This is a genomic window from Paenibacillus sp. MAEPY2 (genome assembly GCF_000499205.1).
Lineage (GTDB): Bacteria > Bacillota > Bacilli > Paenibacillales > Paenibacillaceae > Paenibacillus > Paenibacillus vandeheii.
The window spans coordinates 115,344-173,014 of sequence record NZ_AWUK01000032.1 but is presented as its reverse complement, the minus strand read 5'-3'; the positions used below and the strand labels follow the sequence as shown (position 1 = coordinate 173,014).

42 protein-coding genes (2 of these 42 cut by a window edge) are annotated in these 57,671 nt (G+C 48.5%); 31 read left to right on the top strand and 11 right to left on the bottom strand.

Features of this window, described 5'->3' with window-relative positions; genetic code table 11:
- The 12 genes from P364_RS0124285 to dnaI form a co-directional block, all read left to right on the top strand.
- Positions 1 to 71: the 3' portion of a hypothetical protein gene (locus P364_RS0124285; protein ID WP_024632643.1), read on the top strand. The gene continues 604 nt to the left of window position 1, outside the view; only the last 71 of its 675 coding nucleotides appear in the window; its start codon lies beyond the left edge, outside the window; the stop codon is at positions 69 to 71.
- Positions 72 to 304: 233 nt separating this feature from the next.
- Positions 305 to 2,134: a sensor histidine kinase gene (locus P364_RS0124280; RefSeq protein ID WP_024632642.1), complete on the top strand. Its 1,830-nt coding sequence runs from the start codon at positions 305 to 307 to the stop codon at positions 2,132 to 2,134.
- Position 2,135: 1 nt separating this feature from the next.
- Positions 2,136 to 3,650 (top strand): response regulator transcription factor, encoded by a 1,515-nt coding sequence (locus P364_RS0124275; RefSeq protein ID WP_024632641.1) that lies wholly within the window; start codon positions 2,136 to 2,138, stop codon positions 3,648 to 3,650.
- Positions 3,651 to 3,931: 281 nt separating this feature from the next.
- Entirely contained in the window at positions 3,932 to 5,404 is a 1,473-nt protein-coding gene (locus P364_RS0124270) for an ABC transporter substrate-binding protein (protein ID WP_024632640.1), read from the top strand.
- A gap of 75 nt (positions 5,405 to 5,479) precedes the next feature.
- Entirely contained in the window at positions 5,480 to 6,409 is a 930-nt protein-coding gene (locus P364_RS0124265; protein ID WP_024632639.1) for an ABC transporter permease, read from the top strand.
- An 84-nt stretch (positions 6,410 to 6,493) separates the two neighbouring features.
- On the top strand, positions 6,494 to 7,348 hold the full coding sequence (locus tag P364_RS0124260) for a carbohydrate ABC transporter permease (protein WP_236642230.1): 855 nt from the start codon (positions 6,494 to 6,496) through the stop codon (positions 7,346 to 7,348).
- A 33-nt stretch (positions 7,349 to 7,381) separates the two neighbouring features.
- Positions 7,382 to 9,730, top strand: a complete 2,349-nt coding sequence (locus tag P364_RS0124255) for a glycoside hydrolase family 3 N-terminal domain-containing protein (protein WP_024632637.1) — start codon at positions 7,382 to 7,384, stop codon at positions 9,728 to 9,730.
- Positions 9,731 to 9,734: 4 nt separating this feature from the next.
- On the top strand, positions 9,735 to 12,842 hold the full coding sequence (locus P364_RS0124250) for an alpha-mannosidase (protein ID WP_024632636.1): 3,108 nt from the start codon (positions 9,735 to 9,737) through the stop codon (positions 12,840 to 12,842).
- 293 nt (positions 12,843 to 13,135) lie between these two features.
- Positions 13,136 to 14,455, top strand: coding sequence for a glycoside hydrolase family 125 protein (locus P364_RS0124245; RefSeq protein WP_024632635.1), 1,320 nt, complete (start codon positions 13,136 to 13,138; stop codon positions 14,453 to 14,455).
- A complete protein-coding gene (locus tag P364_RS0124240; RefSeq protein WP_024632634.1) occupies positions 14,452 to 17,625 on the top strand; it encodes a beta-galactosidase in 3,174 nt (1,057 codons plus the stop codon). The genes P364_RS0124245 and P364_RS0124240 overlap by 4 nt, the downstream gene beginning before the upstream one ends.
- A gap of 4 nt (positions 17,626 to 17,629) precedes the next feature.
- Positions 17,630 to 20,452, top strand: a complete 2,823-nt coding sequence (locus P364_RS0124235) for an alpha-mannosidase (protein ID WP_024632633.1) — start codon at positions 17,630 to 17,632, stop codon at positions 20,450 to 20,452.
- A 230-nt stretch (positions 20,453 to 20,682) separates the two neighbouring features.
- On the top strand, positions 20,683 to 21,633 hold the full coding sequence (gene dnaI, locus P364_RS0124230) for a primosomal protein DnaI (protein WP_024632632.1): 951 nt from the start codon (positions 20,683 to 20,685) through the stop codon (positions 21,631 to 21,633).
- Between the two features lie 123 nt (positions 21,634 to 21,756).
- On the opposite strand, the gene P364_RS37435 is transcribed toward dnaI, so the two are convergent.
- Positions 21,757 to 21,912 (bottom strand): YqzM family protein, encoded by a 156-nt coding sequence (locus P364_RS37435; protein WP_094937839.1) that lies wholly within the window; start codon positions 21,910 to 21,912, stop codon positions 21,757 to 21,759.
- A gap of 264 nt (positions 21,913 to 22,176) precedes the next feature.
- Between P364_RS37435 and trxA the strand changes: the two genes are divergently transcribed.
- Entirely contained in the window at positions 22,177 to 22,494 is a 318-nt protein-coding gene (trxA, locus tag P364_RS0124220; RefSeq protein ID WP_017692451.1) for a thioredoxin, read from the top strand.
- A 477-nt stretch (positions 22,495 to 22,971) separates the two neighbouring features.
- A complete protein-coding gene (uvrC, locus tag P364_RS0124215) occupies positions 22,972 to 25,062 on the top strand; it encodes an excinuclease ABC subunit UvrC (RefSeq protein ID WP_024632631.1) in 2,091 nt (696 codons plus the stop codon).
- Here the strand turns inward: uvrC and P364_RS0124210 are convergent.
- The gene (locus P364_RS0124210) at positions 25,031 to 26,728 is read right to left on the bottom strand and encodes a CPBP family intramembrane glutamic endopeptidase (protein WP_024632630.1); all 1,698 of its coding nucleotides are present in this window, start codon (positions 26,726 to 26,728) and stop codon (positions 25,031 to 25,033) included. The genes uvrC and P364_RS0124210 overlap by 32 nt on opposite strands.
- A gap of 466 nt (positions 26,729 to 27,194) precedes the next feature.
- Between P364_RS0124210 and P364_RS0124205 the strand changes: the two genes are divergently transcribed.
- Complete coding sequence (locus tag P364_RS0124205) at positions 27,195 to 28,529, top strand: TrkH family potassium uptake protein (RefSeq protein WP_029881260.1); 1,335 nt, start codon at positions 27,195 to 27,197, stop codon at positions 28,527 to 28,529.
- Positions 28,530 to 28,546: 17 nt separating this feature from the next.
- On the top strand, positions 28,547 to 29,218 hold the full coding sequence (locus P364_RS0124200; RefSeq protein ID WP_024632628.1) for a potassium channel family protein: 672 nt from the start codon (positions 28,547 to 28,549) through the stop codon (positions 29,216 to 29,218).
- A gap of 55 nt (positions 29,219 to 29,273) precedes the next feature.
- Here P364_RS0124200 and P364_RS0124195 read toward each other — a convergent pair whose 3' ends face one another.
- Positions 29,274 to 30,197 carry a LysR family transcriptional regulator gene (locus P364_RS0124195; RefSeq protein ID WP_024632627.1) on the bottom strand — a complete coding sequence of 308 codons (924 nt, stop codon included), beginning with the start codon at positions 30,195 to 30,197 and terminating at the stop codon, positions 29,274 to 29,276.
- A 303-nt stretch (positions 30,198 to 30,500) separates the two neighbouring features.
- Here P364_RS0124195 and P364_RS0124190 point away from each other — a divergent pair, with 303 nt between their 5' ends.
- From P364_RS0124190 to P364_RS0124165, 6 genes are all read left to right on the top strand, one after another.
- Positions 30,501 to 31,169, top strand: a complete 669-nt coding sequence (locus tag P364_RS0124190) for a succinate dehydrogenase cytochrome b558 subunit (protein WP_024632626.1) — start codon at positions 30,501 to 30,503, stop codon at positions 31,167 to 31,169.
- Between the two features lie 42 nt (positions 31,170 to 31,211).
- Positions 31,212 to 32,954: a succinate dehydrogenase flavoprotein subunit gene (gene sdhA, locus P364_RS0124185; RefSeq protein WP_024632625.1), complete on the top strand. Its 1,743-nt coding sequence runs from the start codon at positions 31,212 to 31,214 to the stop codon at positions 32,952 to 32,954.
- 487 nt (positions 32,955 to 33,441) lie between these two features.
- A complete protein-coding gene (gene sdhB, locus P364_RS0124180; protein ID WP_024632624.1) occupies positions 33,442 to 34,206 on the top strand; it encodes a succinate dehydrogenase iron-sulfur subunit in 765 nt (254 codons plus the stop codon).
- Positions 34,207 to 34,382: 176 nt separating this feature from the next.
- Complete coding sequence (locus P364_RS0124175; RefSeq protein WP_024632623.1) at positions 34,383 to 35,324, top strand: metallophosphoesterase; 942 nt, start codon at positions 34,383 to 34,385, stop codon at positions 35,322 to 35,324.
- Positions 35,325 to 35,363: 39 nt separating this feature from the next.
- On the top strand, positions 35,364 to 36,098 hold the full coding sequence (locus P364_RS0124170; protein WP_024632622.1) for a metallophosphoesterase family protein: 735 nt from the start codon (positions 35,364 to 35,366) through the stop codon (positions 36,096 to 36,098).
- A gap of 180 nt (positions 36,099 to 36,278) precedes the next feature.
- A complete protein-coding gene (locus tag P364_RS0124165; RefSeq protein ID WP_024632621.1) occupies positions 36,279 to 36,911 on the top strand; it encodes a GNAT family N-acetyltransferase in 633 nt (210 codons plus the stop codon).
- Positions 36,912 to 37,159: 248 nt separating this feature from the next.
- Here the strand turns inward: P364_RS0124165 and P364_RS0124160 are convergent, their stop codons facing one another.
- Together P364_RS0124160 and P364_RS0124155 are read right to left on the bottom strand one after the other, a co-directional pair.
- Positions 37,160 to 37,969, bottom strand: coding sequence for a histidinol-phosphatase (locus P364_RS0124160; protein WP_024632620.1), 810 nt, complete (start codon positions 37,967 to 37,969; stop codon positions 37,160 to 37,162).
- A 32-nt stretch (positions 37,970 to 38,001) separates the two neighbouring features.
- The gene (locus tag P364_RS0124155; protein WP_024632619.1) at positions 38,002 to 38,904 is read right to left on the bottom strand and encodes a LysR family transcriptional regulator; all 903 of its coding nucleotides are present in this window, start codon (positions 38,902 to 38,904) and stop codon (positions 38,002 to 38,004) included.
- A 447-nt stretch (positions 38,905 to 39,351) separates the two neighbouring features.
- Here P364_RS0124155 and P364_RS0124150 point away from each other — a divergent pair, with 447 nt between their 5' ends.
- From P364_RS0124150 to P364_RS0124130, 5 genes are all read left to right on the top strand, one after another.
- Positions 39,352 to 39,810 (top strand): chemotaxis protein CheX, encoded by a 459-nt coding sequence (locus P364_RS0124150; RefSeq protein ID WP_024632618.1) that lies wholly within the window; start codon positions 39,352 to 39,354, stop codon positions 39,808 to 39,810.
- Between the two features lie 56 nt (positions 39,811 to 39,866).
- Positions 39,867 to 40,640: an SDR family NAD(P)-dependent oxidoreductase gene (locus P364_RS0124145; RefSeq protein WP_024632617.1), complete on the top strand. Its 774-nt coding sequence runs from the start codon at positions 39,867 to 39,869 to the stop codon at positions 40,638 to 40,640.
- A gap of 212 nt (positions 40,641 to 40,852) precedes the next feature.
- Positions 40,853 to 42,226: a DEAD/DEAH box helicase gene (locus tag P364_RS0124140; protein ID WP_024632616.1), complete on the top strand. Its 1,374-nt coding sequence runs from the start codon at positions 40,853 to 40,855 to the stop codon at positions 42,224 to 42,226.
- Between the two features lie 27 nt (positions 42,227 to 42,253).
- Positions 42,254 to 43,006 (top strand): ABC transporter ATP-binding protein, encoded by a 753-nt coding sequence (locus P364_RS0124135; protein ID WP_024632615.1) that lies wholly within the window; start codon positions 42,254 to 42,256, stop codon positions 43,004 to 43,006.
- 2 nt (positions 43,007 to 43,008) lie between these two features.
- Complete coding sequence (locus P364_RS0124130) at positions 43,009 to 44,226, top strand: ABC transporter permease (protein WP_024632614.1); 1,218 nt, start codon at positions 43,009 to 43,011, stop codon at positions 44,224 to 44,226.
- Between the two features lie 158 nt (positions 44,227 to 44,384).
- On the opposite strand, the gene P364_RS38300 is transcribed toward P364_RS0124130, so the two are convergent.
- The 3 genes from P364_RS38300 to P364_RS0124115 all read right to left on the bottom strand — a co-directional run bounded on the left by P364_RS38300 (position 44,385) and on the right by P364_RS0124115 (position 46,902).
- On the bottom strand, positions 44,385 to 44,516 hold the full coding sequence (locus P364_RS38300) for a YjcZ family sporulation protein (protein ID WP_218671893.1): 132 nt from the start codon (positions 44,514 to 44,516) through the stop codon (positions 44,385 to 44,387).
- A 291-nt stretch (positions 44,517 to 44,807) separates the two neighbouring features.
- The gene (locus tag P364_RS0124120; RefSeq protein ID WP_024632613.1) at positions 44,808 to 46,106 is read right to left on the bottom strand and encodes an aminotransferase class I/II-fold pyridoxal phosphate-dependent enzyme; all 1,299 of its coding nucleotides are present in this window, start codon (positions 46,104 to 46,106) and stop codon (positions 44,808 to 44,810) included.
- Between the two features lie 178 nt (positions 46,107 to 46,284).
- Entirely contained in the window at positions 46,285 to 46,902 is a 618-nt protein-coding gene (locus P364_RS0124115; RefSeq protein WP_024632612.1) for a pyridoxamine 5'-phosphate oxidase family protein, read from the bottom strand.
- Between the two features lie 136 nt (positions 46,903 to 47,038).
- Between P364_RS0124115 and pdxR the strand changes: the two genes are divergently transcribed.
- Both pdxR and P364_RS0124105 read left to right on the top strand, forming a co-directional pair.
- On the top strand, positions 47,039 to 48,499 hold the full coding sequence (pdxR, locus tag P364_RS0124110; RefSeq protein WP_024632611.1) for a MocR-like pyridoxine biosynthesis transcription factor PdxR: 1,461 nt from the start codon (positions 47,039 to 47,041) through the stop codon (positions 48,497 to 48,499).
- Between the two features lie 124 nt (positions 48,500 to 48,623).
- Complete coding sequence (locus P364_RS0124105) at positions 48,624 to 49,409, top strand: helix-turn-helix domain-containing protein (protein ID WP_024632610.1); 786 nt, start codon at positions 48,624 to 48,626, stop codon at positions 49,407 to 49,409.
- A gap of 489 nt (positions 49,410 to 49,898) precedes the next feature.
- Here P364_RS0124105 and asd read toward each other — a convergent pair whose 3' ends face one another.
- Entirely contained in the window at positions 49,899 to 50,690 is a 792-nt protein-coding gene (asd, locus tag P364_RS0124095) for an archaetidylserine decarboxylase (RefSeq protein WP_024632609.1), read from the bottom strand.
- 85 nt (positions 50,691 to 50,775) lie between these two features.
- Positions 50,776 to 51,906 (bottom strand): YheC/YheD family endospore coat-associated protein, encoded by a 1,131-nt coding sequence (locus tag P364_RS0124090; RefSeq protein WP_024632608.1) that lies wholly within the window; start codon positions 51,904 to 51,906, stop codon positions 50,776 to 50,778.
- Positions 51,907 to 52,092: 186 nt separating this feature from the next.
- On the opposite strand from P364_RS0124090, the gene P364_RS0124085 reads away from it, so the two are divergent.
- Together P364_RS0124085 and P364_RS36340 are read left to right on the top strand one after the other, a co-directional pair.
- A complete protein-coding gene (locus tag P364_RS0124085; protein ID WP_024632607.1) occupies positions 52,093 to 52,308 on the top strand; it encodes a hypothetical protein in 216 nt (71 codons plus the stop codon).
- The gene (locus P364_RS36340) at positions 52,301 to 56,971 is read left to right on the top strand and encodes a WIAG-tail domain (RefSeq protein ID WP_024632606.1); all 4,671 of its coding nucleotides are present in this window, start codon (positions 52,301 to 52,303) and stop codon (positions 56,969 to 56,971) included. Before P364_RS0124085 ends, P364_RS36340 begins: the two co-directional genes overlap by 8 nt.
- Before the next feature lie 186 nt (positions 56,972 to 57,157).
- Here P364_RS36340 and P364_RS0124075 read toward each other — a convergent pair whose 3' ends face one another.
- Positions 57,158 to 57,671, bottom strand: partial view of a M4 family metallopeptidase gene (locus P364_RS0124075; RefSeq protein WP_024632605.1) — the final stretch only. Its footprint extends 1,052 nt past the window's final position; only the last 514 of its 1,566 coding nucleotides appear in the window; its start codon lies off the right edge, out of view — the gene reads right to left on this strand; it ends in the stop codon at positions 57,158 to 57,160.

Below are 57,671 nucleotides of genomic sequence, written 5' to 3'. Positions count from 1 at the left end.
TCATGTCTTTTATTATGATCTATTTTAATGTTTTGGGTCGGATATTTGGTGGAATGAACGGCGTATTGTAGGGTAGTATGCTTTCCATCCTTTACCATGACCTTTTCCTTGGCGTATGGTGTAATCTGAGTATCTGCCAGTTATGACTGGATTCTGCTGGCCAATGGCAAAATCCAGGACGTAATTAGGGCGAAATTAAAGAAACACAGGTATAAACTAAAGAAAAGTTCCAGGTGACAAGTTAATGTCAGAAGGCAGATGATATACTTTAGACAGGAAAACTGCATCGGGGGGAACATGGGACTTGAAAATTGTTAGCGTTTACAAAAATTTCTTTAAAAACAATATGTTTATGAAGATGCTGTTCATCTTCTCCATGATATCAATTGTAACGATTATTACATTGTCCTATATCATTTTCCTGTCCGTGTCCGACGCCACGATTCGCCGAGAGCTGGCGATCCAGAAAGCGGCCATGGAAAGTGTCGACCGTTATATTCACCAGCAGTATGAATCGGTGCAGAACATGGTAAGGGACATGCATCAGAATGAGGCGCTGTCAGCCAATATTACCTACTTGATGAATCACACGTACGCCGAGTATGTACAGCATCTGACAAATGGCTATTATGCGAATCAGGATGATTACTCAGCTGATGTATTGAAACATTTTCAGAACATCATGGATCGCAATTCGGATATCAATCAAGTGATGTTATATAGTGCAGAGCAGCAGGATCTGTCCACCTTCAACCAACATAAACAGTTCAGAAAGCTGGATACCAATGTGGCTCATTCCTACATTCCTGACGTGATGGCGATGGAGACACCAAATATTAGCGCGCCAAACTATTGGATACGTAAAGAAATAAATCAATGGGACCCGGGACTGTATGCGATTCGTGTGCCCATCAACAATACACAGACCCTTCGAAATTTGGGGCAGTTCCTCGTTTTCTTCGACTCTGCGGGCATTGGCAATGCTCTCGATAGCTATGAAAGTAACCTCAAGGGAGAGATTGTGGTGCTGTCAGCTAAAGGTACGGTATTGTTTGATTCCAACAGTAACTATTACGGCAAGAAGTACCCATATATAGATGTGGCCGATTCCCTGTTTGATCAGACCGACATGGATTCGATGAAAAAGGAACGGAACATGTACGTGAACAAGTTTGTCTCGGCGGATCAGGGGTATGTGGTTATTGGCACGGTTCCTGTGGATGAGATGGCTGAGGCCTATGCAGGTACACGGAATACCATCGTTTCGATTAGCATCATATGTATCCTGTTTGCGGTATTGGTTCCGGCATTTTTCATTATTAATTTTGCCAAACGTACCCGCAGAATCATTCGTTTCACGCAAAAGGTGAAGTATGGAAACCTGACAGCACGCATCGATGATACCCGTGACGATGAGCTGGGACAGATCTCGCACAGCTTCAATGATATGCTGGATGAACTTAATCAGTATATTGAACGCGTCTACAAAGCCGAGATCAAACAAAAGGAGACTGAACTTGTTGCACTCCAGGCTCGAATAAATCCCCATTTTCTCTATAACACGCTTGAGGTCATTCGGATGAGGGCAATCTCTCAGGGGGCGAAGGATGTCGGAGAGATGATTTACAGTTTATCCGTGTTATTCAAGAGCCTCGTTCAGCAAAAGAAAAACTATACACTGAAGGATGAGATGGAAGCTTGCCGTTTATATCTGGAGTTGTTTCGAATCCGGTATAAGGACATTTTCATGTATTCGATTCAGTTGGATCCCGTTCATAATCAACATCCGGTGGTCAAGCTATCCCTGCAGCCGATCATTGAGAATTATGTGGTGCACGGCATCCAGACAGAACGTTCGGATAATCAATTATCGATCGTTGTTGAAGAGCTGGATGATGTGTTGCAGGTTGAGGTCAGAGATAATGGCAAAGGTATTGAACCTGCACGTCTGACTGAAATTCTCGAAGAACTGGAACGTCCGGAAGAATCGGGCCAGATGTTCGGACTGCGAAGCGTGCACACCCGTTTGCGTTTCCTCTATGGACCGGAATTCGGCATCACGATCGAGAGTACACTCGGAGAAGGAACCCTGATTAGGGTACGTTATCCTCATACAGAAGGGAAAGGTATTTAATATGTACAAGGTATTTATTGTGGATGATGAACCGTTCATCATTGAAGGGTTGTACGATATTTTGGATTGGTCGTCTTTTGATATGGAAATTGTAAGCCATGCCGGCAATGGACAGGCCGCTTTAAACGCCTTGTCGGCGCAGCCTGTTGACATTCTGATTACGGATATATCCATGCCCTTCATGAATGGTCTGGATCTCATTCGGGCAGCAAGGCAAGTGCAGCCTGATATCAAGGTGATTATTCTTAGTGGTTTCAATGAGTTTGAATATCTCAAAGAAGGCATGCAGCTGGGCATCGAAAATTACCTGCTCAAACCGATCAATGTGGAAGAGTTGGAATCGACGCTTCGCAATACGGCTTCGAAGCTGGACCATGCGTTGTCTCCTCAAACGGATGATGCTTATGGTGTTCAAATTCTGAAAGACAATATTCTTCACCGATGGCTGACGGGACAGATCGCGGCTACGGAATTCGAGGAACGAGCACAGTTCTTAAACCTTTCGCTGGATGCACCAGATGTTGCAGTAGCTGTATTGCGAGCAAAAGGAGAAACATCCGGCATGTTCGAGCGAGTGGAGGAAATGCTGAAGGATAAGTCCTATGTGAATATATTTCATGACATCGATGGGGATATCGTCATGGTTGCCAATGTGCATGCAGGCGAGGACGAGAAAAAGGGGTTTATGGGTTGTCTTGAGGCATTGTCCGCTGCGCTGTGTGAGACACATCCTGCTGTTCTGATTGGAGTAGGAAGTCTGATGCGCGGACTTCAGCATGCGCCTGCAAGCTACCAGGAGGCGAAAAAGGCGCTCCAGTATGTGATGATCTATCCCGACCTCAAAGTGATTGATCATGCCATCTTGGACAAATGCGGAAGCTCTGCCTCTTCCTTCTCCATTGATTGGAAGGAGTACGCGAAGCTCATTCTGTCTCGCAATGCAGAGCTGCTTGCTGAGAGAATTCGGCTTGATTTTGAACAGCATCGCGACGGGGTTACTCCGGCTGAGTTGCAGAACATCGCATTGGAAGTGGTCATTCGCTTCAAGATGGAGCTGGAGGGTATCAAACATTCGGATGAATCGGCCATTTACCAACGTGGACTTCGTCTTGTGCTGGACAGCGGAACCTTTGATGAACTCGTGCAGGCGTTGCAGCAGGTGGGTACGGCGACGATTCAGTCTCTGCTTCAGGATCTGAAAAATCCAATCGTCAATCAGGTGCTTCAACATATTGACAAACATTACGCAGAAGAGCTTTCCCTGAAGCTGCTGGGTGCTCACTATCATCTTCATCCGGTATATTTGGGACAATTGTTCCACAAGGAGACGGGTGAGACGTTTGCCGAATATATCAATAAATACCGGATTGAACGTGCCAAGGAACAGCTGCGCAATTCGAATCTGAAAGTACATGAGATCGCAAGGAATGTCGGGTACTGGGAGACAGGATATTTCTATAAACAGTTTAGGAAATATGTGGGAATATCACCTACCGATTTTAAGGTTTTTGGATAATTGCCAGTGGAGCACCAATTGGACCATTGGTCTGACATCGATGAGACATTCTGAGGACAAAAGGGCATGCAGTGCAGTTGATGCCAAATGTTACTCAGCATGTCTTTTTTATGTAAGCGATTTATTCAAAAGGTACAAATTAATGAATTCGTACTGATTTCTCTTTAATTTGTACCTCGAAAACTTAAGTTTATCTTCTTTTTGAAAATGCTTTCATTCGATAAGGTTAAAGCAGTTAGTTTGTAGAGCTAAAGGGAACACGAAAAGGGAGGATCAAGGAAATGAGTAAACAAAGAAAAAGTTTTTCTCTCGTACTTGCATTATTGATGGCGGTTACAGTTGTTCTTAGCGCCTGTGGAGGAAGCAAGGATGCGTCAGAATCAGGGGGAGCAGGTGAGGATCCTGTCGAGCTGATCTGGTATACCATCGGTACTCCTCAGAAAGATGTTAATAAAGTGATGGAAGAAGTCAGCAAGTACACCAAAGAAAAAATCAATGCCACAGTTACGATGAAGATGGTTGACTGGGGTGACTATCCGCAAAAGATGCAAGTTAACGTAGCATCCGGCGAGCCAATGGACATTCTGTTTACCTCTTCCGGTGGATTCGATTATGTTCAAAATGCCAGAAAGGGTGCATTCCTGGAACTTGATGACTTGCTCCCTAAATACGGACAGGATCTCATTAAAACCATTGATCCTGCATTCCTGAGCGGTTCGAAAGTAGACGGACACAATTACGGAATTCCGGCTAATAAGGAGCTGCCTCAACAAGAAGTATGGCGTTTCAACAAAACGCTGCTTGATAAATACAAAATGGACATCTCCAATATCCGTACGTTGGACAGTCTGGAGCCTTTGCTTAAAACAATCAAGGAAAATGAGCCAAGCGTGACTCCGTTTGGAATGGATAAAAACTTCGTTCCTTATGTTCCTTACGACTACGTCATTCAGAACTTGCCAATGGCAATCAAGCTGGATACGACGGATTACAAGATTGTGAACATTCTGGATACTCCGGAAATGAAAGCAGCTCTCAAAACGATGAGCAAATACTACAAAGCTGGTTATGTATCGCCAGAGGCTGCAACAACAGGTTCGACCAACGACCTGACCACATCAGGCAACTGGTTCCTGGATCGTGCACAGACACAACCGCTCGCGGACAATCAATGGTCGGCAAGTTACGGATATCCCGTAGTTTCCACACCAGCAAGTGACGCGATCATCACCAACACGTCTGTACAAGGTTCGATCATGGCTATCTCAGCCAACTCCGAATATCCGGAGAAAGCAATGGAGTTCCTGAACCTGTTGAATACAGATCCAGTGCTGCGCAATATGGTTGATTCCGGTATTGAGGGCGTTCACTACAAAAAAGTGGATGACACGCACATGGAAAATCTGGCTGAATCCAAGAACTATGATATGCCTTCTTACTCCCTCGGTAACAACATGTTGTTGTATCTGAACAACAATGACCCGGATAACAAATGGGATGAGTTCAAGAAGTTTAATGCAGAGGGTGTAAATTCCCCAATTCTGAGCTTTAACTTTGACTCAAGTAACGTGTCGTCGGAATTGACCGCAGTACAGAATGTCAAAGAGCAATACTGGGCCGCATTGATGACAGGTACTCTGGACCCAGAGAACAATTTGGAGCAAGTGATTGAGAAGTTCAATCAAGCCGGACTTGAAAAAGTGATGGCTGAAGCCCAAACCCAGCTTGATGCCTGGAGAGCGGCAAATAAGTAAGGGTAAATTCAGGGATCGGGCCGCTGCTTGTTGCGCCCGATCCTTTTTCATTCAAGCCTGAAGGAGGATCTCCATATGACCGCATTTTTGAAAAATCTGATTAGAAACCGAGTCATGCTGTTCATGGTGCTGCCAGGCGCCATCTGGTTCTTCTTCTTCTCCTACTTGCCATTGGTGGGCACAGTAGCAGCATTTAAGCAATATCGCTTTAGCCGCGAAGGTTTCTGGGCAAGTCTGATGAAGAGTGAATGGGTGGGTTGGGATAACTTTAAATTCCTGTTCAGCACTAACGATGCTTGGCTTATTACCCGAAATACGCTTTTTTATAACATCGCCATTATTGTTCTGGGGCTGGTATTCGCAGTAGGTTTGGCAATTCTGCTCTCGGAGCTGGTTAATAAACGGTTGGCCAAATTGTATCAGACAGGTATGTTCCTACCGTATTTTCTATCTTGGGTCATTGTTGGATATTTCGCGTTCAGCTTCCTGAGCATGGACCGGGGGATGTTGAACCAAATTATTGGATGGTTCGGCGTGGAGCCGATTCAGTGGTATTCGGAAGCGAAGTACTGGCCGTATATCCTGGTGTTCGTCGCTTTATGGAAAACCATCGGGTACAACAGCATCGTCTATCTCGCTTCAATCCTGGGGATTGATCGGTCACTGTATGAGGCAGCGATGATCGACGGTGCAAACAAATGGCAGCAGATTCGCAATATAACGATTCCATTGCTATCCCCTATCATCATTATTATGACCTTGCTGGCCGTTGGCCGTATCTTCTATGCCGACTTTGGTCTCTTCTATCAGGTTCCAAGGGATTCGGGTACGTTGTATTCCGTCACAAATGTTATTGATACGTATGTGTATCGCGGCTTGAAAACAAGCGGTGAGATTGGCATGAGTACAGCTGCCGGATTGTATCAATCCGTTGTGGGCTTTGTACTTGTTATCATTTCCAACTATGTTGTACGCAAAATCGATAAAGATAGCAGCCTATTCTAGGATAAGGGAAAGGAGTGAACCACTGTGGCTCAACTCGTAAAAAAACGCGACTTCCATCATGTATCCAATGGCTGGAACGTAATTATGAACATCATAGCGGGTCTATTCGCTTTAATTTGTGTATTTCCTTTTGTGTTTGTGGTCATCATCTCGCTCACGGACGAGAAGGTACTGGCCCGTGACGGGTACCGACTTATTCCCGCGGAGTGGAGTCTCGCAGCCTATCAGTTTGTCTGGCAGAGTGGAGACACGCTGCTGCGTGCGTACGGGGTAACTATTCTGGTCACGGTACTGGGTACCATCGTCAGTTTAATTCTAATGTCGCTGTATGCTTATGCGATATCCCGCAAGAGCTTCCGTTATCGGAGATTTTTCTCCATATTTGCCATCCTGACCATGTTGTTCAACGGCGGGATGATCCCAACCTATATGGTCGTATCCCAGCTTCTTGGATTGAAAGATACCTTATGGGCACTGATTCTGCCGCTTGCAATGAATGCCTTCTATATCATGATCCTGCGTACGTTCTATTCAACCAGTGTACCGGATGCGGTCATTGAATCGGCAAAAATTGATGGAGCCGGAGAATTTTATACGTTTTTGAAAATTGTCATTCCATTGTCTCTGCCTGGGCTGGCGACGATCGGGTTGTTCAGTACGCTCGGTTACTGGAACGATTGGTTCAATGCGCTGTTATATATCGATAATCCGAACCTCGTACCGCTGCAATCCATGCTGATGCGGATCGAATCCAGCATCCAGTTCATCCAGCAGAATTCGGCGAACAGCTCGATGAGTCTGGCGGCGATGCAATCCATTCCGCAGGATACTTCACGGATGGCTATGGTGGTTCTCGCCACGTTGCCGATTATTTTCGCTTATCCGTTCTTCCAGCGTTACTTTGTACAGGGTCTGACGGTCGGAGCCGTTAAAGAGTAACCGAATCACTTCTACAGATGGAGGCATCGAAGGATGATGATATATAAGGATAAAAGCAAATCGGTGGAAGAGCGAGTAGAACATCTTCTGAGCTTAATGACGACGGAGGAGAAAGCGGGTCAACTCATCCAGCCCTTTGGCTGGCAGACCTATACGAATGATGAGGGAAACATCACGCTGAATGAATCCTTTAAGCAGCAGGTTGAAAATGGGGGCGTAGGCTCCCTGTATGGTGCGCTTCGTGCAGATCCATGGACGGGTGTTACGCTTGAAAATGGATTGTCTGCCAGAGAAGGGGCAGAAGCCGTAAACCTCATTCAGCGTCATGCTATAGAGCATTCCAGACTGGGGATTCCCATTCTGATCGGAGAGGAATGCTCACACGGACATATGGCGATTGACGGTACAGTCTATCCGGTTCCCCTGCTCTTGGGCAGTACCTGGAACGTGGACTTGTACCGTGATATGTGCCGGGCGGTTGCCCGTGAGACGCGTGCTCAGGGCGGTGCGGTAACATATTCCCCTGTACTGGATGTTGTACGTGATCCACGCTGGGGACGTACCGAGGAATGCTTTGGTGAAGACCCATACCTTATTGGCGAACTGGCTGTTGCATCCGTGCAAGGACTTCAGGGCGAAAGTTTGGACCAAGAGGATGCGGTAGCGGCTACACTGAAACACTTTGTCGGTTATGGAAGCTCGGAAGGTGGACGCAATGCGGGACCGGTGCACATGGGCTGGCGTGAACTGCTGGAAGTAGATCTGTATCCGTTCCGAAAAGCTGTTGAAGCAGGCGCTCAATCCATTATGCCGGCTTATAACGAAATCGATGGTATCCCGTGTACGGTTAATACGGAATTGCTGGAGGATGTTTTGCGAAAAGGCTGGGGCTTTGACGGTCTGGTCATTACGGACTGCGGTGCCATCAACATGCTCGCAAGTGGGCATGATGTGGCGGCGGATGGACTGGAAGCATCCATACAGGCCATTCAGGCAGGTATTGATATGGAGATGTCCGGTGAGATGTTTGGACAATATCTGGTACAGGCGATCTCGGAAGGAAAGCTTGAGATGCATGTACTGGATCAGGCTGTCCGCCGCGTGCTGGCGCTGAAATTCAAGCTGGGACTATTCGAGAAGCCTTATGTGGATGCTGATCGAGCAGCAGAAGTCATCGGCAGCGCAGAGCATATTCAACTGGCACGCCAATTGGCTGCAGAAGGTGTGGTCCTGCTCAAAAATGAAGCTGCAGCTCTGCCTCTGTCAGCGGCAACAGCAGGCCGAATTGCTGTCATTGGTCCTAATGCAGACCAAGCCTACAACCAGTTGGGCGATTATACATCCCCCCAACCAAAATCCAAAGTGGCTACGGTGCTGGATGGCATCCGCAGTAAGTTTGCCGTTAGTAAGAGTGGGCACGCGGAGGAAGGCTCTGATGGAAATTCGAATGGTGAAGTCGAAGTGCTCTATGCGCCGGGTTGCCGCATCAAGGGCGATTCAAGGGAAGGGTTCGAGCACGCGATAGAAACTGCACGTCAGGCCGATACAGTCATCATAGTCGTTGGCGGCTCAAGCGCCCGTGATTTTGGTGAAGGAACGATCGATCTGAAGACCGGTGCTTCCAATGTGTCGGATAATTCATGGAATGACATGGAGTGCGGGGAAGGCATTGACCGTATGACGCTTGGACTTGCAGGAGTACAACTGGAGCTGATTCAAGAGATTCACAAGCTGGACAAAACACTTGTCATTATTTATATCAACGGTCGTCCGATTACCGAGCCTTGGGTGGATGAACATGCCGATGCCATTCTGGAAGCATGGTATCCAGGCCAGGAGGGCGGACATGCCATTGCGGATATTTTATTTGGCAATGTGAATCCGTCCGGCAGATTAACAATCTCCATTCCGAAGCATGTGGGTCAATTACCGATCTACTACAATGGTAAACGATCACGAGGCAAGCGATATTTGGAAGAGGATTTGGAGCCTCGCTATCCATTCGGATATGGGCTTAGTTATACTACGTTTGATTACAGCGAGTTGAAGCTGAGTACGGAATCGATGACAGCAGACGAGACGGTTACCGTTACCGTGAATGTCACCAATACAGGGGCTTGCAGAGGTGCAGAAGTTATTCAGATGTACGTATCCGATGTGGTCAGCCGAGTGGCTCGTCCAGCCAAGGAGCTGAAGGGGTTTGCTAAAGTGAATTTGGAACCCGGAGAGATGCGGACTGTAATCTTCCATATTGGAGCGGAGCAGCTGCAATATATCGGTCGTGATCTCACGCCTGTCGTTGAGCCAGGACAATTCCATATTCATATCGGAAGACATGTGAATGATACGCAGTTCACCGAGCTGACGGTAGAGGGGGCGTAAGGAAATGGAACGCATCAGACGATTTATTCGCGAGTTATCCGAACGTCAGTGGCTGGAGCAAATGGAGCTGCGCAGCTGGGACATCACTCGCGCTTATTATAAAGTACCAGGACAATATGAAGATCAGAAGGCCTATCCGGAAGGAGGGGGATTGGATCATTTCCCGAGCGATCAGGGAACGACTTATTTCTTCCGTACGCGTCTGGAAGTTCCTGCCTCCTGGCAGAAGGAACCTTACGGACTTGTATTTGAATCCGGTGGAGAAGGCTTGCTGCGGGTGAATGGACACTCCTATCAGGGGCTGGATCGCAATCATACGTATGTAACACTCGATCCTTCCCGAATCGGGGCACAGCCCGACCTTGAGATTGAGTTATTTGATCCGGTGCCTGAGCCTGTCGATCCATTAAATCAGCAAGCGGTTATTCAGCCGCCGATTACATCGATCCACAGTTTGTTGGTGCGACCGAATGAACCTGTCCGCAGCCTGATGTACACGGTCACGATTGTGCGTGATTCCGCGGTGCTGCTTCCAGAAAGTGATTTCCGCCGTGTGCGCCTGCTGGAAGCGATCTATCGAGCGATGGATCAATTTGTTGGTCTGACTGAAGAGGCTGTCAAGCAGGGAAATGGCATCTACAGTATCGAAGAAAGATTGATTCATGAAGTGCGTGAGATTGGTGGAAACGCCGAAGGCTTGGAGCATATGGTGGGGCAATCGCACATCGATATTGCCTGGCTATGGCCTGTACGTGAGACGGTGCGGAAGACCAGTCGTACATTCTCCACGGTGGATGCACTTATGAATGAATATCCCGATTATATTTATTCACAGAGCCAGCCTTTGCTCTATGCTTTTCTGAAGGAACATGATCCGGAGCTGTATGAACGGGTGAAGAAGCGCATTGCCGAAGGAAGATGGGAACTGGTTGGCGGTATGTGGGTTGAGCCGGATCTGAACATTCCGAGTGGGGAATCTCTGATTCGTCAGATGTTATACGGTCAGCGCTTTTATATGGAGGAGTTCGGCAAAACATCCCAGATTGAATGGCTGCCAGATACATTTGGTTATTGTGCTTCCCTGCCTCAGATTTTGAAGCATGGGAATGTCGAGTACTTTATGACGACCAAGCTCGGATGGAATGATACGAACGTGTTCCCATATGATCTTTTCCACTGGGTAGGCATTGATGGAACGGCTATCCTGTCTTATCTCAATCATGGTGTCAACGAGCACACGCTGCCGAAGGACATTCATGATCATTGGCAGTCTTACCGCGAGAAGGCGGCGCATCCTGAGCATATGCTTCTGTATGGGCATGGCGACGGCGGTGGTGGCGTAACACGAGAGATGCTGGAGTATGTGGACCGTTCGGAGTTGATGGTGGGACAGCCGAAGAATGGGTATAGCACGGCCGGAGCCTTTTTTGCCGGAATCGAGAAGGCACAGCCTGATCTTCCAAAATGGCATGGCGACCTGTATTTGGAGCTTCACCGGGGTACCTATACGACTCATGGCCGCAATAAGCGCAACAACCGGAAGGCTGAGGTGCTTTATCGTGAAGCGGAGCTCTGGAACACCCTTGCGCTATCGAATATGGATGCACAGCAGGAAGCGGAAGTACGCTCTTCCCTGCATGATGGCTGGAAGCTGATCTTGCTGAATCAATTCCATGATATTATCCCTGGTTCGGCCATTACAGAATCCTATGTAACTTCGGATGAGGAGTATGTTCGGGTATTTGAGTTAGGTAGAGCAGGATTGAATCAAGGGGTTGCGGCATTGACGGAGGAAATTAACACGCAGGGGCCAGAGGGTTCAGTTCCCTATGTTATGTTCAACAGCCTCGGCTGGACTCGAAGTGCAGTCATTCAACTTCAAATGCATGATGGATTTGATCGTTACGTCATAGATGAAGAGGGCCAGCGTTTGCGAATGGATCGGGAGGATGGACAAATTTCGATCCTGGTAACCGACATTCCAGCGTTTGGGCATAAGACGATTTGGCTTGTACCGGAAAATGCAAGAGAAACGAATGTAAGGGAAATGGCGAGCATTGCTGGCCAAAAGAACTTTACAGATACATGGGAAACCGCGTATTACCACGTGCAGTTTAACGATCGAGGCGAGATATCCCACTTGTGGGACAAGACAGCAGAACGCGAGATCCTGAAGCCGGGTGAACGCGGCAATCAATTTCAATTTTTCCATGACCGTCCGACGCTTTGGGATGCCTGGGATATCGACAGCCGTTATGAGGCCCAGGTTGCTGGAGAAGCAGAGCTTGTGGAGAAGAAATTGGTGCTGGCAGGCACGACGAAGGATGTACTTCGTTTTCAGTGGAGGCTTCACCAGTCTGTGATTACACAGGATATGGTGTTCTATCATGACCATCGACGGATCGATTTCAAGACCCATGTGAGCTGGAATGAAGATCATAAATTGCTCAAAGTGGGCTTCCCGATCGATGTAGTGACTTCCAAAGCAACCTATGAAATTCCATTCGGTGCATTGGAGCGTCCGACCCATCGCAACACGAGTTGGGAGCAAGCTCAGTATGAAGTGTGCGGACACCGCTTCGCAGATGTCGCGGAGTACGGATATGGCGTCAGTTTGCTTAATGACTGCAAATACGGATACGACGTACAGGGAAGCACGATTCGCCTCTCCTTGCTGCGTGCACCGAGATGGCCTGACCGGACTGCGGATCTTGGAGAACATCACTTTACCTATTCCCTGTATCCACATGAAGGTGACTGGAGAAGTGCACATACCGTGCGTCAGGCAGCTGAATTGAATCATGAAGTGCCAGTGCAGCAGGTGGACCAGAACGCAGGCGTACGCCCGGCAACCGGGGCATGGATTGAATTCGATAGCAGCCATGTCATTCTGGATACGGTCAAACCGGCTGAGGGAGGAAATGGTACAGTGCTCCGTTTCTATGAATCTTCAGGCATACGTGAACAGGTGACGCTGCAATGGCCGCATGCATTTGAGCAAGCCTATCACTCCAATGCTTTGGAAGAAGCAGGCCAACCGCTGGCCAATACCAATGGTCAGATTACATTGTCCTTTAAACCTTACGAAATAAAAACCGTGCTACTACGGTAAACCTTTTTGAAATACTCTGAGCTATGTAAGATGAACTAAACCATGTACACGAAAACGTAGAGTGCAGAACCAGATGGAGAAGCGGAGCTAAAAGCTTTCTGAAAGAAAGCTACATCGAAAGCATATGCTACGCCTTTATCCCCGGATTTTCCCTTTGGAGAAGGGAATCAAAAAAATCTGGGGATAACAGCGATCGGAAGATGGTACTGCAATCGTAGTGTCCTAGTGTACAGTTAATGGGTTTATCTTGCTATGGCTACACCATTCAATTTGTTTAAGGAGTGCACTCATTCATGGAACAATTCAGACTACCCAAAATACCGATGCCACCTGTTGCATTGCCACAAGCCGTTCAGGCTGTAATGGAAGAAGCGGAGCAGAAGTTGGCGCATCGACCGAAGCTGCTTCAGCTATTCAAGAACTGTTTTCCCAATACGATTGAAACGACAACGAAATTAATGGATGACGGCACGACCTTTGTCATCACGGGCGATATTCCAGCTTCCTGGCTGCGTGATTCCGTGGAGCAAGTGGTGCACTATATTCCGTTTGCGAAGGAAGATGCAGATCTGCAACGGATCATTGGCGGTCTGATCAAGCGCCACATCCAGTACGTTCATATTGATCCGTATGCCAATGCCTTCAATGAGACAGCCAATGACTGGCACTGGAACACAACCGACGTGACTGAGATGTCACCTTGGGTATGGGAGCGCAAATTCGAGATTGACTCCCTGTGCTTTGTTATCCGTCTGGCTTATTTATATTGGAAAGAAACCGAATTGACGGATATTTTTGATTCCAGCTTCAAAGCCGCAATGCTCAAAATCGTGGATTTGTTCCGGGTGGAGCAGCATCACATGGAGCAATCACCATATAGCTTTACCCGCAATAACGGCATTGCTACGGATTCGATCCGCAATAATGGACGAGGCATGCCTGTCAATTACACAGGCATGATCTGGTCTGGATTCCGTTCAAGTGATGATGCGTGTGATTTCCACTACAACATCCCTGGCAATATGTTTGCCGTTGTTGCCCTGCGTCAGATGCAGGAGTTCGCGGAGTGGGTATTCCGTGACATGGCACTTCTACAGGAGCTTAAGGATCTGGAAGCTGAAGTAGATCATGGTATTCAGCTTTACGGGATTTATCGTCATCCTGAATTTGGCCCGATCTACGCGTATGAGACGGATGGCTTCGGCAACTACTGCCTGATGGATGATGCGGGTACACCTGGACTGATGTCCATTCCTTACCTTGGCTATGTCACAGCGGATGATCCGATCTATCAGAATACGAGACGTTTTGCGCTCAGCAAAGAGAATCCATTCTATTATGAAGGCAAAGTTGCCAAAGGAATCGGCAGCCCACATACACCGCCGGATTACATCTGGCATATGGGTCTGTCCATGCAGGGGTTAACGGCCCAGTCTTCTGAAGAAAAGCTGGAGATTATTCGCATGCTGGAAGCAACGGACGCGGATACAGGGTATATGCATGAAGGTTTCCATGCAGACGATCCGACGATATTCACAAGAAAATGGTTTGCCTGGTCCAACAGCCTGTTCTCCCAGTTGGTCTATAAATCCATGAAGGATGGCCTGCTATGAGTAGCGCACAGGTGAAGGGAACCAAGCTGATTATTTTCTCTGATCCAGCGTTTCCGGTGCAAGGCACGTTGCCATCGCAAGATGCTCTTGATTTATGGAAAACATCCGAAGAAGTCATCGTTGCAGGCGCGGATGAATTGGCTTCGGTTTTGAGCAGGGCGGCAGGCGAAGGGTGTTTCGTGAATCTGCATGCACCCTATTTTCCCAAATCGGCTTGGACCGAAATTGCAGCTTTTCTTCATCAGGGCGGAAGCCTGATCAGCGTTGGTGGCGCACCATTTAAGCGTCCTGTTCGTCAGGAGAATGGGACATGGGTTTCCGAGTCGGAACAAACGGCGTATCACCAGGAACTTTACATTCATGAGGCGTTACAGGTATCCGCAGCCAAAGTGGATTCACTAACTTCATCCGAAGATATTCCGCTCCTTGCAGGTAAGGAAGGAATGTTCGAGAGTGCGGATACGTGGAATCTGGTACCCCATACAACCAAAACAAGTGATTTGCCACATCAGATGGGTTCTTCAGGTCCGATGAGCACGCAGATTTCTCCGCTGCTCCGAGGCTACAGCAAGGATGGTCGTAGCATCGCTGCCCCGATCGTATTGTGGGAAAACTCCCGCAGTACGTTTGCCGGTTCACGCTGGCTGTTTGTGCATCTGCCTCTGACAGCTACCTTCTGGGAACAGAACGGAGCAGCTGAAATGGTGAATTGGGCGCGGTATTGCGCCAAAGGTGTGACCGAGCTATCTCTGAAGCCGAACTATGCTTCGTATGAACCGGGTGAACGAGCTTCACTGATTCTCCAAACCCAAATTCTACAGCGTGCGGGCAGCAGAAGAAGTGAGCCTGAGGTGTGGACGTTTGATTTGACGGTTGAACGGGAGAATCGCACCAATGGCACGGTAGAGAAGGTATGGAATCATCACCTGGAGATGGAAATTTCCGGCGAGCAGCGTTTTGAACGCATTCTTCTTCCGGTTTCAATTGAGAGCGGGCTGTACCGCATCGTGAGTCGGGTTCAGGCACCAGATGGAGAAGTTCGCATAATGCGGCAGGGTTTCTGGGGGCAGGACGCGGCCTTGTTGGCAGAAGGTGAAGTTATTACACGCAGCAGAGATTATTTTATCAAAGACGGGCGTCCGCTGCCTGTTGTTGGTATGACCTACATGACCTCTGACGTGGCACGGAAATTTCTGTTCTTGCCCAATGCAGATGTGTGGGATCGGGATATGGCACAGATGGCGAAAGCGGGCATTAACTGGATTCGGACCGGGATCTGGACTGCCTATCGCAACATGATGCAGGTGGATGGACACATGTCCGAGGATGTACTGCGCGCCATTGATGCGTTCCTGTTAACGGCAAAACGGCATGGCCTTCAAGTGACGTTTACCTTTTTCTCCTTTACACCTGAGACGTGGGAAGGAACGAATCCATATCTGGACCCGCAGAGCGTAGATGCTCAGAAACGATTCATCCGCAGCATTGTCAGTCGTCACAGACAATCCACACATGTGGACTGGGATTTGATTAATGAACCGTCGATGTTTGATCCTGTGCGCATATTCTCGAATGGGCCACGTTCGGCACGAGATTTGTATGAGCAGCAGGCATTTATCGAGTGGCTTCAGCAGCGTCATCAGTCGATTGAAGCGCTGCAGGAGGCATGGAACATGTCACCTAAGCAGCTCCCGGACTTTACGGCAGCAGTTATTCCAGAGCCAGAAGAGATCAATTTCGATGTTCAGGATATGCACAAGGCTAAAAAAGGAACACGCTGGCTGGATTACTGTCTCTTCTCGATGGAGATGCATAATGTTTGGGCAAGAGAGCTTGTAGGCACAATCAAGGATCTCGTTCCTGATCACCTGGTTACCGTTGGACAGGATGAAGCTCTTGGAGCACAGCGGCCTTCACCGTTCTTCTATGAACAGGAAGTGGATTATACAACGGTGCATTCCTGGTGGCTCAACGATGATCTGATCTGGGACGGTATTTTTGCCAAAACACCACATAAACCGAATCTCATTCAGGAGACAGGCATCATGTATGTGGAAACGCCGGATGGCCGGGCCAAACGCACAGAGGAAGAGCTTCACAGCATTCTGGAGCGTAAATACGCTTATGCCTTCTCAACAGGTGGTGCCGGAGCCGTGCAGTGGATCTGGAATACCAACTTCTATATGGATAATGCCAATGAATCTCATATCGGGGCGCTGCGAGCGGACGGTACGGAAAAACCTGAGGCCGATGTGTCTTATGACTATGGACGATTTATGGAACAGATTCGAGACTTGTTTACCGATCGTGAGCTGGAGGAAGTTGCAGTAGTCTTCCCGTATTCCAACGACTTCTCGAACCGTGCCCTTGCTTACGATGCAACAACGAAACTTACCCGTGTGATGGCTTATGAGTTGAAGCTGCCGTTCCGGGCTGTATCCGAGTATCACCTGGAAGCTTTGAAGCAGCAGCCACCGAAGCTGATCATGGTTCCGAGTCCGCACAACATGGACAACAGTGCGTTAAGCGAGCTGCTGAACTTCGCGGAGAATGAAGGAGCTACGCTGCTTATTACCGGACCGCTCGGTTTGGATGCCTATTGGAAGAGAAGTGAACGGGCAGATCACCTTGTAGGCGAGCGCAGTCTGGGCAACGTACAGCGAGAAGAAATGCTGAATATTAACGGGGTGAATCACCGCGTCACGTATGGTCGTCGCCGGATTGCCGAGGTGGCGAAGGAAACGTTGCTTCATGCGGAGAATCATACACCTGATGAAGTAGTATTACTGCCATTAGGCAAAGGCAAATTGATCTGGAGTCCGCTGCCGCTAGAGTTGAATGGCCGGGATGAGCCGCTGGCAGACCTGTATCGATATGCGTCAGAAGTGGCTGGCATTGAACATGAGCTAGAATGGATATCTGGCGGTGATCTGGCAGGGATTTATGGCCGGAAGCTGAGCTTCCCGAAAGGAAATCTGTACGTATTCGTGTCAGAATTCGCTTGGGATCATGAGGTGAAAGTCAGAGATAAGCGTACGGGAGTTCTGTATACGTTCCTGTTGGAGAAAAATCGCTCTGTGCTGTTTGCCACAGATGCTGCCGGACAGCTGCAAGCCGTGTATCGTCCGGATGAGGTAGAGATTGTACAACAAGAGGTAGAGGGGGAATAATTCAATGACTAAACCGACAAGCAAATCGAAGAGAGCACATATTATTTCTCATACGCACTGGGATCGGGAATGGTATCTGCCGTATGAGAAGCACCATATGCGATTGGTTCAACTGGTGGATTCATTACTGGATCAGCTCGATCAGGGCCCTGATTTCAAAAGTTTTTACCTGGACGGCCAAACCATCATTATTGAGGACTATCTCCAGGTTCGACCTGAGCAGAAGGAACGGCTGGAGAAGCATATTCGTGATGGACGAATTGTCATTGGACCATGGTATATCCTGCAAGATGCCTTCCTGACCAGTGGTGAAGCGAATGTACGTAATATGCAGGTCGGGCATCGGGATGCAAAGCGTTACGGGACACCTTCAAAGATCGGATATTTCCCCGATACCTTTGGACTGGTGGGTCAGACACCACAGCTTATGCTGCAATCGGGCATCGATAATGTCTTCTTCGGACGGGGTGTGAAGCCAACGGGCTTCAACAACACGGTGTCTGACGCTGGATACGAATCCAGTTTCTCAGAGCTGATGTGGGAAGGACCGGATGGATCGAAGGTGCTCGGTGTTTTATTTGCCAACTGGTACTCCAACGGGAATGAGGTTCCGGTGGACGAAGCTTCGGCTCGCAAGTTCTGGGAAACCAAGCTTGCGGATGCAGAGAAATATGCATCGACGAATGAGCTGTTGTATATGAACGGGTGTGATCACCAGCCGATTCAGAAGGATCTGCCAGAAGCCATCCGTATGGCTGAACAGTTGTATCCCGATATCGAGTTTGTTCACTCCAACTTCCCTGACTATCTGTCAGCGTTGAAAGAATCTGCGGTTCAAGAGCTGTCTGTTGTAAAAGGAGAGCTGCGCAGTCAACGTACCGACGGCTGGGGCACTCTGGTGAACACAGCTTCGGCTCGCGTTTATCTGAAACAAATGAATCAGTTGGGACAGGCCATGCTGGAAAAGGTGGCTGAGCCACTGGCTTCGTTCGCGCACCTGTTAGGGCATCCTTACCCTCATGATCAACTCACTTATGCCTGGAAAACGTTGATGCAGAATCATCCGCATGACAGCATCTGTGGCTGTAGCGTAGACGAGGTGCATCGCGAGATGGTCACACGCTTCGATAAAAGCCGTCACGTCGCTGAGGCCCTGATTGAGGACAGCACCAGCCAAATCGCAGCAGCGGTAGATACTTCAACCTTTGAACGCTATGGTGAAGAAGCGCGGCCTGTGGTTGTGTTTAATACATCGGGATGGGAGCGCAGCGGTGTGGTTCAGATGGAACTGGATGCGGCCCGTCTGTACTTCCGCGAAGGTTTCTCATTGGAGGATATGGCTGCCAAAATGAACGCCATTGACCTGTCAGGCCGTATATTGGTGGATGAAGAAGGTAAACCAGTTCCTTGTACGGTAGAGGATTTGGGTCTGCAATTCGGCTATGATCTGCCGGATGACCGATTCCGTCAGCCCTATAGCTGTCGCCGGGTCAGCATTACGTTTGAAGCAGGGAACGTGCCTGCACTTGGCCTGAAGACGTATGCTTTGGTTCGCATGAACAGCAATGCTGCGATTGATTCAAATGCTGTTGCTGGGGAGTCTGTAGATACCAATGCGAATTCAACTACACTGCTGCGTGGTGAACGTGGCATGGAAAATGAATATTTTATCGTAAATATTGCAGACAACGGTTCATTTACACTCACAGATAAACGGACAGGACGGACGTACAAGGATCTTGGCGTGTATGAAAATGTCGGCGATATCGGCAATGAGTACATGTTCAAACAGCCGGAGAATGAAGTGGCATTAACTACGAAGGATCTTCGGGCAGAAATTCAGGTCATCGAAGATGCGCCTTACAGAGCATCCTACGAAATTGTTCATCATTGGGAGATTCCTGAGTCCGCGGACGAAGTGCTTGATCGTGAGCAGCGGGAACTGATCTATTACCCGCATCGCAAAGCGCAGCGTTCCAAGCAAATGGTGACGCTCAAGATCCGAACCATTGTGTCGTTGAGCCGCAGTGGGAAAGGTGTCAAGCTCGAAACAACCTTCAACAATCAGGCGAAGGATCATCGGGTGCGGGCACTCTTCCCGACGGATCTGACAGCGGCTGTTCATCACGTGGACTCGATGTTCGAAATTGCTGCTCGTGATAATACGCCTGCACCGGAATGGCAGAATCCAAGTAACACTCAGCATCAGCAAAGTTTTGTTGATGTGAGCGAGGATCAGGCTGGATTGGTTGTAGCCAATCTGGGTCTGAATGAATATGAGGTTCTTGAGGATGGACGGAATACAATTGCCGTAACATTGCTTCGTGCGGTGGGAGAGCTTGGAGACTGGGGATTGTTCCCGACACCGGAAGCTCAGTGTCTCGGAGAGCATTCCTTCCAGCTGGAGATCATCCCTCATGACGGGAACGGAGCTACCTCCGGAGCATACATTGAAGCTTACCAGTTCCAGATTCCATGGACTGTGGCTCAGACGGACGTACACCCGGGTTTCCTGACGCCAAGCAACACACCGTTTGAGTGGCAAGGGGACGGTCTTGCGTTTTCTTCACTGAAGGTGAACGAGGATTCGGGTGATCTGATGTTACGTTGGTATAACATGAGATCTAATACGACGGAATTGAAATTTGCTGCTTCGGAGTCCATCCCGCAAGCATTGGCAGACGCATATCAGAGCAACATTCTGGAGGAAGAGACAGGCAAGCTGAATGCTTCTATTATAAATGAATCCTCGGCTGCTATGATTAGCAAGGAATGGGCTTTGCAGGCGGGACCTTGCGAGATTGTTACCGTGGGGTTGCGTCGTTAATTTGGCAAGCGTGATCGGATCCATTCTTTGTGTAGAGTCTACCTGAAGTTCAACGGACTGTCATGGAATGGATAATGTTTTTTCCAGCTGAAAATGTTGAGTTATTCCTCAAGTTTATATAGAATGAACAGTAGCATTACAAGCGATCGAAGGTTACCCTGCCATCATGATGGTCATCGTAAAATTCAATTGTTCATTCTATATTGAAACTATTAAGGAGGCTTGAAGCCATGGAATCCTTGGGAGGACTGCTTCAGCAGCTGAATCCTTCCTTTCGTGAACAGTCGCGGCGGATTGCGGCGGAATTGATGGAAGATCCGTACGTACGCGAATTCCGCGCAGGTCATCCTGAACTGAAAGATGCACAGCTTATTACCGATCTGAGCAAGCTGTATCAGTATGCCAAAGATTCGAAGAACTGTGCGAATTGTCCGGGACTCGACAACTGTCCTAACGATTTCCAGGGTCACTTTTGCAAACTGGAAGTAGAGCATTTTAACGGTAAACCCGAAATTATAGATAAAAAAGCACCTTGTTCCAAACATATCGCCCGGCAAAACGAGCATGTTATCAAGCAGAGAATCCGCAGTTTCTATGTGGACGAGCGTGCGCTTAATGCAGGATATAACGATGTGGAAATTATGGGCAAGGATCGGATGCGTGCTCCGGCGGTGAACCAGGTTCTGCGTTATATTAACGAGACCAAGGAGAATGGATTGTCTCCGCAAGGACTGTTTTTGGAAGGATCATTTGGAACGGGCAAGACGTTTCTAATGTGTTATCTGCTGCATGAACTCGCGGTTGTGGGCCACACAGGTGTCATTATCTACATGCCTGACTTTGTGGAAGATCTGAAATCCATGATCAGTGAAGGAAACAAGCTGAAGGAAACGACGGATATTCTGAAAAGCTGTGATCTGCTCATCTTTGATGATATTGGGGCAGAGAATCTGAACCCATGGGTTCGGGATCATGTGATGGGTTCCATTCTAAATTATCGTATGAATCGCAAGCCTACATTTTATACGTCCAACTACAACTTGGATGGGCTGGAGAAACATCTTAGCTTCACCAGCAGGGACGGCGAGGAAATGAACAAAGGCCAGCGTTTGATGGACCGGATTCGTCCGTTTGTGGATGTCATCTCGGTTCGAGGTGAGAATCAACGGGGCAAACGTTAATCCCTATTATGTCACCGATCTTATCTGATTATTTTTACACATATAGTCGAGTCCCAAAAAAAGCCTGGCTTTCGCATTGTCGCGAAAACCGGGCTTTTCTGGCCTGCGTGCAGCCTGAAGATCCTATTCGGTAATAAATTTGAAGATAACCATTCCGAAAAAGATGACCGTCATCAGGCCGGCCATGCCAGTAACACCCGCTATAAGATCAAACAGATCGTTACGGGGTTCCTCGTTCACATGTTCACGCGGGTCGTTGATTCGCACATTTGCATCCATGGTATTGCCTCCTTATGGGGATTACAGCTTGCCCTTACAGGGAGCTGAAGCCCGGAGTAATTTTAGTATACTTGGAAAAGAAAGCGTTTGTAAAGATTTTGCAGTGATCCTGCCAAGTTCTTCAATTGTGAAGATTTGATGTTGGGAAGATGAACATTGATGCGTTCATTTCACAAGTTTAAAGTACCTGTGTTATACTGGAAGTGTCGTTCACGACGTTACAGGTTAAAATAAACCGTAAGTATATATAAGGAGGACAATTTCATGGCTATTGTTAACGTATCCGATCAATCCTTTAACGCTGAAGTCGAAGGCGAAGGAACGGTTCTTGTTGATTTTTGGGCGCCTTGGTGTGGTCCTTGTAAAATGCTCGCTCCAATCCTGGAAGAGCTGTCCACTGAAGTTGGCGATGCAGTGAAAATTGCTAAAGTCAATGTGGACGAAAATCCGGAATCTGCTTCCCGCTTCGGCGTAATGAGCATTCCAACTTTGATCTTCTTCAAAGACGGTCAACCAGTTGATAAAGTGGTTGGTCTGAACTCGAAAGATGCTCTCAAAGGAATTATCGCAAAACACCAATAAGTTACCAGGCTTACACATACGCCTCCGGTTATACGCCGGGGGCGTTTTGCGTCGAAACCTTTTATATAGGACAATATAAAGTATAATTATTTTTACACGATAACGTAGAGTGCAGGACCGATCTGGGGAAGCGTAGCGTTCCCAATTATTCTAAGACTTTTCCCTTATATATTATTGGATCTAATTATTTACACAGTAACGGAGAGGACAGAAAAAACCTGGAAAAGCGGAGTGGTCGCATTTATCACCGGATTTTCCCTTTGAAAAAAGGGAATCGAAAAAATCTGGGGATAACAGCGATTGGAAGGTTGTTCTGTCATCGTAGTGTCAGTGTGAAATATCTTTTAGTTCAATTAAAATAGAAAGGAACTCATAGAAAATCCGGGGATAATGACGATCGAAAGATGGTACTGCAATTGGAGTGGTACAGTGTAACCTTTATTTATACTTTTTTCGGGAAGGAGGACCCACCGAATTATGGATGAATTCCTTACAAACGTGCAGGAACAGGAGAAGGCACTGGAGCAGATCCGCCACAAGCTGGCTTTGCTACCCGACATGTCCGGCTGTTACCTGATGAAAAACAGTGAAGGTACCATTATCTATGTAGGTAAGGCCAAAGTGCTGAAGAATCGCGTAAGATCTTATTTTATCGGCAGTCATAATGGGAAGACCCAGCGCCTGGTGTCTGAAATCCGTGATTTCGAATATATCGTTACTGGCAGTAACATGGAAGCGCTCATTCTGGAGTGTAACCTGATCAAAAAACATATGCCGCGGTATAACGTGCTGCTCAAGGATGACAAGACATTTCCTTACCTTAAAATTACGAATGAAAAGCATCCCCGGCTCGAAGTGACCCGGCGTGTGCTCAAAGATAAAGCCAAATACTTCGGACCTTATCCGAACTCGTATGCGGCACACCAAACGAAAAAACTGCTTGACCGGATGTATCCGCTGCGCAAATGCGGCGTAATGCCAAAGGAAGTTTGCCTGTATTACCATATGGGTCAGTGTCTGGCTCCATGTGTTCAAGAAGTGGGCAAGGAGCAGTATGATGAGATCTCCCAGGAGATCAGTTCCTTTCTGAGCGGCGGGCATGAAGAGATCAAGAAGGATTTGCAGCGCAAAATGCAGGAAGCGGCTGAGGACCTTTATTTTGAACGTGCCAAAGAGCTTCGGGATCAGGTTATCGCCATTGACGCGATGATGGAAAAACAGAAAATTACGATGGCGGACGCCAGAGACCGCGACGTATTTGGTTTTGCCATTGATAAAGGCTGGATGTGTGTCCAGATTCTATATATGCGTCAAGGGAAAATGATCGAACGTCACGTATCAACATTCCCTTTTTACGGTGAGGCATACAGTGATTTTATGTCTTACGTGACCCAGTACTATAGTGATAATCCAGCATTGCCGCAAGAAATTTTACTGCCGGAAATGCCGAAGAATCTGGAAGATGGTGAAGTCAACGAGGATGCTGTATCTGATGCTGATGGAGCGCGATCTGCGGCCGTGACAGCTGAGTCAGAACAGACAGCACGGTTAACACAAGATTCAATTATGGAGCCACGTGTTGCCGAATCCCGTGCATCTTATGGAGATATCCAGCCAGAGGTAGATTCAGAAGAAGCTGCGATGGTCATTCAGGACAACGCTGTTGCTGAGGCGGATGTATTGGCTGATAAACAGGCCCCAGGCCTCGAAGATCCTTCTCAGGTCGCAGCTGCATTGCAGGAATGGCTGGAAATCAAAGTCCACATCCCGCAGCGTGGGTTGAAACGACAGATGATTACGATGGCGGTAGATAACGCACGCGTAGCGTTGGAGGAGAAATTCCGTCTGATCGAGCGCAACGAAGAGCGAACCTCAAAGGCCTCGGAAGGCTTGGGACGTTGGATTGGCCTAGATCAGCTGCGCCGGATCGAAGCGTTTGATAACTCAAACATCCAGGGAACCAATCCGGTATCTGCGATGATTGTATTTACCGATGGCAAACCGGATAAGAAAGAATACCGCAAGTATAAAGTGCGCTCGGTAGAAGGGCCAGATGATTATGAAACGATGCGAGAAGTTATCCGCCGCCGTTACGAGCGGGTGCTGAAAGAAAACTTGACCCAGCCTGACCTGATTGTTGTCGATGGAGGCAAAGGCCAGATTTCGGCCGCCGTGGACATTTTGGAGAATGAATTGGGATTGTTTATTCCGGTATGTGGTTTGGTGAAGGATGCGAAGCACAAGACCTCGCAACTAATGATCGGCAATCCGCCGGAAGTCATTTCCTTGCCACGCGACAGTCAAGAGTTCTACCTGCTGCAGCGGATTCAGGAAGAGGTCCACCGTTTTGCAATTTCGTTCCACCGGGAGCAGCGCGGAAAATCGATGGTGACTTCTCGTCTGGATGCTATTCCAGGTATAGGTGAAAAGCGGCGCAAGCTGCTGCTGAAGCATTTTGGCTCTTTACGCAAAATAAAAGAGGCCAGCGTCGAAGACTTCCGGCCTCTATCTATTGGTGACAAGCTTGCGAATCAAATTATTGCAGCACTTCGTGATGAGGAGTCGTAACATACGGCTTCTCTTTTTTGTTTGGATTCAATTTGTAAATGACATAACCAACGATCCCCGGAAGTACAATCCAGAAGAGTCCGGCGGAGATGTTGAGCGCATCACCCATGAAGATCAGGCTCAGGCCCATCAACAGGCTGTCAAAGATAACATGTGCGAATACAACGGCAATGAAGCCGTGCCGCAGCATGATCAGACTGAACAAGAGTCCAATGACTGTCAGCTCAATCGGACGTGTAATGACGGGATAGATGGGATACAAGGTGTGACCCAGTGCCCAGATCAATGTTGGGATGAGGCAGGCAATGAACGTATTGCGTACTACCTTCTGCATCATGCGAATTCCGAACAAGCGATAGACTGTTTCCTCACCAATCCCGGCCATCCAGGCCATAATCGGGAAGATCCAGGCATAACTCATGTTGTACGTGGACTGATCAGCCGACGTTGTCGACCAACTTCCAATACTCCGCTCCAAAATAAAGAACAGTACAGATTGCACGCCCAGTAGAATCAAGGCCCATAGGTAACCTGTATACATACTGTGCAGCACATATTTTCCATATCCGGGCTCTTTGGCGCGAGGCCAAGGATTCAGTCCGATTTTACGCCACATGCCGTCACCGGCAACGAGCGACAGATAGATGGTTGCACTCATGACCAGCGTGATCCCTGCCTGCATGACCATCAGGAAGGTCAGCATAAAGTTCGATAGCCCTTGCGCCTGAAATAGCGGCATCATGTTCAGGGTTCCAATAACGGAAGCCGCAAAGTATACCAGAGACAGTACGATTCCGCGTTTGAACGACGTGTGTGCTCTCGTCAGAATACTGTAGATGATCGCGAGCACGCCCAGCACAAAGGTCAGAAAAGCATAACCACCGTAAGTCATCCAGTTGGCTTGGCGGGTCTGATTTTGTACATAATCGGTATGGGAGACAGGGACCGAGAAGACCGATTCAAAGGAGCGGACGGCTCCGTTTTCAAACGTAAAGTTCAGTTCCAGCTTGGAATCTCCAATTTGCTTTTCATTATCCGTGTATTTCAGTCCCGCTTCTTCTTCACGGGTGTCGAGCTGAAGTTTCGGTACATTATACCCGAATTCGCCAAGAACACCAGCGGCTAGCTGCTCTTTCTCATTTAAGGAAAGGTTATCTTCGGCTAAACGTTGGGCAGCATTCACTTTACTTTTGTCCTGCTCAGCCTCGATGGATGCATACAGGGAAGAAGGGAGCTCACGTTTGAAACCGACCACTTTTCCTGTTCTCATATGTACGTCAACATTCAAATAACCGCCTTTGTCCTGATCGGGCAAACGAACGCGGTACACATCGTAAGGATAGGTTGTTTCCCATTTCTTATTATAGGTTTCTAACTGTTTGGTTTTAGCCATATACCCATAGATATCGGAATGGGTTTGGTATGTTACCAACTCGTTTCCAGTCTTCGTCGGCAGGGTATAATCGGATAGAGAAGCTGCAAAAGATCGAGCCGACTCTGCCGCTTTCTCCTTGCTTATGAAGGATGTAGACTGGATATCAGTCGTTTGCGATGAGGTGGCAGGGAAGATTTGAAAAACAAAAAACAGAATCAGACCAATCGCCGCAAGCAACCCTAAACGCTTGAAGTTAGCTTTGAGTACCAAAGGCTGCCCTAAGGGATTCATTTAATATTGTTCCTCCTTTATTAATATGGATATTAAAGTAAAGATAGCACAGCCCAAGCCCCGAATGCCAATGGTGAAACGAGAAGCGGTGCAAATGCATGAAAACGAATGAAAATGATCGAAACAATCTGATCTATCCGTCGCCATATCTGAGTTTTTCCCTTTTTGACGGAATTCGATGCTATTTACACAAAAATCGTTTTGTATACAAACGCCGCAGCGCTTATAATTTTGAATCAAATGTCCAATATTCCGCATGTCTTTAGGCTAACAAGGGAACGAATAGAATGTATTCCAACCTAATGTTATGTGATTCAACGATAATGCATACATGTTTACGCTCCGAAATGGAGCTTTCCAAGTGCTTGGGTATTACGAAGAGCGTTATGGAAAAGCGCTTCGGAGAAAGGCTCCACGTCGTGGAGTCATTTTCTTTTTGGCAGAGGTGGATGAAACTCAAGTGAAAATGAATGTTCAATGGATGCGGCTATCGCCACCCCGAATTCTGGTCCTCGGGTTCGCAGGTATTATATTGCTTGGGACACTTTTGCTGATGCTTCCGGCATCCAGTCGAAGCGGGGTCAGCCTTCCTTTTATTGATGCGCTCTTCACCGCGACTTCCGCAGTCTGTGTAACAGGGCTGGTTGTCGTGGACACGGGAACTCACTTTTCGACGCTAGGTCAGGTCGTGATTGCAATCCTGATTCAAATTGGCGGACTCGGCTTTATGACGATGTCTACACTGGTGGCGATTGCGTTCAAACGACGCATCTCTCTGCGTGAGCGCTTGATTCTACAGGAGGCAATGAACCAGAGCACGATGGAAGGGATCGTCCGCCTTATTCGCAAGGTTGTAGTCTACTCACTCATACTGGAAGGCATATGTGGCACACTGTTTGCCATTCGCTGGTCGTTCGATATGCCGGTAGGGCAGGCCATATATTATGGATATTGGCATGCCATCTCCATGTTTAACAATGCTGGGTTCGACATGTTTGGAGAATTCCGCAGCTTTACCGGATATGTGTATGATCCGCTCGTCAATTTTACAGCTATGTTCCTGATTGTTTCCGGCGGCATTGGTTTTGTTGTTCTGTCTGATCTAGTTGAATATCGGAGGACGAAGAAGCTGTCGCTGCACTCCAAGGTGGTGCTGCTGACGACAGGATTGTTAATCGTATGTGGTGCATTGGTTATTTTTGTGTTTGAATTCAGCAATCCCCGTACATTAGGTGGCCTGAACTGGGGCGGCAAAATATTGGGTTCTTTCTTCCAGTCCATCACGCCGCGAACAGCTGGTGCTAATACGGTAGACATCGCCGGGCTGAGGCAGGCAACGCAATTTTTCATCATTATATTAATGTTTATCGGGGCTTCTCCAGGTTCTACAGGAGGCGGGATCAAAACGACCACCTTTATGATTATGATCGGGGCTGTTGTCGCGATGATTCGTGGGAGGGAAGATATCGTCTTTTTCAGGTACCGGCTCTTACAGGAACGGATTTTCAAAGCATTGACGATTACGCTCCTCGCACTGTTGCTGATTATCGCGGTTACGATGGTGCTTAGTACAACGGAAGACAGCAGTTTTCTGACGATTTTATTTGAGACGACATCAGCTTTTAGTACGGTCGGTTTGTCTATGGGACTTACGCTGAAGCTGACCACGATCGGCAAGATTTTGATCTGTTTCACCATGTTTGCAGGGCGTCTTGGGCCGATTACACTCGCGTATGCACTTGGACAGAAAAAGGGTAAAGAATTGTACAGGTATCCGGAAGGCAAAATGATTATTGGATAAGGGGTTCGTGAAGAACAATGAAAACACAGCAGTTTGCGGTGATTGGGCTTGGGCGCTTTGGCTCCAGCCTGGCACAGGAATTAATGGAACTTGGATATGAAGTGCTGGGTATCGATAAAAATGAAGAAGTCGTCGATGACATGAGTGAATTGGTCACCCATGCCGTCGTCGCGGATTCGACGGATGAGGAAGTGCTGCGCTCCCTGGGTATCCGCAATTTTGACTGCTGTATCGTTGCCATCGGGGCGGATATCCAGACCAGTATTCTCACTGCCATTTTACTGAAGGAACTCGGTGTGAAAACAGTTGTGGCCAAAGCCATTTCGGTTCTTCATGGACGGGCACTGGACAAGCTGGGGATCGATCGTGTCGTTTATCCAGAGCGTGACATGGGAATCCGGGTTGCCCACCAGCTTGTTACGCCGAATCTGCTGGATTATATCGAATTGTCCGATGATTACAGTATTGTGGAGATGAAGGTTCCAGCCTGTCTGCACAATAAAACGCTGTCCACGCTAAATGCACGAGTGCGCTTTGGGTGCAGCATTGTAGCTTTGCAAAAGGAAGCCGGGGTCATTATTGCCCCGACTGCACTAGACTCGCTCCAGATGGGTGACATTATGGTCATTATCGGTATGAATGATGACATTGATCGGTTTGAGGAAGAAGTGATCAGCCAGGAGAGCTGATTCCTTGAAACGGAAAGATGACTGCTGAGCGTGGAGCTCAGCTAATATATGAATGCTAAGGCGTCGTAGTCCTCCGTGAGGGCAGCGGCGCCTTTGCTGTAAAGAGCGCAGCCGTTTCCCTGACCCACTGTCTGGAGGTTTGGCTGAGGTTTTCCTTTTCCCCGTAGATCATGCAGGTTGTACGCCGTGTCTGTTGCAGCTGAGGCAGATATACAGAGACGAGATCATTATCCGCAAGCAATTGAGGGCGGAGATATGACTTGGGAAGCAGAGCTGCGGCTTTGCAGGTAGGCAGAAGGCGGACAATCGCTTCAAAGGAATCAATCTCCATGCGAATATCCGGCATCACGGCGCAGCGCTGGAAGAGGTCGTCGGTTAATTTGCGGTACCATGTCCCTTTGGAGAACGTAATCATCGGCAGGTCCTGCAAATGCTCCATGCCGGCCTCCTTGCCGGACAATGGATGCGTCAATGGTACAACCAGCTCCAGATGATCATCGAAGAGCGGCACACAGTTCAGGCCGGCCTCGCTAATAGAAGACGCAACGATGCCCACATCCGCTTTTTTATCCCGGACAAAAGAGACAATTTCATGCGTTTTTCCTGTCACCAGCTTAATCTCCGCATTAGGATGTTTCTCCATAAAGGCATTAACCAGCGGTGGCAATGTTGTTTGAAGGGTCGTCAGACTGGCTCCAAGCGTAATTGAGCTTTGCTCTTCGTCCTTATACTGCGCCAGCATGGTTAAAAATTTCTGCTGCTGCTGTTTCTGCTCTATCGCGAAAGTGTAGGCGACCTGACCTACGCTGGTTAATTCGAGTCGTTTACCACGGCGATGAAAGAGCGCCACCCCGAGTTCATCCTCCAATTTGGCGATTTTGCGTGATAGTGCGGGCTGTGAAAGATTCAGCAATTTCGATGCACGGTTCAGACTGGACTGCTCCACAACCGCCGCAAATGCGTTTAATTCCTCGAACATGAGCACTAACCTCTTTTCTAATGAAGGTACTTTGCGTGAGGCATCTCCTTGTCAAATATTTCTCCATGTTGTATGGCCTGCACGACCGATGTTTATAACTTATACCTATAGGTTATAACATTTAATAATTATATTGCAATTCCCTTATAAGAAAAAAAGGAGTAACATGAACCGTGACACAAGTTGTTCACACCTGAAGAAAACGGAACAATTTGTCGAACCTTTCCGTGGGGAAGGTTTGTGTCATGATATGTGAAATTATTTATGAAAACGTTGTATTTAGCGAAAGGGGATCGACATTTTATGAAAGGGTTTTACTCCAGAAAGCTGCACTCCTTGCTTGGCGTCATTCCGCTCAGTCTGTTTTTTGTTGAGCATCTGGTGACGAACTTCTCGGCAGTTGAAGGCGGCAAAGAAGGCTTTAACGGTGCTGTTGCATTTCTGAACAGTCTGCCACTCGTCATTGTTCTTGAAACGCTTCTCATCTGGCTGCCGCTGTTCTATCACGGTGTATATGGTTTGTACATTGCCTATCAGGCCAAGCCAAACGTGGGACGTTTTGGCAACGAGCGCAACTGGCGCTATACGTTGCAGCGCGTCAGCGGTGTTATTACGTTTGTGTTCGTTATCTGGCACATTTGGGAGACTCGTTTCCAGGTTGCGCTGGGGAACGTTACACACGAAGAGCTTGGCGGTGTCATACATGACATCGTGATGAATCCGGTGACGTTTATTTTATATCTGATCAGTGTGGTTGCGGCATCCTATCACTTTGCCAACGGCTTGTGGTCGTTCCTGGTTAGCTGGGGGATTACCGTCGGTCCGCGTGCGCAGCGTGTATCTTCCTACATCTGCATGAGCTTGTTTGCCATCGTAGCCATCATGTTTATTGTATCGCTGCTTGCTTTCCGGAGCATGGATTTCCAGGTAGCGACTTCAATGATTGACGCAGTTAAGACAGTTCTGATTTAAGCATTTAGACTTAAATGCTGACTTATAAGGGAGTGAACAGCAATGGCATCATCTAATATAATTATTGTGGGCGGCGGTCTCGCGGGGTTGATGGCGGCGATCAAATCGGCTGAAGCCGGAGTCCATGTTCATTTATTTTCACTGGTTCCTGTTAAAAGATCGCACTCCGTATGTGCCCAAGGCGGCATCAACGGTGCGGTAAATACCAAGGGTGAGGGCGACTCCCCGTGGGTACACTTTGACGATACGGTATACGGCGGCGACTTCCTCGCGAATCAGCCTCCGGTCAAAGCAATGTGTGAAGCGGCACCAGGTATCATTCACCTGATGGACCGTATGGGCGTAATGTTCAACCGGACACCGGAAGGTTTACTTGATTTCCGTCGTTTCGGCGGCACGAAGCATCACCGTACAGCGTTTGCAGGTGCAACAACAGGACAACAATTGCTCTATGCGTTAGATGAGCAAGTACGTCGCTGGGAAGCAGCGGGTCTCGTTACGAAGTATGAGAACTGGGAGTTCCTGCAGGCTGTTGTGGATGACGAAGGCACCTGCCGCGGGATTGTAGCACAGGATCTGAAAACGATGAAGGTACAAACGTTCCCGGCAGAAGCGGTTATTCTGGCGAGCGGCGGCCCTGGCATTATTTTTGGTAAAACAACCAACTCGGTTATCAATACAGGTACTGCAGCAAGTGCGGTGTATCAGCAAGGTGTAAATTACGCGAACGGTGAGTTCATTCAGATTCACCCGACAGCCATTCCAGGCGACGACAAGCTGCGTCTGATGTCCGAATCGGCTCGTGGTGAAGGTGGACGGATCTGGACGTATAAAGACGGTAAGCCTTGGTACTTCCTTGAAGAAAAGTATCCGTCTTACGGTAACCTTGTTCCTCGTGATATCGCGACGCGCGAAATTTTCAGCGTCTGCGTGGATATGGGCCTCGGCGTGAACGGCGAGAACATGGTATACCTCGACTTGTCACACAAAGATCCGAAGGAGCTGGATGTGAAGCTCGGCGGAATCATTGAGATCTACGAGAAGTTCATGGGTGATGACCCGCGCAAAATTCCGATGAAAATCTTCCCGGCAGTCCATTATTCCATGGGCGGCATGTGGGTAGATTATAACCAAATGACCAACATTCCAGGACTGTTCGCAGCCGGTGAATGTGAATACCAATATCATGGTGCGAACCGTCTGGGTGCGAATTCTCTGGTATCGGCAATCTACGGTGGTATGGTTGCTGGACCGAAAGCGGTTGAATATATCAAAGGACTCAAAAAATCGTCCGCAGATATCAGTTCTTCCGTATTCGATGGTTATACTAAGCGCCAAACCGATAAGTATGAAGGCATCCTGAACATGCAGGGCAGTGAAAACGCCTATGTCATTCACAAAGAGCTTGGCGAATGGATGACAGCGAACATGACCGTTGTACGCTACAACGATAAACTGGAAGCCACTATCGGCAAAATCAAGGAATTGAAAGAGCGTTACGGCAAAATCAACATGTACGACACTTCCGGTTGGAACAACCCGGGTGCGGCATTTACCCGTCAGCTGTGGAACATGCTTGAACTGGCAGAAGCGATGACTCTGGGCGCACTGCTGCGTAACGAAAGCCGCGGAGCGCATTACAAACCGGACTTCACTGAACGGAACGACGAGGAATTCCTGAAAACCACGATCGCAAGCTGGTCGAAGGAAGGTCCAAAAATTTCGTACGAGCCTGTAGACGTTTCCCTCATCCCACCACGGATCCGGGACTACTCGAAGGATTAAGTAAAGCGAAATCTTGGCCTATTAATAAAGTTAAAGACGTAGCACTGAACGGAGCAGGCAGAAGAATACTAAAGAAGCGAAGCATTCGCCAAGCTTCACAAAGTTACTGCCAACCAGAATGAATTATTGCAACTTTCAGTAAAGCGACTCTATAAGCACGGGTAGCGGAGGAGACGGAAATGTCCTGAAGAAGCAAAGCGTTTGCGATGCTTTAGAAATTAAATACTGCATCCAGCATGAATGGATTGCAGTTTCCAGCAAAGCGACCCCACGTGCACAACGTAGCGGAGGAAGCGGAAATGCCCAGAAGAAGCGAAGCGCTCGCCTTTATCACCAAATTTTAACCCTGTTAAGGGTTGATTCAGAAAATTTGGGGATAACAGCGATCAGAAGGGCATTCCGCAGCCGAAGCGCCACCCATGCGCCGAAAAGATCACTTTGCGCATAAGCAACACCAATCATCGTCACCAAAGGAGGGGACAACGATATGGCGGACACAGCTACAGCAAAAAAAACCGTCAAGTTTATCATCACTCGTCAGGACAGCCCGGAGTCATCTTCGTACAACGAAGAGTTTGAACTCCCGTACCGTCCCGGCATGAACGTTATTAGCGCCCTGATGGAGATCCAACGGAACCCGGTTAATACGGAGGGCAAGTCTATTGCCCCGGTCTGCTGGGAATCGAACTGTCTCGAAGAAGTCTGTGGAGCATGCTCCATGGTCATCAACGGCAAACCGCGTCAAGCGTGTGCAGCCCTGATTGATAAGCTCGAACAACCGGTTCGCATCGAACCGATGAAAACCTTCCCGGTGGTTCGTGACCTCGTCATTGACCGTACCCGGATGTTTAACGCCCTCAAACGGGTTAAAGCTTGGATTCCGATTGATGGTACCTATGACCTTGGTCCAGGTCCGCGGATGCCGGAGAAGAAGCGTCAGTGGGCTTACGAGCTATCCAAATGTATGACATGTGGTGTATGCCTCGAAGCATGCCCGAACGTGAATGAAAAAACAGACTTTATCGGTCCGGCTGCTCTTTCTCAGGTACGTCTGTTCAATGCTCACCCAACAGGAGAGATGAACGCCGAAGACCGCCTGGAAGCACTTATGGAAGATGGAGGTATTGAGGGCTGTGGGAACTCGCAGAACTGCGTGCGCTCTTGTCCAAAAGGTATTCCATTGACTACTTCCATTGCCGAAATGAACAAACAAACGACCAAACACATGTTCAAACGCTGGTTGGGCGTGTAATCTAGTCATATAAAATGCAGAACTTCAATCTGCACCATTAGAAGAAGTCGTGATTCTAGGCGCTTGTAGCCCAAGAACACGGCTTCTTTTTCTGTATACTCAGAGGAACCGGGCTAGTCATGCAGAATATGGTATACTAAGGAGATGGATTTGGAGCGGAAGAAGGAGGGGGACGCATGGGAGAAACACCGCGTGAGGGCAGCAAGATCTCGCCGCCCCGGCGCTCACAGTATGGATCTGATTCGGAGAACCCCATTTTCCCTGGAGAAGAAAAGGATCACGATCCCTCCCGGCGCAGTTTTTTGCTGCGCATGATCTTGATGACGGCGAGTGCCAGTTTGCTCACAGGAGGATATGCCTGGTTATGGGAGCCGCGTCATTTGGAAATCAAGCACGTTGAATTGAAATTACCCAAGTTTCCAAAAGCATTCGAGGGACTGCGCGTTATTCAGTTCAGTGATGCTCATCTTGGATTCCATACGGGGCTGAAACAAATGGAGAAGCTGGCTGAAACGATACGGGAACAGCAGCCTGATCTGATTTGTTTTACCGGAGATATGGTTGAACGGGAAGCAGAACCGATGCGTGAATGTATTCCTGTACTTGCCTCGATGCAAGCGAAGTATGGCAAATATGCCGTATTAGGGAATCATGATTATCGTGGCCAGCAGCAGCATGAAGTGGAGCTGATGTTCAAGGAGGCCGGATTCACGTTGCTCCGAAACAGCCATGTTCTGATTGAACGCGGGGATTCACGTATTGCTATAGCAGGTCTGGATGACGCGCTTACGGGCAGACCTGATCCTCTTGCAGCAATCAAGGGATTGAGTAGAGAGGTCTGGAAACTGCTGCTTATGCATGAGCCCGATTATGCAGACATTGCAGCACCTTACGGTTTCGGACTACAGCTCTCCGGACACAGTCATGGCGGGCAGGTGCGTTTTCCATGGATTGGGGCGCTGACTACACCGAGAGGTTCACTCAAGTATATTCAAGGGTTATATTACGCAGGGGATAAGCATATGCCAGTCTATGTGAACCGTGGCTTTGGCATGACCCAACTGCCGATCCGCTTTTTGTGCAGGCCGGAATTGACTGTTTTTGAGTTAAAGGGTTAACAACATAAAGAATATAGAGCATAAAGGGAGGTTAGCCAGATGGAACGAATTGCGATTGTATCCGATATTCATGGCAACATGACTGCTTGGGAAGCGGTATTAAACGATATTCGGAGTCGCGGATTGAAGCGAATCTTTTGTCTTGGCGACCTCGTTGGCAAGGGACCTGACCCGGTACAGGTTGTGGATCTGGTAAGAGAGACATGTGAGCAAGTCATCCGTGGCAACTGGGATGAACTGGTTGCGGTTAATTCGGACAATGAGAATTTTACTTGGCAAGCGAAGCGGCTGGGTAAGGAGCGATTGACATATTTGGAAAGCTTGCCGTTTAGCCACCAATTAGAGCTGAGTGGTCGAAAGATCCGCCTGGTGCATGCATCTCCCCAAAGTGTATATCACCGCGTACAGCCATGGGATGAGATGGGGAAGAGGTTAGCCATGTTTGATCCTCCGGCAGATGAGCCTGAGCTCGGTGTGGCGGATGTCGTAGGATATGGGGATGTGCATAACGCATACTTGCAATTTCTGAATGGGAAAATGTTGTTCAATGCAGGCAGCGTGGGTAACCCGCTTGATTTGACCCAGGCTTCATACTGTATTCTAGAAGGAGAGAACAGCAGTGATTGGAACACTCCATTCAACCTTCAATTTGTAAGGGTACCTTATGATATTGAACAGGAAGTACAGACTGCTCAGCAGGCCCAGGTGCCCTCACTTGATTTCTATATCCGAGAGCTTCGTACAGGTGTCTATCGCGGGCTGCAAACGGATTAGTGATTTCAGGAATAAATTGCTGTAATGAATTGGCATACTAATGTTCGGGCTACTGAGCGGAGTGTTGTTGAGTATATCGATGTATCGTCGTTTATCCATGTATTCTATTTGCGCCGGATCATCCTCAGAGCATGCTTGTCTTACCGGACTAGAACCCGTTAGGCAAAAGGAGCGATTGTCATGCTGACCCGAAAAATGCTGGGCCAAGGATTGCCTGCTTTGTGGACAGAGCGCCTTGTTCTTCGATCATTACGTCAGAGTGATTACAGCACGTTGTCGGAGCTGTTTTCCGACCCGCAGGTGATCCGTTATGTAAACAGGGGAAGTCAGCCCACGCCAATCCGGGCTCGGCGATTATTGAATCAGATTCGCAGCAGCAGCGCGAAGCTGGATTCACTGCATTACGGCATCTGCTGGAAAGGCAGTGAGCAGATCATTGGCATCACTTCATTCCAACATTGGAATGACAAGAATGGTACCGCACAGATTGGATACATCTTGAACAGGTCCTGCTGGGGCAAGGGAGTCGCCACTGAGGCAGTACAGCGTTTGCTGGAATTCGGTTTTGCCGAGCTTAATTTGTCCAAAGTGGAAGCCCGCTGTTACGAGGCAAATGTTTCATCCGAACGAGTGCTTTGCAAGAGCGGCATGAGTTATGAACGAACCCTGCCCTCGTTTGTTTTGAATCATGAGGATGGTGAGACGCCGGATACTCTGCTGGATGTTAAAGTGTATAGTCTGTATCGTGAACAGCATGTCCGTTCTCATTGGGAAAATCGCCTGCAAACGTTGGTATCCGACAAGCACGAGTAACATAGAATAAAATGAAACAGCAGAGGGTTGAAACGAACTTCAATCATTTGTTACACAAATGAAATATAGCTGCAATTGAACTCTAACAGACAGCGGGTAAACTTATCTCATGACCCCCTTTTTGATAATAGATAATGCTGTTGGGACCCGCTGTTTGCGGGTTCATTTTTTTTATATTAGGAAACGAACCGAAAACCCCCACAGCGTGCTGATTCACGCCATGAGGGTTTTATTGTGATGCTATATGATTAAAACGGTACAACTTGCATCTGTTTCTGTTTAAAGTATACCCATTCCGTAAACCCGATCTCTTGCAGACGTGTACGAACGTCATCCAGTTCATCGGCAACACGCTGTGGTTTGTGGGCATCCGATCCGAAGGTCACCTTCACTCCGTAATGATGCGCACGCTCCAGAATGGCATCTGACGGGTACCAGCCACCACTGAGCTTGGTTTTACCCGACGTATTAATTTCAATGGCCACGTTCGATTCTGCAATGACCTGCAACGTTTCGTCAATGGCGTGATCCGCGATAATGTCCGAGAAAGGTGGATAATTTCCTTTCATCGCATCAATATGTCCAAGGATCTGGAACATGCCGCTTCGGGCTGACTGTCGAATCAATGCATAATAACTCTCTTTCACTTCCACCTTACGTGCATCGCTTAAACCATTCCAGCGGGTTTTGTTGAATATGCTGACATCTTCCGTGTGATGAACTGAACCAATAATATAATCAAAAGGATATTGCCCCAGCGTACTGCGATACAATTCGGCATGAATAGGGAAATAATCGGATTCGATGCCAAGCAGCACATCAATTTTGCCTGCGTATTCTTCCTTCAGAGCAATTACTTCTTCCACGTAATGATGCAATTCTGACTTGCCCATCGCAATCCGGGGAAAAGCCTGCTCTGCGTCACTGCCAAAGTAAGGCGTATGGTCCGAGATACCGATGACCTGAAGTCCAGCTTGAATACCTGCCTCAATATAGTCGCGAATATTGCCGTCCGCATGACCACAACGAAAATGATGGGTGTGAAGATCAAATTTCATATGGAAATCCTTCCTTTCTCATGGCTCATTTATCATTCTGAACTGATGAACTGGGTCTCCGGCATGCCTTTGAGATCGCTCAGGAATTGCTGCATGGCCGAATTGAGATAACGACTTGATTTGTAAATGACTCCGACAGGGTGACTGACCTCCAGTTCACTGAGTGGAATCATGCGCAGTGTGCCTTGCCGCAACTCGTGGGCAACGGATTGTTTGGATATGACTGCTGCCCCGAGATTGATCTCAACCATCCGCTTCACTTCCTCGCTGCTCGACAACTCCATGACGATATTGGGCTCAATGTTATGTTTCTTAAAAATGCCTTCCGTAAAGCGACGCCCCACCGTATCCGGGGATAGCAAAATCAGAGGTGTGCTGCGCAGGACATCCACCGCAGCATGCTTTTGCTTCGCCAGCGGATGGAATGGAGATACCACAAGTTCGAACGTATCATAATACAGCACGGACGTATTCAGGTTAGGATTACGCTCCGTGAGATAACCGATACCGATATCGACCATACCATTCTCGACCTGGGTATAGATCTGTGAGGAGGGCAGGGATTGGATACTGGTCTTGATAAGTGGAAATTGATCCTGAAAGTAAGATAACACCCGTGGCAAAATCTGAATGGCAATGGACGTCGTTGTGCCGAGTCTGATATGTCCCTGAGGGGTCTCATCGAGATCCATCAGTTTTTGTTTCAGCTCACCCACGATGTCCAGCATACGTTCGGCATGTTGCAGAAACACCTGTCCACGATCGGTGAGGGTTACCGGCTGGTTACGATCAACAAGAACGGTCCTGAATTCATCCTCCAGGCTTTTGATCTGGGCCGAAACGGCAGGCTGGGTCAGATTTAGAAGTTCTCCGGCTTTGCGGAAACTCATCGTTTTCGAGATCGTAATCAGCGTCTCCAGTTGACTGATATTCATGTATGGCCTCCTTGCACGTAAAATGTCTTCTGTCTATCCATAGTGGAATCCCGTAACTGGTCATTGTTCCGTTCCTTAAATTATAGGTGATTCAGGACAGCAGGGCAATGAAGGGTACATCATGGATTTGGGGAGGTCCATAAGAACGAGAAATTAATTTTATTTCAAGAAAATAAAATTTTTAATATTTTAAGAAACAGTAAAAAAGTCCTAAATACCTTTTGCCATGCCCCTCCGTGGCAATTGTTTTTGCAACAGATGCGAAAAGCCTTGTTTTTTCGCTAGAATCAGCTATAAACATTTCCCCCGCGGATGACGATAAATTATATTACACATGCCTTACCGAATTCTTGGTGAATTCTTGTACGTGATAAAGTATAATAAATTTATTGAATATGGGACTTTTGGTGTGTGACCAATAACCCAGTGTAAGGGGGACATTAGACAGTGAAAGCGGAAGTGATTAATCCTTTCCTGGAATCCGCACGGAACGTATTCGAACAGCTCATCCAGGTTTCGCCTTCCACCGGGAGTCTTGGCGTGAAAAATGTGGAGTACATTGCAGACCATGTCTGGATCGTGATCGGAATGACTGGACAACTGAGCGGAAACATTGTATTTGGAATACAAGAGTCGGTTGCATTGAAAATTGTTTCTGCCATGATGGGCGGTTTTGTCATTACAGAAATGGACGAAATGAGTAAAAGTGCTATTTCGGAACTTGGCAATATGATTAGCGGCAATGCAAGTACCATCCTGTCTAATCAGGGTGTCGTTGTTGATATTACACCTCCACAAGTGATGAATTCTGAATATGTGGCTTCCTTTAGTGCAACGAAAGCGTTGAGCATTCCTTTGCTGATGGACGGAATTGGTGAGATGGATATTCAAGTGATGATCTCGTAGAATAGAACCATACGCCTCTAGGGGCAATATGTGTTCAATACGGGAGGACATCGGGTATGCTGAAAGATCAGGTTGTTTTTATCACAGGTGCGTCGAGCGGAATTGGTGCGCTCTGTGCGCAGATGCTGATAGAAGAAGGAGCCATCCCGATTCTGGCTGCCCGCTCGCGGGACAAGCTGGAGGAGATTGGTGCTTCGCTGAAAGGGCAACACGAACTACTCACGTTAGATGTAACGAATGATGAGCAGGTTCAGACAGCCGTGAATGCGATGTTGCAGAAATACGGACGAATCGATATTTTGCTGAATAACGCGGGTTACGGAAAATTTGCGGCGATGACGGATATGTCTGTGCAGGAATTCGATGAGATGATGGACGTGAATTACATGGGCATTGTCCGCTGCACCAAGGCAGTGTTGCCGCAGATGCTGCAACGAGGCAGAGGACAAATTGTAAATGTAGCTTCCATGGCTGGCAAGATCGGAACTGCAAAATCCGCTTCATACACGGCGACCAAACATGCCGTACTTGGCTTCAGCAATGCCCTGCGCCAGGAACTTCGCAAAACCGGAGTCACGGTAACGACCATTAATCCCGGACCTATCGATACACCGTTCTTCCAACGGGCGGATCCCTCCGGTAACTATGTTAATAATGTACGCTGGATGATGCTGAAGCCGGAAGAGGTTGCGGGGCATATGATCCGGGCGATGAAGAAGCGCAAGGAAGAAGTGAATCTGCCCAGACTGGCTTCGGCTGGTGTGTGGCTGTATCAGCTATTTCCGCGTCTTGCTGACAGGCTGTCGCACGGTGTAATGAATCAGAAGTAAGATGCAACAGTGGGCATCACATATCGGATGAAAGAAAGGCTCCGCCGAGGGGCTTTTCTTTTTTTTGTCTGTAAAGGTATGTTTCGTGAATAAGATTTGGTCCGCAGGCTTTTTTCGCATATAATGAAAGGTAATGTGATGACAGGCTTCGGTTTTATTAGTACAAGCAGGGCTAGAGCATCAAAACGAATAAATTTAAAGGATGGACATACATGACGAATCAAACATTTGCTTCAATTGGCGTAGAACAGGATCTTGAGGCTGTACTCGCCAGACATGGCATCAACGAACCTTCACCGGTGCAGGCACAGACGATACCGGTTATTCTGGAAGGTCGTGATGTGGTTTCAAAATCTCAGACGGGAACAGGCAAGACGCTCGCCTATCTGCTGCCACTGCTGCAATCCATCAAAAGTGATGTGAAAGGCACACAGAAGCTCATTATAGCTCCGACGCAAGAGCTGGCAATGCAGATTGTACGCGAGGCACAGCGGTATGGAGAAGAACGTAAAATCGGCGTTCTGGGACTCATTGGCGGTGCAGCGGTAAAACGTCAGATTGAGAAGCTGCGTGAACATCCCGAACTGGTTGTGGGAACGCCAGGACGACTGAAAGAATTGATCACGCTGAAAAAGCTGAAAATGCACAACGTCTCCACAATTGTTATTGACGAGGCAGACCAGGTATTCCAGCTCGGCGGGGTAAGCGACGTGGACTTCGTATTGCGCAGTGCCCTGCGCGACCGTCAACTCATTTTCCTGTCTGCAACGATCGATGAACATACAGCTGGACTCGCGAAGCGGGAGATGAAAGATCCGGTACAGATCGGTATTGAACCGGACCGGGCAACCGCTGCGGGACTTGAGCATTTTTATTTTGTGGAAGAAAACCGTAACAAAATCGATATGCTGCGACGTCTGGTTAGACAATATAACCCGGATCGCGCCATCGTCTTTGTGAATGCTACCGAGGATATTGGCGAGGTTGAAGCGAAAATGAATCATCTGGGCTTCTCCGCAGCTGCGCTGTATGGAGACGCCGACAAAGTGACCCGCAGCAATGTGCTATCCGCTTTCCGCAATGGCAAGCTGCAACTGCTGATCGCGAGCGAGGTCGCAGCCAGAGGACTGGACATTGAAGGTCTGCCGATGGTCATTAACTATGACCCTGCATTTGATTCGGAACACTATGTTCACCGCGCAGGCAGAACAGGCCGCATGGGTCGCAGCGGCATCGTGTTGTCGATCGTGGATGAAACGCAAATTTTCATTATGCGCAAGTTTGCGCGGGAACTTGGAATCGAATTGCCGGAACGTGTATTGTTCGGGGGGAAAGTGCTCGAGGCTGATCCGCGCCCGGATACGCGGCCTGAAGGGCATTCCTTCTCCAAAAAACCAGGGCAGTCCCGGGATCGTAAGCCTGGTCAGGCCAGCCGCAATGGTGGCGCCAGAGCTGCTGTATCGAATCAACGCCCGACGGGTGGCAAGCCAGCTGGCAATGCAGGCAGAACAGAGCGGGACCAAGATCGCAAGAACAAGGGCGCTCCCAAATGGAGCAAAGGCAAAGAGCCACGCGCTGAAGAATAAAACCTGACGAAAGAGGTGCAGGGATAGATGGAAAACGTTCAACCGCCCGTATTGAAAATCAACGGGCTAAGCGGAGGATACAGTGCCAAGCGGCCGGTCCTCCACGGCATCGATCTGGAAGTTGGACGCGGAGAGATGGTCGGACTGATCGGATTAAACGGTGCTGGCAAAAGTACGACGATGAAGCATATTTTAGGGTTAATGACCCCTCAGCAGGGTGAAGTGAGGGTCATGGGCAAGAAGCGGGACGAAGATCCACAGGTATATCAATCTGCCATGGCCTTTGTACCGGAATCTCCCGAGCTGTATGACGAAATGACGGTCATGGAGCATCTGGAGTTTACAGCCAGAGCATACGGCGTTTCGGAGGCTGATTTCAAACAGCGTACGGAGAAGCTGCTGAAATTGTTCCGCATGAATGAGAAAAGTACCAGTCTGTCCACCCACCTGTCCAAGGGTATGCGGCAAAAGGTCATGATCATGTGTGCTTTTGTGGCAGGTCCGCCACTCTACATCATTGATGAGCCTTTCCTGGGACTTGACCCACTCGGGATCCGCTCTTTGCTTGATTTTATGCTCGAAATGAAAGCGTCGGGATCTTCCATTTTGCTCAGTTCACATATTCTGTCCACCATTGAAAATTACTGTGACCGTTTCATTGTTCTACACCGGGGACAGGTCATTGCTCAAGGGACGCTGAATGGGCTGCGTACTCAATTCGGGGAATCGAATGCCACGCTGGAGCATATGTTCTATTCCCTTGTACAGGGCAGGGATTAAGCATGGATCTCAAGCAGCTATGGAAGCAAAGACGCACGGGATTCTGGAATGGAATTCTTCCTTACCTGGGTTATGTCATTCAGAGCGGCGTAGCCATGGTGTTCTTATTTCTCGTCATTGCGTTCTCCGCCTGGTATACATCGTTTGTACAGCATATTCCGGCGGGATTCCCGATTCGCTGGATTACGTTGCTGTTGCTGGCACCACTGGTGCTGTTTAGCAGCTATCGTACATATCTGCATCCGGCTGACATCGTATTTTTACGGCCGCAGGAATATCGGATGCACGAATATCTGAAGAACAGCTTCGCCCGTGGCATCATCTATAAAACCCTGGGCATGCTCTTCATATTCATTACGCTGTGGCCGCTCTATGTTCGAGCGGATCAGGATGCTAGGCCATTTGGCTGGTTTATCCTGCTGCTGCTGCTGTGGAAAGGGCTGTCCAGCTATGGGGCATGGCAAGAGCTGCGCATGGTGCAGATCGGTGCAGCCAGAGGATATCGTTTGCTCCGATGGGCACTTGCTGTGCTTGCGGTTGCGGCCTGGTTGTGGCAGCCTCCACAGCGCAGCATCTGGTTCCTGCTGCTGCTGGCTGTTGTCTATATCGTTGCCCTGCGTATTCCTCTGAAACATCGGGTTTCATGGGAACGTCTTATCCAGGTAGAGCAGGGCCAGGCTGGACGAGTGATGCGAACGTTGGGCTGGTTTGTCGATGTACCTTCATCAGGCCAGAAAGTAACTTCTCGCCGCTGGCTTAGCAAATGGGGGAGTGGCCTCCCCTGGAATGCAGGGAAAGCTTACCGCTATCTGATTACCAAAACATTTATCCGAACTGAAGTGTTCTCGATTGTTGTACGCCTGGTCGTACTCGGAATGTTGTTGTCCTGGTGGACGGCGGGCAGTTATTTCGGTATAGGTGTCTACCTGTTCTTCCTGCTGCTTGCAGGTGTGCAACTGGGTGCACTGCGTCGCAGTCATAGTGAGTCGTTCTGGATTATGATATATCCTATCTCGGGAGAGAGTCGTCGTTCCCAGGTGCTGGGCTTCATCTCGAATCTGCATGCAATGGTTGCCTTACTTATGTGGTTGCCAATGCTCGCTGCGGGAGTGAGTGGACTAGGCATGACTGGAGCGGCATTGGTCCTTGGTGCGCTGGTGATCTACTTGATGCGACGTTCTCAGGGCAATAAGTGGTTGAAGGAAGAAGAGGATGAATGAACGGTCGAGCATCTGCCAGTAAGCGTTCATTGGCGATGCCGATCAGTAATTCTAATGAAACCTAACAAAAGACGGGTATTCCGAGCTGTATCTCGGAATACCCGTCTTTCTGTTAGAGTCAGCTTACTTTGTTCCGACTCATATTGAGGACGTATGGACTAACAGAGGAACGATTTAGTGATAATGACGAGCAAGATAAACAGAACGAGAATGGCACCTGTATTTGTAAATCCTCCTCCGAAACCGCCGCAACCATAACCGCCTCTTGTTTCTTCAACAACTCCAGACATTGGTCATTCCCCTTTCAAGTGGTGTTAGGCACGCCCTTGCGTACATCGTATATTATGTACCGTGGAGGTAGGCTGATTGGGCCGTTGCCCGGTACAGCTTCAAAATCATCGTTTTGGGCATTTGCCCCGGCCCAGACAGCCATACGTTTTCAGAGTGAATACAACACAAAACACCCCTTTGTATCGAGAGATATTCATCAGGATACAGAGGGGTGTTCATAGGTGTCAGGAAACGCAAGCTAGTTCGTTTCCTGACTTCTTTATTTAGATAAGCATTTTACTGCATATGATCTAGTTCGTCTGTAGATCCAGAACTCCGCGATAGATCGTATCAAACAGATCTTCCAAGCCGGATTCTTCAATACAGGAGAAAGCAATTCGCAGATCGGACTCACCCAGTGCAATGGTACCGACGCCATATTTCTGTAGCAAATGGGTCCGGAGTTGCTCTGCACCCACATCTTTCAGCTTCAGACACATGAAGTAACCGGAGTTAAACGGGTAGTAATCCCATACCTCACCGTAATTACCGCTATCAAGAATGGATTTTACTTTGTTGGCGCGGCCTTTCATGATTTCAAACTTCTCCAGCTTCTGTGCTTCGAACTCAGGTGCTTTCAGCGCATCCAGTACAAACGTTTGGGAAGGATGCGGACCACTGGAAATGGTTGCACGGATAATACCCAGTGTTTTCTGCTCCAGTGCATGCAGAACCGCAGCGTCTTCATGAGCATATGTGATGAATCCAACGCGGAAGCCCCATACGAATTCTTCCTTGGTGGCACCGTCAACTTTGACAGTCAGGACACGTGGGTGAAGGTTCGCCAGTTTACCAAACAGGGATTCGTGAATGGAATCTTCGAAGAAGAGACCAAAGTAGGCATCATCGGTTACAGCAACGACGTTTACACCAGCCTCCGCCGCTTGACGAATCGTGTCCACGATTGCATCCGCTTCTTCAGCTCCAGGCGTATAACCTGTCGGGTTGTTCGGGAAGTTGAGCAGCACGATGGCTTTGCCTTTGTCCTTCTGCGCAAGCAACGCTTCGAGTAGACCTGCACTGTTGAAATTCAATTGATCATCGAACAGGGGATAATGAACCAACTGGCCGTGACGGCGAATTCCGAAAGTCAGCTCATAATTTTCCCAGTTTTTATCCGGATATATAACAGCGTCCCCTTCTTCAGCGAACAGGTCGGCTACGATACTTAGTCCATGAGTTAATGCGTTAGTCACAATCGGATTACCAAACGTCTTACCTTCAAGGGAAGGTGTTTCCTTCAGCATCTTGTTTCTCCATACGGTCCGCAGTTCAGGCTTCCCTGCAGGCGGAGCGTAAGGGTACAAATCCTTCGGTTGGTATGCAGACAGCTTATCCTGAATAACAGCTAAGTGCATCGGCACACCGCCCTCCAGAGCGATACCAATCGTAGCATTGTAGGTTTTGGCCAGACTTGCTGCTTCAGCAGACTGACTCAAGATACCTTCTTTTGGAAAATAGATTTCTTTGCCGAGCTGCGACAGCATGGAGTAGACGTGACTGCTGCCTGCCTGAATACTTTCGTTCAACTGTTCAGCCAGTGGATTCATTCTTTTCATCCTTCCAAGTCTTTGTGATTCAACTGCCTAACATTATAACACCTTGCCTTCCCCCCGTCACGGAAATAACGCATAATGACAGTTTTATCACTTCACCGCGTTGTTGTGGATGTTTTTGAGTTAAGTTAATGTCACTTCTTTCGTTTGATTCTACTATGGAAAATGAGTATTATTCCTGATGAAAAGGACAGTATTTCCGCATCATTTCTGCGGTTTCCGCATCTCTTCCTTCATTACGCTGTTCCAGTTCACCACTAATATGATCAAAGCGTTCGGCTGTGAGGTTCTGTCCAAATTTGAACTTGGCACTCATCCGTTCCGGAACAATGCGGACCACAGCAACAGCTTTAAGTTGTCCCTTGTAACGGGGATCAGCTGCATCAATGGGGATATATCTGCCCTGCGGCTGAAGTTTCTCCATGAAACGTTGCAGAACCTTGCCTTTGATATCCAGATCCTGAAGCGGCTCTGCCTGACCGAATGCCATTACACTTTTGAAAAAAGAGGTTGCCGGACAGGCCAGCTCGGGATCACTGAAATAAGATGGAATCAGGGAGAACTCTTCAGCCACTGTAAAACTGACCGAGGAATCCATTTTGATCTGCTTCATTTTCTCTCCGGCAAGACTGCCGTGGAAATAAAAACAACCGTCCATATATACGAAGTTGAGCGGTGTTACCCGTGGCTGCCCTTCTGGACTGACCGTTCCCAGAAAACCAAAGGAGCATTGGTCCAGAAAGGTTATCATTTCCTGCTCTTCATCTACATTGAATTCTTTTCTTCTCACTGGTGTTCCCCCTTGAATGGCAATGTGTATTAGATCGTTGTACCTTAGCCATAACAATAGAACCTGCATTGACATATAAAAAGATCCAATTTACATTCACTTTAATAGACCAATTTATTTGGAAAAGGGGTGCAGGATGGAATTATGGCTGCACATGGATTCATACGAGCTTCAACATCGCTACAAATACGAGGCATTGTACCATGCTTTGCGTGACGCCATTCATGCAGGAATGCTGGTTGGTGGCACAAGACTGCCTTCCACCCGAGAGTTAGCACGTCAGTATGAAATGTCACGCGGCTCCGTAGCCCAGGTGTATGACATGCTGCTCGCTGATGGCTATGTGCGGGCACATCGGGGAAGAGGGACTTTTGTTTCGGACACATTAACGGCACAGGAACATGCGGGACAGGAAGCGATCCTTCCACTTTCTCCATGGGGAGAGCGGGTGAGCATGCTGAATATTCATAATCAAAAGGAAAAACCGTCATCTATTGAACGGGAGAAACCGGTCATCAACTTCCATGTACAGCGCATGCCTGCCGAGCACTTCCCGCAAGCGGAATGGAAAAGTGCATTGGCCGCCGTTCATCGCAGCAGTGGATCACATGAACGAAGTGGTACTGCTGGAGATCTTGAACTGCGTGAGGCCATTGCGTCACATCTAAGATGGACACGCGGCATCCAGGCTGATGCATCACAGATCGTGTTGTTTAGTGGTTCCATGCAGGGCATCACCCTGCTGGCACAGCTGCTTATCCCGGAGGGGGCAGCTGTTGTATTGGAAAATCCGGGTTATCAGGGGATTGCCCATGCAGTGAAGTCCTGTGGAGGAACGATTATTCCAGCGGAGGTGGATAGCGGGGGAATTATTCCGCAGAGCTGGGAGGCACAGACGTTATTTGTGACCCCAACCCGCCAGTTTCCTACAGGAGCAGTCCTTGGTTTGGACAGGCGGAGAACCATACTTGAATGGGCGTCGGAGCGCAACGCCGTCATTATTGAAGATGATTATGACAGTGAATTTCGCTGGGGCGGTAGACCGATTGAACCGCTCAAAGTACTTGATCGTGAACAAAGGGTCATCTATGTCGGATCGTTCTCACAAACGATGGTTGCATCCTTCCGGCTTGGCTATGCGGTTCTGCCGCCAGGTCTGGTGCAGCCTCTGATCGCTGCAAAAGCACTGTACGAACCGGTCCCTCCTGCCCTTCTGGAGCAGCGTGCACTTGCGAAGTTTATGACCCGGGGAGGATATTTGCGCCATCTAAGACGGTTAACCCGTCTGTACGGGGAACGGCATGCTTTTTTTGTCAGTGAGATGAAGCGGGAATTACCGGAACCTTTCCTCATGCAGCCTGGGGATGCTGGATTGCATATTTATGCTGCCTGGAAAGGGAGTATCGACAGTTATGAACGGTTCAAGGCACTGGCTCTGGAAGAAGGTGTCGTATTCCGTGATGCGGTGCGTTATCGGCTGACTCCAGGTCCTCCGGCTGTGTGTTTTGGCTTTGCACATTTGGAGAAAGAGGAGATTCAAGAGGGGATAAGGCGATTGCGGTTAGCATGGGAGAAGTGCACATTTTCGTTTCGGTGAATTCCGCTGTATAATGGAATAAGGCGTTTCGCTCCAGCAGGAGCAGGAATCATATATATACACATATCGCATCATTATTGATGCCGTATGCAAAAGAGATTAACTTTCAAGGGGGAGTGGCGACATGCTGCAGGCATCGCCGTCATCTTTTGTTATTTTGCCCGCCGTCGCCAAAATTGTCTGCGAACCGGGATGGAAGTGGCAGAAGCGGGAAAAACCGATGCAAAACTATGACTTATTTTACGTGTGGAGCGGTGAGGGGACCGTGGTGCTGAACGATCAGCCATATGAAGTGGGCAAGGGGAGCTGTTTCCTGTTCAGGCCAGGAGATCATCCTACTGCTACACATAATAAGCAAAAACCGTTGGTACTTACGTATATTCATTTTGATGTCGATATACCCGTTAATGATGTTCCGCAGTCCTACCGTGAAGTACTGGAAACGGTCGAATTCGAGCATTTGCTGGCTCGGTATGTACGGCTGTTCTTATCCGATGTATATGGGCGTGAGGAAGAAAGTCGGCTGATTCTGAAACAGCTGATGATTCATTTGCTGCGCGCGGACACGGAAGCTCCTGTGGAGAAAAAGGTGAGCAACCAGTTATCTGATGTCATCCAGGAGGTTGCTAACTATGTACGCCAGCATCCGGGGATAACACATCGCGTGGAAGACCTCGCTGCCAGAGCTGGATTATCGCCTCGATACTTCTCGATCAAGTTCAAGGAATTGATTGGTTCGTCCGTGCAATCCTATATCATTCGCATGCGCATTGAGCGGGCCGAGCATTTGCTGGTACATACCGGCATGAATGTGACCGAAGTGGCGGATGCCCTTGGGTACCGGGATATCTTTTTCTTCAGTCGTCAGTTCAAGCAATATACCGGCAAAAGTCCGTCCGAGATTCGATAGGGCCTCTTTGTCGGGTAGAATATGGCAACGTTTCAATTCTGGGAAGCAGGGGTAAGTATGTAGCATTCCAGACGATCGAAAGGGGGAACTTGTGATGAACGGAAAACGTCGGGTCCGCAACCGGGGATGCTCTATAAAGGGCTTTAATCTTTTCCGGAACCGCCTGCGCCGCAACAAACCGGCAGAGGAAATGCAGGACGTATGGTTTTAAGAAATGGTCAGAAAAACTAATATGACGAAGCATAGCTTCGTATTGCATGTATACATGGAATGAGAACGGATGTCATCTTGGCTTCTACATAGATCTGAAGCAGATAATTGGATTCTCTGATCAGCCAAAGGTACTCATAGCCTGGACACTTTACCCTAAAAAGGTGTTCCGGCTGCGAGTACCTTTTTATATAGGCAAATGTTCTGCGTGTAATCTCTTCTGTGTATCAGAAATTAAAAAAGATGACTCCTGTTATTCAGGAATCATCTGCTCATTGCTCATTGGATGGGTTTTAACCGACCGAGCAATTCTCCCATTTTGACGGAATCACCAGGCTGCAAGCCCGGTTTCGGTTCGAATGTGCCGCTCTGCGTCAACAGTACGACGGTGGAACCGAATTCAAAATATGCGAGATCATCGCCTTGTGCCCAGGAACTGACATCCGTACCGGCGTACTGTATACTGCTCACATTCATTGCGCCTACCTTCACGACAGCAACTTCTCCAAAATCATGGGCAATATACGTAATGAGCCGTTCGTTTCGACTCAGCACCGATTTCATATGGGTCAGGCCAAAATCATTTACCGGATAAACCTTGCCCTTAATATGTTCACTCTCCATTCGGCGACCGCTAACAGGCGCATGAATGCGGTGATAGTCGCGAGGACTGAGGTATAGGACAAAAGCATAGCCGTGCTTGTACTTCTCCAGATGCGGTGAGTGGTTTAATAATTCAGCAAGTGTATAATTTTGTCCCTTAACATTCAGGAGCGTTCCAGCAGATATCGGACCGGCTGCCGTGATTTTGGCATCTACCGGACTGATCAATGCATGTTCTGAAAGTTCAAGCGGGCGCATGCCCGGTTTAAGTTTACGGGTAAAGAAATCATTCAATGAACGATATTCCTTCCAGTCTTTTTCAGCTTCCTGAACAGGGATGTCGTAGGTCCGGACAAAATAAGGGATAAATGCCTTGCTTCCTCGGCTTTTGGAGAAGGCTCCCACAGTCCGGGAGATCCATTTGCGAGAAGAAAGCTCGGTCATTAACCGCAACAGCGTTTTTGCCATGAATATCCCCCTTAGGGTTAGTGCGAACTTCAAGGCCGGCAGGACCGGCCGTTCTGCATAATATTGACACAGAATGCCCGCGAAATCAATATAGGCTCCTATCGTACGTCTGAGGTTGCCGCGGTATGCGCGAATTCTGTTCCAACAGCAGACGTCCATAAGCCATCGGTTGTCGGTAACTGGCTTTCCAATGCTCCGTCATCCCGGCCTTGCGGAAACCGTAGCGTTGATCCCTTCCGTTGCATTCGATAAAATAAATCCGCCTTTTCTCTGTTATCCCCATATCAAGTCCAAGGTCCGCAAGATGTGGCAAGCTCGAAGCCAGCGTCCGTGCGATGCGGAGCCCCACAGACTTGATTCTGTCCTCCAGTTCTAGTAGATGCCAGTCGGATTCCTCCGAACCAAGGGCTTCAGCCAGCGTCATGACTTTGCTGCCCTGGGCGATATTTGTAACAAACGTATGAGCCGGAGCTACCTTGGCGAATATGCCCGTGATTCCCCACAGACCGTCACCTCCACGTTGCACCGAGACCCGCAGATCTACGGGTCTTCCTTCATAACGAACCAGAGGTATGCGCTCTTCAATAAGATAGGCATGACGAAAAATACGGCGAAGGGTAGCTGAGGGCAGTTGTCCCTTATTCAGTCGAAAGGTAGCCCATCCCTTGCGTGAAGTTCTTGTCTCACAAGTGAGTTTCCATTGACCATCCTTTTGGAATATCCGCATAATGCCGTGGCCGATGCTTCCGCTGCATGGCTTGATCACCAGATCATCGTAATGTTCCATCATATAGGCCAGAGAATCGGGTGTAGCCTTGACCGCACGGGGGAGATGCTGCCTGAGACCGGGGTCCTGATAAAGCATCTCGTGAATGTGATCTTTGCGGTATCGATTGCGAACATTGTATACCTGTATGCCCTGCAACAGAAGTTGGGTCACCTGGTGCTGCTCCGTACGGCGAAGCTGGAGAGCCCGATTATGAATAACGGAAGGCAATGGCATCCTTTGACGCACGTATATACCCTCTTTTTTTACATAAGCCATACAGGTTTTGTTATCCGAATCCACGTCTTCCAGCCGCAAAAAACAAGGGATTAATCCATAACAGGCCGCTGCCTGTTCAACATTCGCGAGTGATTCCTGACCCGTCCTTCTAGCCGGTATCCCCCGGTACATGCGTGAATCGAACAGAATACCGATCGTTTCTTGTAGCATGACCGTTCCTCCTTCAATGTTATCGCGACCATGGATCGTCCATCCATGAAATGCCGGCCTGTCAACGCCTGGTTGGATATCACGATAACGCAGACCGGAATCATGATGCTTCGATAGGCACCAATGAGTTCTCATACCAGCCCTTTGCATTCTATAGATTTATGCAAAATGCTTACATGATATCGTATGACATTTCCGGGGCAGGGGCGTGGACAGCCGCCTTACATAAGTGAGTTGGTACAGCCTATTTCAGCAGACAGCATTCCGTTAACGCATATTTTGAAGCTTATACATCCACGTACTGTAATTGGCAAAAGTCATGAATTGCAGTGGCAGATGCCCAGACTGGAGCATATGATGCCGGAGACGAACGTCAGAGGAAGGAGCAGGCTGTATGAGTAAAAAGAGCAATAAGAAGATTCCTACGCCGAAACTGCGGCATGTGAGTCCAAAATTTAAGGAACTGGATCTGACCAATCGACGGTCAGACACAATGAGCTCAGGTTTCACTTCGAATAGAGAAGCGCGCGTGAATGCAAATAAACGGGATTCGAGGGCCATTCAGGCATCAGAAGAATTCCTATTCGAATCAACGGAGCTACCTGCTACAACGAACGAGCTGGAAGACCTAAAAATCGTAGCCAAAATCATCAAGCCGGAACCCGTAGAGTCTGATAACGAGGAAGTCGTCGAGACACAAGATAGCCTGGAAAAGCAGATTCAGGTCAGCAGCGTGGCTCCGCATGTTCTAGAAGAAGAAAAGGACGTCAACAAGCAGGAAATCACAAGCAGGGATCGGCTGGAGATCCTGAACCAGAACCAGATGCCGGGTCATACCGGACACTATATCTACACGGACGACTTGAGTGAATTTGCTGTTACGGAGAGCAAACTGGCTCCATTCTCTGTGGATGCCTCCAAGCTGAAACCGGATGCGGTAGGCAGTGAAGCATTGCAGGATTATGCGGTGACCAGCATTCACATTGCAGACGGGGCAATTGTTTCCGCTAAACTTGCGGAAGCGTCTGTATCCGAAGAGCACTTGATTGACGGCTCCGTGTCAGGTCACAAAATACGAAATGCTTCTATTGCCGGTGAAAAAATCAGAGATGGCAGCATTACTTCCCAGAAGCTTGGCAACCAGGTCATCGATTCAGCCAAAATTGCCGACGGTTCCATCGGCACAAGACATCTCAGCCGAATGCTGGTTACGGAAGAATTAATCAAGAATCATGCCGTAACTGGAGACAAGATTGCGATTAGCGGTGTGGATACAAGGCATCTCTCGGGAGGAGCTGTGCATACCTCTAAACTGGCTGACGATGCGGTGACTACATCCAAAATTCGTGAAGGTGCTGTCACAGGCAGCAAAATCGAAGAACAATCCATCGAGTCTCACCATATCCAGGCAGGTGCTGTTAAACAGATGCATCTGGCAGAAGGGGCGATTGGTCGTTCACAACTATCTATTGGCAGTATTGGGAGTGACCAGATTGAGGATGGATCCATACAAACAAGACATTTAGCTGAGGGTTCGCTAAGCGGAAGACATCTGCTGGACGGTTCCATCGGTTCAAGCCAGATCCGCGCTTATGCCATTGGCAAGGAGCAGATTGGCAACGGAGAAGTAGGCAGTGAACATTTGACGGACGGAGCTGTAACCAGCAGCAAACTGGCAGACCAGTCGGTTGGAACAGCTAAATTGCTGGAACAGTCGATTACAGCCTCCAAGATTTCTGATCAGAGCGTCATTTCTTCCAAAATCGCGGATGAAGCTGTACAGGGCAAACATCTTGCCAAAGGGTCCATTCGTGCGGAACACATTGCGAACCGGGGAATCATGCCGGTACATGTGGACAATTCCGCAATTCACTCTATTCACATTGCAAGTGGAAGCATCGAGGCTACTCATCTGTCTGCCGGAAGTGTGTCCGGAGATGCTCTCGCGGATGGCGTGGTATCTGAGCGGCATCTGGCAGAGTCAGCTGTAGGTACGTATGAATTGCAGGATGCTGCAGTTATAGACGCCAAGCTCGCGGATGGAAGTGTGACAACAGAAAAACTTGGAACGGCTTCGGTTAGCAGCAGAGCGCTTGCCCCGGGGAGCGTCGTATCCTCGCATCTTGCGAGCGGTGGAGTCACAGGTACACATCTGGCTCCAGGCAGCGTGGGTTCCGAGGCCCTGAGACCTTATGCAGTGAAATCGGAGCACCTGACAGAGCATTCCGTAGGTATGCCTCATCTTCAGCCGGGCAGTGTTGAAACGGATGCAATTGCACGGGCAGCCGTCACAACAGACAAATTGGCTCCTGGCAGTGTAACTTCAGCCCAGATGGCAGGCGGATCCATTTTTCCACCTCATCTGACAGATCATGCGATTACCTCCCCCAAGCTATCACCAGAGAGTGTTGCCACGGATAAACTGGCGGATTCTGCTGTCACGTCAGCCAAACTGGCAGACGGCAGCGTGACTTCTTCCAAAATTATGGCAGAAAGCATTCACGCCAAACATATTCCAGCAGGAACCATTCGCGGTTATCACCTGAAGCAGCATGCTGTTTCACTGGAACATTTGTCGGAGGAAGTACGTTCACCCGAATTATTTGCCGATGGTAGTATTACAGGCAACAAACTGCGACATGGCTCCGTAACAGCAGACCATTTGGCAGCAGACTCGGTATCCGGGACAGAATTACAACAGGCCTCTGTAGGCAGCGAGCATCTGCAGCCATCCGCTGTGCAATCCGTTCATCTGGCTGATGGAAGTGTGAAATCGGATCATTTGGGTACGGGGGTGGTGAATTCACAGCATCTGAAACCCGACATCATTCATGAGGAACATATTGCTGAACAGGTAGTCACATCCCATCACTTGGCACCTGGATCTGTCGAAACAGACCATCTGGCACCTTTATCCATTACAGCGGCTCATCTGCAGCCAGGTTTGATCAGTGGTTTGCACCTTCAGGCAGAGTCGACAAGTGCGGTTCACCTGCAGCAAGGAGCTGTACATTCCCGTCATATTCAAGATGGTGAGATTCTTCCTCATCATATCCATGAACGCAGTATCGGTACGTCTCATCTGGAAGAAGAAGCAGTAAGTACGATTATATTACAGGATGAATCGGTAACACGCTCCAAACTGGCGAGTGGTAGTGTTGATGGCAGCAAATTAGCCGCAGGGGCAGTATCGGCTGCCCACATGGCAGACGAAAGTGTGCAAACCCGCCATATCCAAGAAGGGTCAATCCTTGCTGATCATATTCAAGAACGAAGCATTGGCACACTCCATTTGGAAGAGGAGTCGGTAAGTGCAGTCCATTTGCAAAATGGATCTGTTACGAGTGCCAAACTGGCGGATGGCAGTATAAACGGAAGCAAGTTATTCGAAGGTACTATATCGGGGATTCATATCGCATCGGAAAGTGTGCAATCCGGGCATATTCAGGCAGGTGCCATCCATGCGGGTCATATTCAGGAACGCAGCATTGGCACACCCCATCTGGAAGAGGAAGCAGTAAGTGCGGTTCATCTGCAAAATGGCTCCGTAACGAGTGCCAAACTGGCGGATAGCAGTGTAAACGGCAGCAAGTTGCTCGAAGATACAGTGTCGGGGATCCATATCGCTTCCGAAAGTGTGCAGTCCCGCCATATCCAGGAAGGAGCAATCCTTGCTGACCATATTCAGGAGCACAGCATTGGCACGACCCATCTGGAAGAGGATACAATCAGTACGGTTCATCTGCAAAATGGGTCTGTAACGAGTGCCAAACTGGCCGATGGCAGTGTGAGCGGCAGCAAATTACTTGAAGATTCGGTGTCAGAGGTTCATATTGCCAATGGAAGTGTGCAATCCCGTCATATCCAAGAAAGAGCGATTCATGCGGACCATATTCAGGAACGCAGCATTGGGATCTCCCACCTCAAAGCGGAATCGGTAAGTGCGATTCACCTGCACAATGGTTCCATAACAATTGCCAAACTGGCCGACGGCAGTGTAAACGGCAGCAAGTTGCTTGAAGGAGCGGTATCAGCTATCCACCTGGCAGACCAAAGTGTGCAATCTCGGCATATTCTGGATGGAACGATCCATGCTGATCATATTCAAGAACGTAGTATTCGCACAACCCATCTGGAAGAGGAAGCAGTAAGCGGGATCCATCTACAAAATGGGTCTGTAACGAGTGCTAAACTGGCCGACGGCAGTGTAAACGGCAGCAAATTGGCTGACGGCGCGATAACATCCGCGCATCTTGCAGACTGCGCCATCGATGGCAGCAAACTGAGTGAACAAAGCATTACATCCAATCACTTGAATGCGGGAATTGTAGGCCCGGCGCATTTGAGCGAAGAGATATGGAATGCGATTCGCCAGTTCAGTGGAGAAACACTGGAGCAGCTGGCAGCGATCAAAAGACAAGAAGCATTGCTTAAGACAGAGAGCGAAGCAGTACAGCCTTCACAGCAGGCCCTGGTCGAGGTACTGCCGGGTGCTGGTCTGGAGGAAACACAAATTCACCAGGCATTGAATCAGGAGCTGGAGGGACAACAAGAGCAGACAGCCCAAACGGACCAGCTTGGGGAGCCATTGGCAGCTGCTCCAGTGACGACAGAGGAGATAGTTCAGGCTCAGCAATCACAGCTTGAATTGTCACAGGAGATCGGTGGAACTACGGAGTTTATACTGAGTGAACAATCGATTACACAGGAACATTTGTGTGATGGAGCGGTGGGCAGCGAGCAGCTGCAATCCGGAGCCGTTCAGGCCAAACATCTGGCATTCCAGCCTGTACGGAGTGTCAGCCGTCAGCCTGTCGTGCAGCAGTTCGGTATGGAGGCTTTCATATTGCCTGAGGATGAAGAATGTGTGGAAGTATCGGTAACCTTTGAGGAATCGTTTATATCGGAGCATTATGTGATTGTAGCCATGTGTAATGATCGGGGATTTCAGGTGTCGCTGCTCTCCCAGAGTGAAGATGAAGCTGTACTGGAAGTGTCACGTACTGGAGGCTCCAAACACACGTATGGATTGTTATCATGGATTGCCGCTGGGCCTTCCGTGTAAAAGTGCAGGATCACGTGCCTTCATCTTCAAAGACAACTGTGGACGAAGGAGGGCACATGTTCAAATAGACAAAAGCGGTTCCCGGATTTGTCCGGGACACCGCTTTTTTTCATATATAAGCTTGCTCCGTTCGGACGATGAGGGGTGCCTGAACGATATAATATGAGTTCAAAAACAAATGGATTCTTACAGTCCTACGGCTTGATAAGCTTTGGTAATTGCAGTAACCTCAGCGGAAGTTGCACCGTACAGATCTTTGGCTGCTTGGATGGTAGCTGTTTTTGCCGCAGCAAATTTGGATGTTGGTGTCAGATAGTTCACGAGTGTGCTGTAGAAGATTTGAATGGCTTTATCGCGTCCAATGCCGGTTACAGTGACACCGTTGTGCGTGCCGCCTTGAACTGCAAGATAGTATGCTTTGTTGATGATACCGCTGTTGGTATGAACACCACCGTTGTCAGCTGTTCCGGTATAACGGTCACTGTATTTGTCAGGTTGTCCATACAATGTAGGGTTGGACATGGAGCGCAGTGCATCGCCTGCAATGTTAGGTGTGTAAATGTCGTCACCGATCAACCAGTTTTTGCTCTGAATGGTATTGCCGAAGATATCTGCGAAGGCTTCGTTCAGTGCGCCTGGCTCATTGCGGTACTCCAGGTTGGCTGTGTTCTCAATGACACCGTGAGTCAATTCATGACCT

Coding starts and splice junctions, on each gene's coding strand:
- P364_RS0124275 (WP_024632641.1), top strand. CDS start 2,136: ATGTACAAGGTATTTATTGTGGATGATGAACCGTTCATCATTGAAGGG.
- P364_RS0124270 (WP_024632640.1), top strand. CDS start 3,932: ATGAGTAAACAAAGAAAAAGTTTTTCTCTCGTACTTGCATTATTGATG.
- P364_RS0124265 (WP_024632639.1), top strand. CDS start 5,480: ATGACCGCATTTTTGAAAAATCTGATTAGAAACCGAGTCATGCTGTTC.
- P364_RS0124260 (WP_236642230.1), top strand. CDS start 6,494: ATGAACATCATAGCGGGTCTATTCGCTTTAATTTGTGTATTTCCTTTT.
- P364_RS0124255 (WP_024632637.1), top strand. CDS start 7,382: ATGATGATATATAAGGATAAAAGCAAATCGGTGGAAGAGCGAGTAGAA.
- P364_RS0124250 (WP_024632636.1), top strand. CDS start 9,735: ATGGAACGCATCAGACGATTTATTCGCGAGTTATCCGAACGTCAGTGG.
- P364_RS0124245 (WP_024632635.1), top strand. CDS start 13,136: ATGGAACAATTCAGACTACCCAAAATACCGATGCCACCTGTTGCATTG.
- P364_RS0124240 (WP_024632634.1), top strand. CDS start 14,452: ATGAGTAGCGCACAGGTGAAGGGAACCAAGCTGATTATTTTCTCTGAT.
- P364_RS0124235 (WP_024632633.1), top strand. CDS start 17,630: ATGACTAAACCGACAAGCAAATCGAAGAGAGCACATATTATTTCTCAT.
- dnaI (WP_024632632.1), top strand. CDS start 20,683: ATGGAATCCTTGGGAGGACTGCTTCAGCAGCTGAATCCTTCCTTTCGT.
- P364_RS37435 (WP_094937839.1), bottom strand. CDS start 21,912: ATGGATGCAAATGTGCGAATCAACGACCCGCGTGAACATGTGAACGAG.
- trxA (WP_017692451.1), top strand. CDS start 22,177: ATGGCTATTGTTAACGTATCCGATCAATCCTTTAACGCTGAAGTCGAA.
- uvrC (WP_024632631.1), top strand. CDS start 22,972: ATGGATGAATTCCTTACAAACGTGCAGGAACAGGAGAAGGCACTGGAG.
- P364_RS0124210 (WP_024632630.1), bottom strand. CDS start 26,728: ATGAATCCCTTAGGGCAGCCTTTGGTACTCAAAGCTAACTTCAAGCGT.
- P364_RS0124205 (WP_029881260.1), top strand. CDS start 27,195: ATGAATGTTCAATGGATGCGGCTATCGCCACCCCGAATTCTGGTCCTC.
- P364_RS0124200 (WP_024632628.1), top strand. CDS start 28,547: ATGAAAACACAGCAGTTTGCGGTGATTGGGCTTGGGCGCTTTGGCTCC.
- P364_RS0124195 (WP_024632627.1), bottom strand. CDS start 30,197: ATGTTCGAGGAATTAAACGCATTTGCGGCGGTTGTGGAGCAGTCCAGT.
- P364_RS0124190 (WP_024632626.1), top strand. CDS start 30,501: ATGAAAGGGTTTTACTCCAGAAAGCTGCACTCCTTGCTTGGCGTCATT.
- sdhA (WP_024632625.1), top strand. CDS start 31,212: ATGGCATCATCTAATATAATTATTGTGGGCGGCGGTCTCGCGGGGTTG.
- sdhB (WP_024632624.1), top strand. CDS start 33,442: ATGGCGGACACAGCTACAGCAAAAAAAACCGTCAAGTTTATCATCACT.
- P364_RS0124175 (WP_024632623.1), top strand. CDS start 34,383: ATGGGAGAAACACCGCGTGAGGGCAGCAAGATCTCGCCGCCCCGGCGC.
- P364_RS0124170 (WP_024632622.1), top strand. CDS start 35,364: ATGGAACGAATTGCGATTGTATCCGATATTCATGGCAACATGACTGCT.
- P364_RS0124165 (WP_024632621.1), top strand. CDS start 36,279: ATGCTGACCCGAAAAATGCTGGGCCAAGGATTGCCTGCTTTGTGGACA.
- P364_RS0124160 (WP_024632620.1), bottom strand. CDS start 37,969: ATGAAATTTGATCTTCACACCCATCATTTTCGTTGTGGTCATGCGGAC.
- P364_RS0124155 (WP_024632619.1), bottom strand. CDS start 38,904: ATGAATATCAGTCAACTGGAGACGCTGATTACGATCTCGAAAACGATG.
- P364_RS0124145 (WP_024632617.1), top strand. CDS start 39,867: ATGCTGAAAGATCAGGTTGTTTTTATCACAGGTGCGTCGAGCGGAATT.
- P364_RS0124140 (WP_024632616.1), top strand. CDS start 40,853: ATGACGAATCAAACATTTGCTTCAATTGGCGTAGAACAGGATCTTGAG.
- P364_RS0124135 (WP_024632615.1), top strand. CDS start 42,254: ATGGAAAACGTTCAACCGCCCGTATTGAAAATCAACGGGCTAAGCGGA.
- P364_RS0124130 (WP_024632614.1), top strand. CDS start 43,009: ATGGATCTCAAGCAGCTATGGAAGCAAAGACGCACGGGATTCTGGAAT.
- P364_RS38300 (WP_218671893.1), bottom strand. CDS start 44,516: ATGTCTGGAGTTGTTGAAGAAACAAGAGGCGGTTATGGTTGCGGCGGT.
- P364_RS0124120 (WP_024632613.1), bottom strand. CDS start 46,106: ATGAATCCACTGGCTGAACAGTTGAACGAAAGTATTCAGGCAGGCAGC.
- pdxR (WP_024632611.1), top strand. CDS start 47,039: ATGGAATTATGGCTGCACATGGATTCATACGAGCTTCAACATCGCTAC.
- P364_RS0124105 (WP_024632610.1), top strand. CDS start 48,624: ATGCTGCAGGCATCGCCGTCATCTTTTGTTATTTTGCCCGCCGTCGCC.
- asd (WP_024632609.1), bottom strand. CDS start 50,690: ATGGCAAAAACGCTGTTGCGGTTAATGACCGAGCTTTCTTCTCGCAAA.
- P364_RS0124090 (WP_024632608.1), bottom strand. CDS start 51,906: ATGCTACAAGAAACGATCGGTATTCTGTTCGATTCACGCATGTACCGG.
- P364_RS0124085 (WP_024632607.1), top strand. CDS start 52,093: ATGACATTTCCGGGGCAGGGGCGTGGACAGCCGCCTTACATAAGTGAG.
- P364_RS36340 (WP_024632606.1), top strand. CDS start 52,301: ATGAGTAAAAAGAGCAATAAGAAGATTCCTACGCCGAAACTGCGGCAT.